A 55,308-nucleotide genomic window follows, 5' to 3' on the forward strand; every position below is an offset into this window, starting at 1 on the left:
CAGATGAAGGGGGCGCGTGTCGGTCCGCCGAGTGACGTGTTCTCCCTGGGCGGGGTCCTGGTCCACGCGCTGACCGGCCATCCGCCGCACGGGACCGGGGAGGCGGTGCGCTACCAGGTCGTCTTCGGCGACCCCGACCTCGACGGCGTACCGCCGGGACTGCGTCCGCTGATCGCGCGCTGTCTCGCCAAGCGCCCCGAGGACCGGCCCCGGCTCGAGGACCTGCTGGCCGACCTGGTGCGGGAGGCCCCGCCCGCGCCCTCCTGGCCGCCGCCCCAGGTACGGCGGACCATCGAGGTCCGGGTGGACGAACTGGCCGCCCGGCGCGCCTCCGGCACCAACGCCTCGGTGCCGTCCTGTCTGCTGCTGCACGCCCAGGCGCTGCTGGACGCCGGCCTGACCGACGCGATGGTCACCCGGGCGGTGGGCCGTGGCACCGTCTGAGACCTCGACCGGGCCGGCCCTCGACATCGGCACGCACTGGCGGCAGTTGGTGCGCGCCTGGGGCGCGGGACGGAACTTCCACGCCGTGACCGACACCGATTCGGTGTCCCTGCAATTCGGTCTGGAGGAGACCGGACGCACGCTCACGGTCCGGTTCATGACCACCAAACGGCTCCTCGTCGCCTTTGTCACCGACGGGAATTACCTGCGCCATGACCAACTGGCCGTCGCCGCCGCCGCATCGAACGCCTGGAATACCGAACAATTGAATCCCATGCTGTCGGTATGGGACGTGCGAGGGCCCCGGCCCTGCCTCGCCGGAGTCTGCGACCTACCGCTGACCTGCCGCGTCACCCAGGCGGACTTCGATGCTTTGGCCAGTGATTGGGTGGAACGGGCGCGGCAGATGTTCACCCGGTGCCATGAGGTGTTCCAGCTGTAGAAGGGAAATGCGGGAAATCGTCAAACCCTTTCGGGAACCGGCCCCTTGGCCCCAGTATGAGCGAGGACCATTTCGGGTCACGGGGGTGCCCATGAGGCGTTGGTCGTATGTCACCGTGTTTCTCGGGTTGCTGATCGCCCTGCTCCCCGTGGCGCACGCGAGCGCGGACGACGCGTGCGCGGGGTCCTTCTCGGACCGGGTGGAGTGCTGGACCCGGGCGATCGGCCGGCACACCGTCACCGTCACGCTGGACCGGCAGCTGCCGTTCGACGGGACCCGGCGCGGCCGCAGCGCCGTCGCCGCCACCGTGCTCGGCGACCGCCACAACCTCGAGGTACAGGTCCCCGAGGGCGGGACGACCGGCGAGGGCGGCACCGCCCTGCTCGTGCTCGCGGGGCACCGGCTCGTCCACCCGCAGGCCCGCATCTCCCGGCTGTCCCCGGCCGAGGTCACGGAACTGGAGAGCGTCGGCGCCTGCGCCCCCCGGTCCGAGGACCTCTGCGACCTGGTCGGGCCCGGCGCCGGCAAGCAGCTGGCCGGAGGCGAGCTGATCGGCCGACAAGGCATCGCGGCCCTGCCGAGGACCGAGTACTCCCTCACCCCCGCCACCGGCACGGACCCGCACCGCACGGAGTGGCTCCTGATCGGCACGTGTGCCCTCCTCGCCCTCCTCCTCACCGCCTTCACCCTCGCCGTACGCCGCACCCGCACCGCCCCCGCCGCGGGCGCCGCGCCCGCGGCCCGTGCCGCCGACGAGCCCACCCGCCCCCTGCGCACCCCCTCCGCCCGCGCCGGCCGACGCCGCTCCTCCGGCGCCCCGAGCGGTGCCGGTCGCCCCGCCGTCGTCCGTACCGACCTGCACCCGCAGGGGTACGTCGAGCTCGACCGCGTCCTGTACCGGGCGGTGTGGGCCGAACCCGGGCAGGCCCCGCCCCCGCCCGGCTCGCGGGTCGAGGTCACCGACGCGCCCGAGCCGGACTCCGACGTCCTGTACGCCTTCCCGCCCGCCGCCGGACGGCACGCGCACGCCCGTTAGCCGCACCGCACGCGCACGCCCGTCAGCGCACCCGCACCGCACGCCCGTCAGCCGCACCCGCACCGCACGCTCCACCGGGAGAAGCCCATGTCCAGCGAATACCCGCCCACCCTGCCGGCGGAGTACGCCGACATCGAGTTCGAGAACAACGCCCAGCGGCTGCCGCTGGTGCTCTGCCTCGACACCTCCAGCTCCATGGCGGGCCCCCCGATCCAGACGCTCAACAACGCCCTCGTGGAGTGGACCCGCGAGCTGCACGACGACGTCTCGCTCAGCTACAGCGTCGAGGTCGCGGTCGTCACCTTCGGCGGGCAGGGCGTCGCCGCCTGGCGCGGCCCCCAGCCCCTCGCCCCCGGCACCCCGGTGAGCCCCTTCGTGCCCGCCCACATGTTCCGGCCACCGCACCTCGTCGCCGCCGGCGTGACCCTGATGACCGAGGCCCTGGAACTGTCGATGCACATCGTCGCCGCCCGCAAGGCCGAACTGCGCGCCTCCGGCCTCCAGTACTACCGCCCGCAGATCTGCCTGGTCACCGACGGCATCCCGACCGACGCCACCGGCCACCGCACCGACTCCTGGCACCGACTGGTCCCCGTCCTCGCCGAGGAGCAGCAGGCCCGCCGCTTCCGGCTGTACGCGATCGGCGTCGGCGGCGTCACCGACACCGGTGAGCAGGTGCTGCGGGCCTTCGCCCCGAAGTTCCACGCCAGCATCCAGGGCTTCCCGTTCCGTGAGCTGCTCCAGATGATGTCGGCCAGCGCGGGCGCCGAGCAGAAAGGCGCGGGCGACGAGGTGTTCGAGAAGATCTTCAGCCAGTTCAAGACCCAGCGTCCGGCCTGGGAGCGCTGACCGGTGGGCGGCAACGGCTGGCGGATCCACGGCATGAGCGTCGAGGGCTACCGGCACCGCCGGGACGGCCTGCCCTGCCAGGACGCCTGCGCCCACACCGAGTCGGGCCCGGTCGCCGTGCTCGCCGTCGCGGACGGCGCCGGCAGCCGGCCGCGCTCCGACGAGGGCTCCCGGCTCGCCGTGGAACTGGCCGCCGAGCACTTCGTACGACGGGCCGCCGCGGCCGCCGACAGCCCGCCCGGCGAGGCGGTGCACGACCTGCTCGCGGACGCCTTCCACGACGTCACCAAGGTGTTCCTGGACACCACCGGCACGGCCGCCGCCGACTTCGCGACCACCCTCACCGTGGTCGTCCTGGCCCCGGGCTGGCTCGGCCATCTCACCGTCGGCGACGGCTTCGTCGTGCTGCGTGCAGGGGTCGAGGACGGCGAACCGCAGTTCCATCTGCTGCCGCAGGCCGCCGACGCCAGCGAGTACAGCAACGAGACGGTCTTCCTCACCTCGCCCGACGCGGCCCGCTGGGTGCGCACCGACTGTGTCCGCGACCCGGGCGTCGACGGCGTCCTGCTCTCCACCGACGGCCTCGCCCAGGCCGCGCTGTCCCGCACCGGCGGCGGCGCCCCGACCCCCAACCCCTCCTTCGCCGACGCCGTCTTCCGCTCCCTCGACGGCCCCGGGCCGGTCTCCGACGCCGCCCACGACAACCTCGCCGCCCTCCTCAGATCGGACCGGCTCACCGCGCTCAACGCCGACGACAAGACCCTGCTGCGGGCCGTGCGCCGGGCGGGACGGTCATGAGCGGCCGGGTCGTCCACCTGGACGGCAAACCGGTCGTCCTCGCCGAACAACCCCTGAAGGGCGGCGGACAGGCGGCCGTCTTCCCCGTCGACGGCGACCACGGCACCGTCGTCAAGCTCTACCGCGACCCGCCCGGCCCCGACCAGGAGCGCCGACTGGCCCGGATGCTCACCATGTCCCCGCTCGCCGCCCGCCCCACCGACCGCTCCCAGCCGCCCGAGCTGGCCTGGCCCACCGCGATGGCCCGCAGCCCCGAGGGCGCGTTCCTCGGCTACGCCATGCACCGGTTCGGGGAGCCCGAACACGTCCAGCTGGTGGGCCTGTTCACCCGCGCCCAGCGCCTGAGGCTCTTCCCCGAGGCGGACTGGCGGTTCCTGCTCGGCGTGTCCTGGAACCTCGCCTTCATGACCGCGCGCATGCACCACGACCACCTCGTCATCGGGGACTTCTCCAGCAGCAACGTGGTCGTCGACGCCAACGGCTTCGTCACCTTCCTCGACTGCGACTCCATCGCCTTCACCGACCCCGTCACCGGCGAGCCGTTCCCGTGCCTGATGCACACCACCGACTACTCCGCCCCCGAGCGGCAGGCGGGCGGTCCCGCCACCCGGGCCAGCGACGACTTCGCGCTCGCCGTCCTCGTCTACCAGCTGCTCACCGCCGGCAACCACCCCTTCGGGGGCGTCCCGCACGACAGCGCCTCCGAGTCGACCGTCAAGGACAACATCGCCGCCAGCTGCTCCTACGTGGTCCGCCCCGAGCAGGTCGTCATCCCGCGCGGCACCGTCGACCCCTCCGTCCTCCCACCCGACCTGCTCACCCTCGCCCGCGCCGCCTTCGGCCCCGGCGTGCACGCCCCCGCCGCCCGGCCCCCGGCGGAGGCCTGGCTGCGCGCCCTGGACCGGCAGCGCGCACAGGTACGGGTGTGCCAGGCGCGGCCGCTGCACGCCTACGGCTCCCATCTGCCGGACTGCCCCTGGTGCGCCCGCGCCGCCCGCACCGGCCACGACGTGTTCAACGGCCCCCGCCCCGTCCCGCTGCCGCCCCCGCCGCCGCTGCCGCCGCAGGAGGCGCCGCAGGGCGCCGGGTCCGGTGCGCTGAGGGTGGCGTTCGTACTGATCGCCCTGGTGGTGCTCCTCGTGATCGCGGCCGTGGCCCTCAGCAACGGGGGCTAGGGCCTGCTGTGAAAGTGGCCTCTGCCGCGCGACGCCCGGCACGCACTCTCGCCGCACCGCCCGAAAGCCCGAGTACGCCCAGTACGAGGGCTTCCGGGCGGCACGCCGAGAGCACGCACCGAACGCCGCGCGGCCGCCCTCCGGGCGACGAGGCCACTTTCACAACAGGCCCTAGTTCGCCCGGTCCTCCAGATACCGGGTGTGCGACTCCTGCCGTCGCGCCTCCGTCTCGCGCAGCGCCGAGGCCAGCTGTTCGGCCTCCTCCTGGAGGAGCGTGAGCTGCCGCTCCAGGTGTCGTTCCGGAGCCTCCTGGACCGGCGCGAGACGGGTCCACCAGCGGGTGCGTACGAAGGCGTCGACCGCCTCGGGGAGGTCGTGGCGTACGGCCCGGGAGAGCGTGTGCACGCCCTCCGGGTCGTGGGCCAGCAGCTCGGCCGTCCAGCCGGGGTCGAGCAACGCGCCCAGCAGCTCGGTCAGTTCGGTGAGCCGGCCGGCCGCGGCGGGCGGCAGCTCCACCTCCGCCAGATAGCCGCGCAGCCGCTCGAAGTCGCCGCGCAGTTCGTCGAGTTGGGCCGAGTTGTCCAAGAAGTCCGGCAGCGGCGGCCGTTCCGGAGGAGCGAGCAGCGCGCCCGCGCCGTACAGGCCGGCGACGACGACGGGCCAGTACGGGCCCGCCGTCCCCGCGAAGGTCAGACCCAGCCCGGCGATACCGCACACGCTGCCGGTGATGTTCTTCCGGGACTCCAGGTACCTACTGATAGCCACGGATCTCCTCGAAGGCGCCGTCCAGGGAGCCCTTCCGGGCGTCGAAGAGGCGGCCGCCGGTCAGTTCGGCGATGCGTTCCAGCTCCGCGCGGTCGGAGTCGCCGAACAGGATGGGGAAGACGGGGATGTCCCGCTGCCCACGGTCCAGCAGGGCGTGGAAGCCCTCGAACTCGGCGGCGGTACGGCCCGTGGTGTTCTCGCCGTCCGTCATCAGCACGATCGAGGTGAACATGTCCCGATCGTCGCCCAGATGCTCGTACGCCTTCTCCAGCGAGGTGTAGACCGCGGTGTCGCCGTCGGCCTCCAGCCCCTCGGTGTCCGCGCGGATCGCGTCGAGCCCGGAGCGCGGATCGGCCGGGTCCACCACATGCGTCCGTACGCTCTTCACGTCCGACCCGAACGGCATCAGCGTGACCTCCTCGCGGTCCCGGAAGTCACCCGTGAGGCCGGTCAGGGCCGTCTTCAGCCGCTCCAGCCGCTCGCCCTCCATCGAGCCCGAGGTGTCCAGGACGTACACCGTCCGCGACGGGCGGCGCAGTTCGTTCTCGTAGGAGTCGAGCAGACCGTCGGCGACGGAACGGCTGCCGGGGAAGGGCAGTTCACGCCGTCGCTCGGTGTCGAGGCCGGGCGCGGGGGGCACCGAGGGGACCACCGGGCGGCGGTGGGTGCGCTCGGTGATCTCGCGCTGGATCCGCGGGGTGCGCAGCGCCTCGCCCAGCCGGCGGACGTCCTCGCGGACCGCGGTGTCCGTGGCGGCGAGGGAGGAGAGCGGGTAGTCGGCGCTCACCACGCCGTCGCGGGGGCGGATCACGGTCAGGCCCGGGACGCCCTTCAGGACCGACTCGTAGTTCAGGAGCGCGTCGACGTCCCCGCGCCGCTCGTACGCCGCCGCCAGCCAGCCGGAGGAGCCGGAGGTCAGCTTCTGGCCCCGGAAGAACCCCTTCAGCCGCGGGGTCGCCTGCGTGACGTCCGCGTCGGTGAGCGCCGACTGGGCGCCGGAGAGGGCCGAGGCGACGGCGACCAGCGTCGAGAAGCCGGAGTTCGAGCGGGACGGGTCGGTCATGCCGTACGTCAACCTGCCCCGTGCGACGGCCTGTTCGACCTGGGACCAGGTGACGTCGGCGGCCTTCCAGCCCAGCCGCCGCACGGTCTCCTGCCGCACACCGATCGCGACCGGGCTCGACATGACCGGCGTCTCGGAGACCACCTTCCTCGCCGCCTCGGGCCGCAGCCGCAGATAGTCGTTGGAGGACAGCCACAGGGCGTCGTAGCGCTCGTCGGCCGTGCCCTTCGCGAGCAGGTCGACCGCGTCCAGGGTGCCCAGGTAGGTGGGCCGGACCTTGATCCCGGTGTCCTTCTCGACCTGTTCGAGCACCGGGGCCATGTCGCTCAGCTCGCTGGAGGCGAGGACCCGCAGGGTGCCCGGCTCGGGCGCGCCGCTGTCGCCGCCGTCCCGCGCCTCGGCGGTGCAGCCGGTGAGCAGGGCGGCCGTGGCCAGCAGGAGGGCCAGTGCGCGTCTCATCCGAGGCCCCCTTCCAAGGCCCCCTGGGACCGGCTGCGCTCCAGGTAGGCGGAGGCGTGCCGGAGTTCGGAGGTCAGGGACTCCACGGTCGACGCCATCGCCTCGGTCGCCTGGACCTTGTAGGTGTCGATCGCGTCGAGCGTGCGGTAGATCTGCTGGAACGCCGTGCGCAGGGTCTCCGCGCCGACGGCCGGGTCGGCGGCGATCCGCTGGATCTCCCCGCCCTGGGTGGCGAGCATCTCCGCGTTGCCCCGGATGAGGTCCTCGGTGGTCCCGCGCAACGCGTTGACCTGGTCGACGACCTTCTTCTGGGTGTCGAGGGCGGAGGCCAGCATCACGGAGATGCGCAGCGCCGACACCGTGGTCGTGGCGGCCCGGTCGACGCCCTTGATCAGCTCCTCGTTGTTGCGGCGTACGACGTCCATGGCGAGGTAGCCCTGGGCGCACACCGCGAGCTGGGTGAGCAGGTCCTGGTGCTTCTGCCGGACCGGGAAGAGCACGTCGGCCCGCAGCGAGTCGGCCGTCTGCGGATCGGCGACGGCCTCGATGTGCCGCTCGACGGCCTCGTCCAGGGCCTCGGTCAGCACCACGTACTCCTGGAGCTTGCCCATGGTCTCCCACAGCCGGACCCGCTCGGTCTGCAACGCGGCGTTGTCGCGCCGCAGTTCGTCCTGGCCGCCGCGCAGCGAGCCCACGATCCTGTGCAACGTGCCCTGCGCCGAGGCGTACTTGGCGATGTGGTCCCGCACCCTGTTGCCGCCGGGCAGCCGGGACAGGAGCTTGCGTCCCTTGGTGGCGGCCAGGTCGCGGGGGTCCAGGTCCTCGACCACCCGCCGCAGTTCCACGAGCGAGCCCGCCACCTGCGACTGTGCGTCCCCGCCCTGGTCGGGCAGGCTGCGCAGGGTCCGCTCCAGCATCCGGTTGGACTGCGCGGCCGCACCGCGCATCTCACCCGCGCCGAGCGCGGTGATCTCTCCGACCTTGCCCGCGAACTCGGGCGAGCGGGCGTCGAGCGCGGCGAGTGAGGCCACGTAGTCGGCGGCCTTCTGCGTCACGGCCGTCCGCACGCCCTCGTCGACGGGCACGAGTCCGCCGGCCCTCTCCCGGGGCACCGGCGCCACGGCCTCCGGCGGGGTCAGGGTGAAGTCGCTGGTCACTTGTCCCCCTTGGCCTGGCGCGCCAATTCCCGCAGCACCGCGGAGGTGGGCACGGGCGCCTGCCGTACGCCGGTCAGTTCCGGCTTGAGATAGGCGCCGGCCGAGGCGAACTCGGCGACTGCGCCCTGCGGCCGGAACCCGTGCCGCATCTCCAGCCTGCGCAACTCCGGGTCCGTGGAGAGGAGTTCCGCGAGCTTCCGGCCGTTCTCGGTCAGCGGTACGGCGGTGTGGTCGCTGTTGACGGTGGTGTCCGGGTAGAGGACGACCAGGTCGTCCGGCTGCTGTCCGGCCGTCGCCAGAGCGGCGACCTGCGACTCGTAGACCAGCACGAGCGGGTTGCCGGCCCCGCTGACGAAGTCCCGGAACGCCGCGTCCGTACTGGTCTGCTGGGCACCCTGGACGCTGGTCAGCTTGCGCAGCAGGGGAGCGGTGCGCCGGGCCTCGGCGGCACTCGCGACGACCTTGCCGCCGTTGTCGACGTAACTGGCGGCGGCCAGGTAGAGGGCGCCGGAGCTGGAGCTCTCCGGGTCGGTGCTGGAGAGGTAGAGCGTGCCGCTCAACTCCCCGTGCTTCTCGGCCCCCTTGAGCTGCTGCCAGGTGCGGTCGGCGCGCGCCGCGTCGAGATAGGCGCCCATCCTCAGGGTGCCTCGGTGCGCGGAGTCCAGTGTGGCCAGCCCGTTGCCCGCGAGCACCTCGGCGGCGCTCCGGTGCGCCACGACGACGAGGGGCGAGTAGAAGGGGCGGGGGAGAGTCCCCCGGACCTTGTACCTCGCGGCGAGTTCGGCGGCCGGTGCCTGGCTGGAGGGCAGTACGAAGTCGTACCCCTGGAGATCCAGCCCTTCCATGGCCCAGGACCCGGAGGTCTCGGCCCGCACGGTGAATCCCTGGGCGGCCAGGGCCTTCACCACATCCGGATCGCCGAAGAACTCCGCCTTCTCGGATCCGATAACTGCCCGCACGGTCTTCGTTGCCGTGCTCTTGTCCCCGGTCTCCCGGCCTGCCGCGACGGCTGCCACCACGCCGCCGATCAGCAGGACCGCGAGGACGATTCCCACGATTCGTCTCACACACCCAGACTGCTCGCGGAACCCGACATTCCCCGGCAGGAGGCATGAACGGGAGGTGTCATACCCACTCCAGTACTGCAACGCCGCCAGGGGCGCGGGGAACTGCGCGAGCAACCACAACGAACCCGCAGCCGCGAGACGACATGAACGCCTACGGCGAAACGCACTGTGCGTGGCGCCCGGTCCGCGCACTGCTCGAAGCGCACGCGGACCGGGGCCGTCAGGGGGTTCAGCCGGCCGCGGTCAGCTCACGCGGCTCGGCCGGTGCGGCGGCCTGCGGCTCGACCGGCGCGGCACTGTGCGCCTCGGCGAGCGCGGCGGAGTGCGCGTCCATCCGTTCGGCCGCGAGGATCGCCACCGCCGTGTCCGCACGGGAGGCGGCCACCACCAGCGCCCGCCCCGCCAGGGCGTGCGCCCGCAGGTGCAGGGACGAGGGCCGTCCCTCGCCCGTGCCGGCGGCTCGGGCCGGCGCGCCGCCGCCCCGCAGCCGCGTCAGCTGCCCGGCGAGTCGCTCCGCGGCGGCGTCGAGGTCGGCCGACGGGGTGGTCGCCCGCAGCTCGTCGGTGACCGCCAGCAGTGCGGCCAGATGGCCGGCGAGCTGGATGTCCAGCTCTTCCTCGCGGGTCCGGTGCGGGAAGTCGGACGTGGTGCCGGCCATCGTGCTGTGGACCGACTTGGTGCGGATCGGTTCGTACATGGATGGCCTCCCGTGCTGTCAGGAAACCATCCTAGCTTGGATTCAGTCTAAAGTTGAGTCGCGGGCAGAACCGTGACTATGGCTGGCTGTACCCGTCCAGGAAGTTCCCGATCCGGGTCACCGCGTCCCGCAGATCGCGGGCCGTCGGCAGGGTCACGACCCGGAAGTGGTCGGGCTCGGTCCAGTTGAAGCCGGTGCCCTGGACGACCATGATCTTCTCGCGCCGCAGCAGGTCCAGGACCAGCTGCCGGTCGTCCTTGATCTTGAAGACCTTGGGGTCGAGCCGCGGGAAGAGGTACAGCGCCCCCTTGGGCTTCACGCAGGTCACGCCCGGGATCTGGGTCAGCAGCTCGTAGGCCGTGTCCCGCTGCTCCCGCAGCCGTCCGCCGGGCAGCACGAGGTCGTTGATCGTCTGGCGCCCGCTGAGTGCGGCGACCACACCGTGCTGACCGGGCATGTTCGCGCACAGGCGCATGTTCGCGAGGACGGTCAGGCCCTCGATGTAGGACTCCGCGTGCGCGCGGGGGCCGGAGACCGACATCCAGCCGACCCGGTAGCCGGCGACCCGGTACGCCTTCGACATGCCGTTGAAGGTGAGGGTCAGCAGGTCCGGCGCGACGGCGGCGGTCGGGGTGTGGGTGGCACCGTCGTAGAGGATCTTGTCGTAGATCTCGTCCGAGCAGACCAGCAGGTTGTGGCGGCGGGCGATGTCGGTCAGGGCCCGGACCATCGCCTCGTCGTAGACCGCGCCGGTCGGGTTGTTCGGGTTGATGATCACGATCGCCTTGGTGCGGTCGGTGACCTTGCGTTCGATGTCGGCGAGGTCCGGCATCCAGTCGGACTGCTCGTCGCAGCGGTAGTGGACGGCGGTGCCGCCGGAGAGGGAGACCGCGGCCGTCCACAGCGGGTAGTCCGGCGACGGGACGAGGACCTCGTCGCCGTCGTCGAGCAGCCCCTGCATCGCCATCACGATCAGCTCGGAGACGCCGTTGCCGACGAAGACGTGCTCGACGTCGGTCTCGATGCCGAGGGTCTGGTTGTGCATGACGACGGCCCGGCGGGCGGCCAGCAGACCCTTCGCGTCGCCGTAGCCATGGGCGGAGGAGACGTTGCGGAGGATGTCCTCGAGGATCTCCGGGGGGCACTCGAAGCCGAACGCCGCCGGGTTGCCCGTGTTGAGCTTGAGGATGCGGTGTCCCGCCGCCTCCAGCCGCATGGCCTCCTCGAGAACCGGGCCCCGGATCTCGTAACAGACGTTGGCGAGCTTGGTCGACTGGATCACCTGCATGTCAGCGAGCTTACGGTGGGGTAACGCTCCGTGGGTCGTGTTTTCCGCCACGCGAGACGGTGCGGTTTGGGCGGTTATCGCCGGTAGCTGTCCCCGGGGGCCCGCCCGTCCCTACAATCCGCGGCCATGTCCAGCCCCGACGCGTACGGAAACGGGACACCCCGTGCGCGCGACCCCCAGGTCCCGCCGAACGTGTACCACCCGCGGGCCGAGCCGCCCCCGCCGTACGAGGGGTACGCCGATCCGGCCGTCGCGCACGGCTGGCAGAACGCGTACGACGAGACGGCCGAGCTGCCGCGGGTCCCGTCCCGGCGCTCCCCTTCCCCTTCCCGCTCCCGCTCCCGCCGCAAGCCGAGCCCCTGGCGTTCGCGGCGGGTGGCGGTCGCGGCCGGTGCGGTCGGCGCCGTGTCGGCGGCCGCGCTGATCGCCGGGTTCGCCTTCTCGGGAGGCGGGTCGGCGCCGGGTGACGCCGAGGTCGAGCACGGCCGTACGGCGTCGTCGGCGGCCGACGGTCCCGCGGAGCCCGGCGCGGGCGGCACCGCGACCGGGTCGGACGGGGGCGGGTCGGACGGGACCGGCTCGGACGGGACCGGGGCGCCGGACGCCGAGGCGCCCTCCTCCGGGACGGCCGCCCCCAGTCCCTCCCCGTCGACCTCCGCGGAGAAGCCGGACGAGCCGAAGGAGGCGGGGCAGCCCTCGGGCCCCTCCATCACCCCCTCGCCGACCGCCACCGCGAGCCGGTCGGCGCCGGGCAACGCCAACGGCAAGGGGCGCGGACAGGGGAGCACGAAAGGGCCCAAGTAGGCGCCGTAATGGACAAGTTGCCCTGGCCGGGCGCGGAGGGCCCGTTCCGGCCGGGTCGCGTGATCAGGCTCGGCACGACTTCTTGCCCGATTGCCCACCCCTCTTCACAATGCGCATGACAAACTCACGGACGGCCGGAAGATTTCCGGTCGTCCAAGTCGCAAGAGGGGACCCCCACATGAGAAAGCCTCTCGTCGCCGCACTCAGTGTCCTGGCACTCGCCGGGATGGGTACGGCACCCGCGGTCGCGGCCGAGCCCTCGGTCGCCGGCGTTGGAAAGAGCGTGGACACGGAGACGGCCACCTCGGTCGTGCACGACCTGGTCACCTCCACCACCTCGGCGCTGAAGCAGACCACGGCACCCTCGCCCACGCTCCAGGCCGTGACCCTGGCCGGCACGGTCTCGCTCAGCAACTGCTCCGGCTCGGTCGTCCGCTTCCCCAACTCCCTGGACACCGACCCGGCCCTGGTGCTCTCCAACGGCCACTGTCTGACCTCCGGCTTCCCGGCCCCGGGCCAGGTCATCACCAACCAGGCCTCCAGCCGCTCCTTCGGCCTGCTCAACTCCTCCGGCTCCCGGGTCGCCACGCTGCGCGCGAGCAAGCTCGCCTACGCGACGATGACCGACACGGACGTCTCGATCTACCAGCTCACCAGCACGTACGCGACGATCAAGAACTCGTACGGCATCTCCGCGCTGACCGTCCAGGACACCCACCCGACCGCGGGCACCGCCATCACCGTGGCCTCCGGGTACTGGAAGACCCTCTACAACTGCAACATCGACGGGTTCGTCTACCGCCTGAAGGAGGGTGACTGGACCTGGAAGGACTCGGTCCGCTACACCTCCGCCTGCAACACCATCGGCGGCACCTCCGGCTCGCCGGTGATCGACCAGGCCACCGGCAAGGTCGTCGCCGTCAACAACACCGGCAACGAGGACGGCGAGTCCTGCACGGTCAACAACCCGTGCGAGGTCAGCCAGACCGGCGCCGTCACCGTCCGCCAGGGCATCAACTACGCCCAGGAGATCTACAACATCCCGGCCTGCTTCACCACCCGCAACCAGCTCAACCTGAGCGCGAGCACGTGCACGCTGCCCAAGCCGTAACCCGCTGACGGAGTTCGGGTGGGCGTTCCGTCACACGGGACTGTTACGGACCGCCCGGCCCGCCAGGACGTCCGTGCGGTGGCCGTCCTCGATCACGAACCGGCCGTCGATCAGGACGTGCGGGATGCCGACCGGGAGCGCGCGCGGGTTCTCGTACGTCGAGCCCGCCGCCACCGTCGCCGGGTCGAACAGGACCAGATCCGCCCGGTACCCTTCGCGCACCAGCCCGCGGTCCGGCAGGCGCAGCCGGGCCGCCGGACGCGATGTCAGACGGGCGACGCACTCCTCCAGCGACAGGACGCCCAACTCCCTTACGTAGTAGCCGAGATAGCGCGGGAAGGTGCCGTACGCGCGCGGGTGCGGCTTGGCGCCCTGGAGGATCCCGTCGGAACCCCCGGTGTGGACGGGGTGCCGCATGATCGTGCGGACGTTGTCCTCGTGGCCGACGTGCTGGAGGATCGACGGGGCCAGCCGGTCGGCGAGCAGCAGGTGACGGGCGGCCGCCCACCCGTCCAGGCGCCGCCCCACCCAGTGCGCCAGCGCGGGGTCCGCGACCCCCGAGATCTCGATCGTGTCCCACTCCACCGGCACCCCGTGGCAGCCGTCCGAGCCGACGACCTCCAGGTGGTGGCGCATGCGCTCCGCGGTCCCGTCGTCAGCGAGCCGGCCGAGGATCTCCTCCGGGCCGCCCTCGCTCGCCCAACTGGGCAGCAGCGCCACGAGCGTGGTGCAGCCGGGCGTGTAGGGGTAGGTGTCGAGGCTGATGTCGGCGCCGGCCGCCAGCGCCTGGTCCAGCAGCTCGACCAGGTCCGGCGCCCGCCCCTTGTTCACCCCGAAGTTCATGGTGGCGTGGGCGAGATGGAGGGGGCAGCCTGCCTCCCGGGTCAGGGCGACCATCTCCGCGTACGCCTGGAGCGCGCCCGCCCCGTAGGACCGGTGGTGCGGGCAGTAGTAGCCGCCGTACGAGGCCACCACCCGGCACAGCTCGGTGAGTTCGGCGTCCTTGGCGTACATGCCCGGGGTGTAGGTGAGCCCCGAGGACATGCCGACCGCGCCCTGCTCCATGCCCTCGGCGACCAACTGCCGCATCCGGTCCAGCTCCCGGGGGGTGGCCTCGCGGTCCTCCCAGCCGACGGCGAGCATCCGGACCGTCCCCTGGGGGATCAGATAGGCCGCGTTGACGGCGATGCCCCGGCCCTCGAAGCCGGAGTCCAGGCGGTCGAGGTACTCGCCCACCGACCGCCAGTCGAAGTCGATGTCGTCACCGTACCCGTTCCAGCCGGCGATGGCGCGGCGGACCTCGGCGAGCGTGCGGTCGTCGACCGGGGCGTACGACAGCCCGTCCTGGCCCAGGACTTCGAGCGTGACCCCTTGCGCCGCCTTGGCGCTGTGGTCCGGGTCGCGCAGCAGGGCGAGGTCGCTGTGGGCGTGCATGTCGATGAAGCCGGGGGACAGCACGAGCCCCTCCGCGTCCATCTCGCGGCGCGCCCTGGGGCGTTGGCAGCCCGCGTCGGCGGCCTCCTTGACGATCGAGACGATCCGGCCGCCGTCGACGACGACATCGGCGCGGTAGGACGGGGCGCCGCTGCCGTCGACGACGTCCACGTCCCGGATGACGAGCTCCTCCATGGGCGCGGGCCTCCCTAGAAGTAGGTGCGGAGGTAGTCGACGACCGTGCCGTCCGCCTCGGCCACCGGGATCAGCTGCCACTTGTCGAAGGACGTGCACGGATGGGACAGCCCCATGCCGAGCCAGTCCCCGACCTCCAGATCCGCCTCGGGGCCGGTGCGCAGCCAGGCGTGCTGGTCGGACACGCCGGTGACCTCGACGCCGGTCGCCGGGCGCTCGACGCCGTCCCGCCGTACGACCTGGGCGAACGGCAGATGCATGTCGTACGCCGCGTCCCGCTTGCCCGCGTTGACGAAGGCCTGCTCCGGGGAGGGGCGGGAGACGACCTGCGCCCAGAGCCGGAACGCCGGCTCCAGCGCGCCCTCCTCGGGCACCCGGTTGAAGGGGGTGATCTTCCGGTAGTGGCCGTCGTCGTGCGAGACATAGGCGCCGGAGCGCAGCAACTTCAGCACCGGGAGGGACAGTTCGGGGATCTCGGCGAAGACGTCGGCGACGGCGTCGAACCAGGCGCTGCCGCCCGCGCTGACGACGATCTCGTCCGTCCCGTCGAACCGCCCGTCCTTGTCGAACGCGACGGCGAGCGCGACCAGCCGCCGCAGCCAGGCGCGCACCCGCTCCGGGTCCGCCCCCGGCACCTCGCCCTCGTACCCGGCGACCCCCACGAGCCGCAGCGTCGGTGCGGCGGCCACGGCGTCGGCGACGGCCGCGCACTCCGCTTCGGTGCGCACACCGGTGCGGGCGCCGTCACCTGCGGCCAGCTCCACGACGACGTCGAGGGGACGGGCGGCGCCGGCGAGGGCCGCGTCCATGAGCTCGACGCCCCGCACGGAGTCGACGTAGCAGACGAGCCGGAACCCGGGGTCGGCGTCCAGTTCGGCGGAGATCCAGCGCAGGGCGGCGGGGTCGACGAGCTCGTTGGCGAGGAAGACCCGCCGGGTGCCGAAGGCGCGGGCCACGCGGACCTGGTGCGGTACGGCGAGGGTGATGCCCCAGGCGCCGTGCTCGATCTGCCGCTGGAAGAGCTGGGGCGCCATGGAGGTCTTGCCGTGCGGGGCGAACGCGAGCCCGTGGCGGACGGCGTACGTCTCCATCAGCTTGAGGTTGTGCTCCAGGCGCTCGGCGGAGAGCGCGAGGACGGGTGTGGTGAAACCGCCGGTGAAGAGGTTGCGGCGCTGGGCGGCCAGCTCGGCGACGGTGAGGCCGTCCGCGTCCGGCGGGAGGCCCTTGAAGCGGTGGTCGACCCGTTCCCCGGCAAGGAGGGCGAGTGCTTCGGAAGGGCTGTCGGCTGTCATGGAGCCTCCCTGATCTGGTGCGTTGCATCTGTTGCAACGTCCATTGCGTATGTCGCTCACCGCTGTCTAACATCTCGGCCAACGCGGGGTCAATGGACCCCCTGAACCCTGCCCCGCACCGAGGAGCCACGACCATCGTGACCAACGCCCCCGACGTCGTGGACGTCGTCGCGCTCGGCGAGTCCATGGTCACCTTCCTGCCCACCCGCCCGGGCCGCCTCGCCGACGTGCCGTCGTTCGAGCGGGGGATCGGGGGCGCGGAGTCGAACGTCGCCTGCGCCCTGGCCGCCGCGGGACACTCCGTGCGATGGGTCAGCCGGGTCGGCGCGGACGGCTTCGGCGACCACCTGGTCGAGGCGATCGGGTCCTACGGCGTCGACGTCTCGTCCGTCGGCCGGGACCCCGCTCGCCCCACGGGGGTCTACTTCCGTACGGCGGGGGAGCGGGGGACGGGCGGGCACGAGGTCGCCTACTACCGGGCGGGATCGGCGGCGTCGGCGATGTCCGTGGCGAACGTGGACCTCGGCGCGGCGCGTGCCGGGCGGGTGCTGCATCTGACGGGGATCACCGCGGCACTGTCCGCGGGGTGCCGGGGGCTGCTGCGGGAGCTCCTGGCGGCCGGGCCGGATCGCCCCCTCGTCTCCTTCGACGTCAACCACCGTCCCGAACTCTGGAGGGACGTCGACGGCACCGACATGGTGCTGGAGTGCGCGCGGCGGGCGGACGTGGTGTTCGTCGGGGAGGACGAGGCATGGGGGGTGACGGGCGGACCCGAGGCGATCCGCGAGTCGCTGCCGGAGCCGGGCGTGCTGGTGGTGAAGCAGGGGGCCGAGGGGGCCACCGCATTCGTGTCGGCCGCGGGCCGCAGGGCTCTGGCCGCGCGGTTCCCCGCGCCCCTGGGGCCGGGGGCCGACCCGGAGTCGCCGGGCGAGGCTTCCTCGCCCGCCTTCGTCCCCGCCCTCGACGTCGACGTCGTGGCCACCACCGGCGCCGGTGACGGCTTCGCCGCCGGTTTCCTGTCCGCCCTGCTGCGCGGCCTCTCCCTCAAGACCTGCCTGCGCACCGCCCACCTCTGGGCCGCCGCCACCCTCACCGCCCCCGGCGACCTCGCGACACCCCCGACCCGCGACACCACCGACCGCCTGGCCGCCGTCGACGACGACACGTGGGAGACACTGCGACTCGGCCCCGGCTGGACGCAAGCCGACAGGGCCCCGGAGGAGGTACGCACCCCATGAGCCAGACCGTCGACCGCGCGCTGAGCATCCTGCCGCTGCTCGCGGAGGGCCCCGCAGACCTCGGACAGGTCGCCGACCGCCTCGGTGTGCACAAGTCCACCGCGCTGCGGCTGCTGCGCACCCTCCACGAACACGGCATGGTCTACCGCCAGTCCGACCAGCGCTACCGCCTCGGCGCCCGGCTGATCGCGCTGGCCCAGGAGGCGATGGAGAACCTCGACATCCGCGAGATCGCCCACCCCCATCTCGTACGCCTCAACGAGCAGATCGGGCACACCGTCCACCTCGCCGTGCACGAGGAGGACGAGGTGCTGTACATCGACAAGGTCGAGAGCCGCTACCCGGTGCGGATGTACTCCCGGATCGGCAAGCCGGTCGCCCTCACCGTCGCGGCCGTGGCCAAGCTGCTCCTCGCGGATCTGCACGCCGCCGAGCGCCGCGCCCTCGCGGAGAAACTCGACTACCCCCTGTACACGTCCCGTTCGACACCCAACGCACCCGCCTTCCTGCGGGAGTTGGAGCAGGTGCGCGAACAGGGCTGGGCCGCCGACCTCGGCGGCCACGAGGAGTCCATCAACTGCGTCGCCGCACCGATCCGGGGCGCCGACGGCAGGGTCGTGGCCGCCATGTCGGTCTCGGCGCCGAACGTCGTCGTCACCGCCGAGGAACTCCTCGGCCTCCTGCCGCTGGTCCGCCGCACGGCGGACGCCATCAGCGGCGAGTACTCCGGCAGAACCCCCGTCAAGGAAGCCACCTCATGACCGAGAAGACCGCGCTCACCCCCAGCACCCACACCACCCCGCCCGCGAAGTTCTCGCACGGCGTGCGCAAGGGCAACATCCTCCAGGTCGCCGGCCAGGTCGGGTTCCTCCCCGCCGAGGAGGGCAAGCCCCCGACACCGGCCGGCCCCACCCTGCGCGAGCAGACCCTCCAGACCCTCGCCAACGTCAAGGCGATCCTCGAGGAGGGCGGCGCGAGCTGGGACGACGTGATGATGATCCGCGTCTACCTCACCGACGTCGACCACTTCGCCGAGATGAACGCCCTCTACAACACCTACTTCGAGGAGCAGGGCCTCACCGCGCCCCCGGCCGCCCGTACGACCGTCTACGTCGGCCTGCCCGCCGGACTCCTCATCGAGATCGACGCGCTCGCCGTCCTCGGCTGACGCGCGGGCGACCGCCCGCCCCACTCCCGCACGCCCCCCCACACGGCATGGCCCCCTGCCGGGCGGCCATGCCGCGATCCCCCCTGCCCGAAAGTCGTATGCATTTACGTAGAGGACCCCCGAATGTCCCTTCCGCTCGCCGCCACACCCGCCGTCCAGGCCCCACCGCACACCGGAGGCCTGCTGCTCCTCATTGACGGCACCGCCGGGCTGCTCACCGTCGCCGCCCTCGGTATCGCCCTCCTCCTCTTTCTGATCATCAAGGTCAGACTCCAGCCCTTCGTGGCCCTGCTCGCGGTCTCCATAACCGTCGGACTGCTCGCGGGTCTGTCGGTCACCGAACTCTTCGGCACCGTCCAGCGCTCGGACGCGGTGTCGACCATCGAGTCCGGCATGGGCGGCATCCTCGGCCATGTCGCGATCATCATCGGCCTGGGCACGATGCTCGGCGCGATCCTCGAAGTCAGCGGCGGGGCGGAGGTGTTGGCGGGCCGGCTGCTCGGGTTGTTCGGGGAGCGGCGCGCCCCCCTCGCCATGGGCCTGACCGGCCTGATCTTCGGCATCCCGGTCTTCTTCGACGTCGGCATCTTCGTGCTCGCCCCGATCGTGTACGCGGCGGCCAAGCGCAGCGGCAGGTCGATCCTGCTGTACTGCCTCCCGCTGCTCGCCGGTCTGTCGATGACCCACGCCTTCCTGCCCCCGCACCCCGGCCCGGTGGCGGCGGCCGGACTGCTCCACGTGGACCTCGGCTGGGTCATCCTGATGGGCGTGGTCTGCGGCATCCCGGCGGTGCTGGCCGCCTGGGCGTACTCGGCGTGGGTCGGCCGGCGCATCTTCGTGGCCGTACCGCAGGACATGGTCGAGGCGGCGGCGGAGGCGCGGCAGGCGGTGCTCGACGAGCAGCGCGCGTCCGGGGTCGAGCCGCAGGAGCGGCCGGTGCCCCTCGGCACGGTCCTCGGCATCATCGGCACACCCCTGGTGCTGATCCTCGCCGCGACCTTCTCCTCCATCGCCCTGGACCCCTCCACGGGCCGCTCGGTGATCGAGTTCTTCGGCAGCCCGTTCGTGGCCCTGACGATCGCCCTGCTGCTCGCCTACTACCTGCTGGGCATCCGCCGGGGCTGGTCCCGCAAGTCCCTGGAGAGGGTGTCGACGGCGTCGCTGAAGCCGGTCGGCAACATCCTCCTCGTGGTGGGCGCCGGCGGGGTCTTCGGCGCGGTCCTCAAGGCGAGCGGCGTGGCCCAGGCCCTGTCGGACACCTTCAACGACGTCGGGCTCCCGGTGATCGTCCTGTCCTACCTGATCTCCGTGGTCCTGCGGGTGGCGCAGGGCTCGGCGACGGTGGCCATCGTGACGACGGCCGGCATCGTGGCCCCCCTGCTCTCCGAGGGCGACCACTCCCAGGCCTTCGTCGCCCTGGTCATCATGGCCGTCTCGGCCGGTTCGATCTTCGCCTCGCACGTCAACGACGGCGGCTTCTGGATGGTGGCCAAGTACTTCGGCATCAGCGAACGCGACACCCTGAAGACCTGGACGGTCCTGGAGACGGTCCTGTCGGTGGCCGGGTTCGTGGTGGCGGCGGGCCTGAGTCTGTTCGTGTAGCGACGCGACACCTTCTGCCCCCGGCGCCCCACGACACAGCTTCGTCCGCCATACTTCCCGCTGTGGAGCAGCGCATAGGTTCGAGCAGCAAGCCCCTGAAGGGCGCCGGGTTCGACCCGGCCTTCATTCCCGGGCTCACCTCACCCGTGTCCGGCGAGCCGCAGGACGGCAAGCCCGAGGACACCGAGGAGCCCCTGGCGCAGGAGGAGGCCGCCGCCGAGGAGGAGACGACCCCGGTCGAGCCGGAGGCGGACACCGAGGCGGAGCCGGACGTCGCCGACGGTCCCGCCTTCGAGGCCTCCGACCGCCGCGCGAGGATCGTCGCCGACGCGAAGGGCGTACGCCTGAGCCTCGACGAGGAGAAGTGCGAGTTCCGCTGGGACGAGATCGCGGCGGTGGAGACCGAGTCCCCGCGCTTCGGCAAGCGGTTCACCATCACCGTGCACACCCCGGACCGCCGCTGGTACCCGATCGAGATCGAGGCCTCCTCGCGGGCGCGTTTCCAGGAGTGGGACGAGCAGCTGGACGCCGTCCTCGACGCCTACTTCGAGGACGACGCCGCCGCCGGGACCGAGGACGACTAGGGGCGCGGGGAACTGCGCGACCGGCCAGAGCCGGCCCGCAGCTCCCCGACGACCTGTCCGGCCTCTAGGCGCAGTACTGCGCCTCCTTGCCGATCGAGCGGTACATACAGTCGGCGTTCTCCAGCAGTTGCAGCACCGCGTCCCGGTTGCGTGAGGTCTCCCGCGCGATCACCTCGTCGGGCGGGTAGAAGCCGCCCCCGGAGCTGGACGACGGGTACATCTCGAAGGTGTACGCGAAGATCTTCTGGTTGCCCCACAGCCAGTCGTCGATCGACCCGTCGGTGATGTACAGGTCGCTGGACTGCTCGGGCGTGTAGCCGTTGCTCGCGGCCATCTTCTGACCGACCGTCGCGAACGCGTTGCGGTCGTCGGTCGTCATGCCGGTGGCGGTGTTGGCGGTGGTGTACCCGTAGGGCCACAGCACCAGTTCGCTGTAGGTGTGGAAGTCGATGCCGGCCTTGATCTGCTGCGTCCCGCCGACGACCCGGCTCCGCACGAAGTTCGCCACGACCTTGACCTCGGGCGCCGACTCGGCCGACGGACCGCGGTACGTCTCCGAGGACGTCGAGCCCGAGGACCCGCCGCAGCAGCCCCAGCGGTAGGCCCAGTTGCGGTTGAGGTCCGTACCGACGTACGAGGAACCGGAGTTGGGCTGCCGGTTCTTGCGCCACGAGCGGTAGGAGCCGGTCGCCACGTCGTACTCGCCGCCGTCCGGGTTGAGGTCCGGGATGATCCAGATCTCGCGGCTGTCGACCAGGTTCTTCACCCGGGGGTCGGTGCCGTAGTCCGAGGTCAGCTCGGTGAGCAGGTACAGCGCCATCTCGACGGTGAGGTGCTCACGGGCGTGCTGGTGGTGGGTGAACAGCACTTCCGGCTCGGCCTCGTCGGTGCCCACATTGTCGCTGATCTTGATGGCGACGATGTTGCGGCCCTGGTACGAGGTGCCGATCACCCGCTGGCTCGCGATGGAGGAGTGGGCGGAGACCACCGAGTTGATCTCGCTCGTCATCTCCGCGTAGTTGTGATAGCGCGAGTCGGCCGAGGGGAAGTCGTTGATCGTGACCCCGCCGTCCGCGCCGGACCGGTCGGGGACCGCGCCGAGCGGGGTCACCTCGTAGCCCTGCGCGCGCAGCCTGCGGATCTGGTCGGCGCGGCCGGAGACCACGACCCCGTGGTCGTCCACCTCGTCGACGGTCACGCCGGCCTGCTGAAGGGCCGTGCGCTCCTTGACGGTCGCGTGCGTGTGGATCTCGTACTGGCGGATGTCGTCCGCGGTGGAGGACGGCGTGGCGGTGCTGTCGGCGCTGGCGTCCAGGGTGAGGGGCGCCGCGAGCGCGAGGGCGAGCACGGCGGCGAGGGCGGCGGTCCGTCTGCCGCCACGGGCGCCTGAGCCTCGGATGCGAAGTCGCATGAAGTCGCCTACTTTCTCCAGGGATTCCGGGATCTGCCGGAAGTGGGGAGTGGAGCGGGGGGTGGTTCAGCGACGTACAGGTGACACACAGGTGCGGGTGTGGCGCTCATCGTCCGCTCATGGCATGAGCAGGTCAAGAGCGCGTGAGGGCGGGAGAGGCCCCGATGGCCGGAACCCCGCACGGACGAAACGACCCGCACCCGAACGCCGGCTCCGGCCGGTCCGCGAGCGCCGGGTGCCGCATACGCGCATCGCGTGAAGATCCCCGCAGGCCCTCTTGCCGAGCCGACGGCTTTGGGCTTTCTTGACCCTCATGGCGGACACCTCGGGACACTCCAGCGACACCGCGGCACAGGCCGAGCCCCACTCCACCCCACGCAAGTCCAGTTGGAAGTACATCGGCCCCGGCATCGTCGTCGCGGCCACCGGCGTCGGCGCCGGCGACCTGGTCGCCACGCTCATCGCGGGCAGCAACTTCGGTTACACGCTCCTGTGGGCCGCCGTCATCGGCTGTCTGGTGAAGATCTCCCTCGCCGAGGCCGCCGGCCGCTGGCACCTGTCCACCGGCCGCACCCTCTTCGACGGCTGGGCGAGCCTGGGCCGCTGGACCACCTGGTTCTTCGTCGTCTACGTCGTGATCTGGGGCTTCGTCTACGGCGCGGCCGCGATGTCGTCCAGCGCGTTGCCGCTCCAGGCGCTGTTCCCGGACGTGATGGACCTCAAGTGGTGGGCCGTGCTGTGCGGGCTCTCCGGTCTGGTCTTCGTCTGGTTCAACAAGTACGAGGTCTTCGAGAAGGTCATGACGGTCCTGGTGGGCGTCATGTTCGTGGTGACGGTCTACCTCGCGATCCGGGTCACCCCGAACCTCGGGGACGCCTTCGCCGGCCTGCTGCCGGTCCTGCCCGACGAGAAGGACTCGATCCTCAACACCCTCGGTCTCATCGGCGGCGTCGGCGGCACCATCACGCTCGCCGCGTACGGCTACTGGGTCAACGCCAAGGGCTGGACCCACACCGGCTGGATGAAGGTCATGCGGCTCGACAACCGCGTCGCCTACGCCACCACCGGCATCTTCGTCATCTCGATGCTGTTCGTGGGCGCCGAGCTGCTGCACTCGGCCAACGTGGCCATCGCCTCCGGCGACAAGGGGCTCATCCAGCTCGGCGACATCCTGGAGGACAGGTACGGCTCCGCGACCGCCAAGTTCTTCCTGATCGGCTTCTTCGCCACCTCCTACACCTCCCTGATCGGCGTCTGGCACGGCGTGAGCCTGATGTTCGCCGACTTCGTCGCCCGCTTCCGCGGCGAGGGCTCGGAAGCGGGGACGGGCGAGGAGGTCGCCTCCGGTGCGCGCGAACGCTCCTGGCCCTTCCGCGCGTACCTGCTGTGGCTGACCTTCCCGCCCATCGTCCTGCTCTTCCAGGGCCAGCCCTTCCGCCTGATCATCCTCTACGGCGTGCTGGGCGCGGCCTTCCTGCCCTTCCTCGCGGGGACCCTGATCCGGCTGCTCAACTCCTCGCGCACCCCGGCCGAATGGCGCAACGGCCCGCTCAGCAACGCGATGCTGGCGATCGCCGGGCTGCTGTTCCTGGTGCTGTGCGTGATGCAGATCTGGGATCAGCCCTGGTCGGAGTTCTTCTGACCGGTCTGCGACTCCTCCCGGCTCGGCCCCCACTTCGAGCTGAGCGCGATCTTCTTGAGCTGATCCATCGTCACGGCGGGCTTGGCACGGCTCGGCGCGTCGTGCGGCCCGCTCGCGTTGAGGGCGCTGACGACGACCCGCAGCCCGTTGATCCGTACCGTGTCGACGGTCCACCGGACCGCGCCCGGGACGTCCTTGTCACCGGTGTCCTCGCGGGTGACCAGCATCGTGCCGTCGCCGACCTCCTCGGCGCCCTCGAAGAGACTCCCGCCGAGGAGGTCCCCCATGCCCGGCTGCACATTGATCTCGACGAGGCTCTTGCCCGTGCCGTCATCGACGACGACATAACCCCACCCGGACTCGTCACCGCCCCGCGAGACCGGGGTGAGACCGTCGGGGAGGAGGTCGACGAGCGTCTTGCGGATGTCGGTGGTGGGGGCGGCGGTCTCCTCCGGGCCGGCCGGCGACGGCCTGTCCTCCTTGGGGATGGCGTCGACCGCCGTCAGCCACGCCGGCGCGGTCACCAGCTTCTTCAACTCGGCGGCGTCCAGCGGCGGGTCCTCGCGGGTGACCGGCGAGCCCTTCTCGGCCTCGGCGTTCCACTCGTACACCGCGACGTGCTGGCCCTTCGGCGTGATCAGGTCGGCGGTCCAGTGCTTGGTGGGCTCCCGCTTGTCGGGATACTCGTACCCCTGGAGGATCCGCAGCACCGAGCCGTTGTCCAGCCGGCTCGTCCGGCAACTGTCGTACGGCGTGAACGCCTTGTCCGGGCACTCGGTCAACTGCCGGGCGTTCTCGGTACCCGGCTCGATCCGATCCATGTTGACGGAGACGACGGATCCCCCGTCCCCGTCGTCCCACACGAGCCACGCGTACGGCGCGTCCTCGGTACCGCGACCGGTCTCCTGGCTGAACTTGCCGTACCCGAGCTGCTCCTTGAGCGTGCTGATCAACTCCTGCCCGGAGACGGGCGGCACGGTCGCCGTGGCCCTCGGCTTCGAGGCCACCGAGGAGGGGTCCGCGTCCGAACCGCCGGGCAGGAGCAGCGCGCCGCCCACCCCGACGAGCGCGAGGGAGGCGGCGCCCCCCACGATCGCGGCCCGGCGCCGCAGCCGCAGCCGTCGGCCACGGGACAGGCCCGCCGCGGTGAGCGCGTGCGGGTCGGCGCTGAACCGGCCGCCGGCGTCACGCAGTTCGGCGGCGACGCGGTCCTCGAAGGGATCGCTGTGCTGGTGTACGGGCATGGCAAACCACCGTTTCCCCGGGGTGTGAAGGATGAGCGGGTATAGGGACGGGCGGGCCCGTCAGAAGCGTGCGTACTCGCCGAGGTCCTCGCCGAGCAGTTCCCGCAGCCGGCCCAGGGCACGGGTGCAGCGGGTGCGGACGGCCGCGGAGCTGGCGTGCATCGCGTCGGCGGTCTCCTCGATCGAGCGGTCCTCCCAGTAGCGCAGCACGACCACCGCCCGGTCCTTGGCGGGCAGTCGGGCCAGCGCCTCCAGGAGCGTCAGCCGCAGCGGGACGTCACCGTGGTCGGTCCAGGCCTGGTCCGGGAACTCGTCGGTGGCGCGTTCCTTGCTGCTGCGCCGCCGCTGGTGGGTGAGGAAGGCGCGGGTGAGGACGGTCTGCGCGTACCCGGCGGGGTTGCCGACCCGGGTCACGCGGTGCCAGCTGATGTAGAGCCGCCCCAGCGTCTCCTGCACCAGGTCCTCGGCGAGATGCGTGTCCCCGGCGGTGAGCAGGCACGCGGAGCGGTAGAGATGCCCCGCCCTGGCCGCCGCGAACTCCGCGTACTGGTCCGCAAGGACCTGTCTCATGTTGTTCCCCCTGCTGTGGGCGCGCTCACGTTCGCGCTCTCACTTCACTGACGCGCCGACCCCCCGGAAATGTTTCACCCGAAGTTCCCGATCCTGCGGACCACCGACGACCCCAGGGCTCCGGCCCACCTCGCAGAGGCCCCGGTCGCCCGCTCCCGCCGACCCGGGGCGCCTGCCCGTCGAACGGCGCACTCCCCGGCGTCGCGGAGGCGAGGCCACGCGAATGCCTTTCGCGCCGCTTTTTGACGGACCATTACCGTCATGATGGAACCCACCGTGCCGGAACTTCATCGGGGCCTATTCGGTTTGCCTGCTCATGGCCGCGGATGATCTTATGGGCGGCGGTGACGCACTGACCATGCGTCATCGCGGGGGATGCACCGGAAAACACCTCTGTGGATTCTTTCCACGGGGCGAGCGGGGTTCTCCGTACGAAGACCAAGAATTGGGGAGAACCATGAAAAGACTGAAGGTCCTGACGAGCCTTGCCGCCGTCCTTCTCGCGAGCGTCGCGTTCGCACCTCAGGCGTCGGCCACGCCGAACGGATGCGGTGACACCGACAACGGCCAGCTCTGCATCCGGAAGGTCGACGGCAAGTGGGTGACCTCCTACTGGCGGCATGGTGCCGCCGGCGCCGACGGGACCATCACCGTCAAGCTCGGGTGGCAGGAGAAGTTCAGCAACGGCTATGTGGACAGCCCTCAGTTCGACTCCCCCAATCTCCGTGTCGAAACCGGGAAGACCATCAAGTACGGCCGGAAGCCGGTCAAGCAGAGCGACAGTTGCATCAGGGGTACGATGAAGCACAGTGGTGACACGTACGTCACCAAGTGGGTCTGCCCGTAGCTATTCCGAGGTTTTCATGTCCCTGTGGCAGATCGTCTATTGGGTGACGCCGGCCAACACGGTGTGGGCGCTTCTCGTTTCCGTCGCGGTGGTGGCCGCCGTCATCATTGCGGCCCGACGACACGGGGAAAGCGTCACCACGGTCTGCCGCACGGCCCTCGGGGGCTATTTCCTTCTGGTGGTGGTCGCCACCTTTTCCCTGGGCTACGACGCGGGGGGAAGCGGGCATCTGGAATCCGGCGGGCTCGCCTACTTCTTCGCCGGGGGCGAGAACCTCGGCTCCATGGAGAAGGAAATGATCGTCAGGGAAGCCCTGGCGAACGTCCTGATGTTCACCCTGTTCCCCCCGCTGATCAAGCTGTCCTGGCCCGGGGTCAGGCTGTGGGCCGCGCTGTGCGCCTGCGCGGCCTTCAGCTTCCTTATCGAGCTGTCTCAGATGCTCGCCGGGGGCGGGCGGGTCGCCGATGTCGACGACTTCACCCTGAACTCCCTCGGCGGCGCGATCGGGGTCCTCGTCTTCATGGCCGCGGACCGGCTGGCCGGCCTGTCCGGGAACGGCCGCCGAGCACGCCACCGCCGCGGCCACGAAGAGGGGGCCACCACCCGGTAGGCCCCCTCCGAGGGACGGGCTACGGCAGCGCGTGCACGTGCGGGCCCACGGCGTTGGACCACGCGTTCCCGGCCGTCGCGTCCCAGTTGGTGGACCACGTCATGGCGCCCCGCAGGTCCGGGTAGGTCCGCGACGGCTTGAAGGAGCCGCAGTTGGTGCCCTTCGTCAGGCAGTCGAGCGCGTTGTTCACCACGGTCGGCGAGACGTAACCACTGCCCGCGCCGCTGGTCGAGGCGGGCAGGCCCAGGCCCACCTGGGACGCGGACAGGCCGCCCTCCAGCTGGATGCAGGCCAGCGCGGTGAGGAAGTCCACCGAGCCCTGTGCGTAGACCTTGCCGTCGCAGCCGAGCATCGAACCGCTGTTGTAGTACTGCATGTTGACGACGGTGAGGATGTCCTTGATGTTCAGCGCCGTCTGGAAGTAGGCACCGGACGTCGACTGCATGTCGATCGTCTGCGGAGCCATCGTGATGATCAGCGACGAGCCCGCCTTCGCGGACAGGGACCGCAACGCCTGGGTCATGTACGTCGCGTTGAGGCCGTTCTCCAGGTCGATGTCCACGCCGTCGAAGCCGTAGGTCTGCATCAGCGCGTACACCGAGTTCGCGAAGTTCGCCGCGGAGGCGGAGTCGTTCACGGAGACCGTCCCGCGCTCACCGCCGACCGAGATGATCACCTTCTTCCCGGCCGCCTTCTTCGCCGCGACGTCCGCCTTGAACTGGTCCACCGTGTACCCGCCGAGCCCCGCCGAGTCCAGGCTGAAGGTCACCGCGCCCGGAGTCGTCGTGGCGTCCGCGAAGGCCACCGCGATGATGTCGTACTGGGACGGCACGTCGGAGATCTTCTGGACCTTCGCCCCGTTGTTGAAGTTCTGCCAGTACCCGGTGACGGCGTGCTTCGGCAGCGCCGGGCCGGTCGGGGTCGCCGTCGTCGTCCCCGTCACCGCGGCCGACCTCGCCGACTCGCCCGCCGAGTTGGTCGCCGTGACCTGGAAGGAGTACGACGTCGACGCCGCGAGCCCGGTCACCGTCGCCGAGGTGCCGCTCACCGCGGTCACCTTCGCACCGTCGCGGTACACGGCATACCCCGTGGCGCCGGAGACCGCGTTCCAGGACAGGGAGACCGAGGACGACGTCCGGCCCGAGACCGCGAGGCCGCCCGGGGCGCCCGGGACCGTCGGGGCCGGGTCGGTGCCCCCGCCGCCGTCCGGGCCGTACACGGAGACGTCGTCCGCGTAGTACGCCGCCTGCCCGTACCAGCCGTGGGTGTAGACCGTCACCGAGCTCGTCGAGGCGCCGGTGGTGAAGGTGGTCGACAGCTGCTTCCAGCTCGACGAGTCCGGCGTCCACGTCGACACGTCCGTCGTGCCGGTGCCGGTGACGCCGAGGTAGGAGTAGCCGCCCTGGACCCACGCGCTGAGCGTGTACGTCGAGTGCGGCTTCACCGCCACCGTCTGCGTGCACCTCGCGTTGTCCTGCCCGGCCGGCGTCGCCTTCAGCGCGGCCGCGCCGCCGTGCACCGGCGAGGAGGCGGTGGCGCCGCTGCCCGCCGTACAGGTCCAGTTGGTCAGGCCGGACTCGAAGCCGGCGTTCTTGACGTTGTTGACGTCCGCGGCGGAGGCCGGGGCCGTGCCGGAGACACCGAGGGCGAGGGCTGCGAGAACCGCTGCCGACCAGAAACGGAACGAGCGTCGTCTGAGTGTGGCCATGACCAGCAGAGTGGTCCAGACCAATACTCTCGTCAATAGGTCCAGACCAACTTTGCGGGCCCTCCCGGGCGGATGCCAGGCCCGGGTCGGCGACGGCATATGCAATCCGCCCTGATTTGCGGAGCCTTGGGCAAAAACAGTTGCCATCAGCTGAAGAAACGCTGTTCTCCGGTCACATGGCCGTGGCTAGAGTGCTGACGTAGTCACGCAGTGAAGTCGACTGGGTGTGCCGGAGTAACGCCGGTCGGACCGGCGGGGCATGGGAACGGGGAGCTGCGCGTGCCAACTGCCATTGCCGTGACCGGTGCCGACATGGCGCTGCCGCCACACGACGAGCGGACCGTCCCCGCGGTCGTCCTGGCCGACCTCGACAAGGAGCCGCTGGAACGCTCGCTGGCGACCCTCCAGACGCTGGTCGACCAGCACGGCCATGTCATCGTCGTCTGCTCCCAGGCGGTGCCGACAGCGGTCGAACGGCGCCTGCACACCGTACGGTCCCTGCTGGAGAGCGACCGCATCGCCCTGTTCCGCCCCGATCTGCCGCCCCTCGGACTGGCCGTCCTGGCCCGGCAGTTGCGGCAACTGGCCTCCTGCGACCTCAGCCCCGGCGTGCTCGCCTCGGCGGGCCGGCTGCTCACCCACTACATCCACGCCGGCGCCGTCCTCGGTTCCGTCACCAAGCTGGACCGCGTTCCCGTGAGCCTGAAGGCGCATGCCAAGTCATGGGTTCCGGGAAGTCAGTTCGGTGTGATCGCCCATCCCGAACCCCAGTTGGTCAGAATCGGACCCGAAGCCGCCCTCTCCGGCCCCGAGTTCGCCACCGCCCTGCTGGTCGCCAAGGGCCAGCTCCAGTCCGACTGGGTCACCTCCACCCTCGCCCCGTCCTGGAACGTCCAGGGCCTGCGCGAGGCCCCGCTGCCCGCCGAGTCGGCGGTGTGGTGGGGCACCCCGAGACTGGTCGAGTTCTGTTCGTTCCTGCCCGACCTCTCGGTCCTCTACCAACTGGTCACCTCGGTCCGCCAGGGCGCCTGCCACTGGTGCGGCATCGAGGTGATCGGCGACCGCTGTGTGTTCTGTTCCGCCCTGTCCCCGCTCACCGAGAACCAGCAGAACCAACTCACCGCCGGGTGAGCCCTGTCGACCGATATCCCCCAATGAGGTTGTCCGGTTCATGAACTCCCGTCAGCGCCGCGGCGTCATACTCCTGATCCTGTCGGCGGTCTGTGCCCTCGCGGCCTTCGCCGGCGTCCTGTCCGTCATCAGCGACGTGAAGTCCAAGGTCGGCCCCGAGGTCACCGCCTACCGGCTCAAGGACGACGTCGAGCCCTACACGGCGCTCAGCGCGGGCCAGTTCGAGAAGACACGGATGCCCGAGCGCTGGCTGTCGGACACCGCCGTCACCGACCTCCGCCAGATCGACGGCAAGATCGCGGTGACCACCCTCAAGAAGGGCTCCCTGCTCCAGAGCGACATGATCGTCGCCCAGCCGGCCCTGCGCCCCGGCCAGCAGGAGGTCGCCATCATGATCGACGCCGCGACCGGCGTGGCCGGCAAGATCACCCCGGGCTCCACGGTCAACGTCTACGCCACCTTCGAGGGCGAGCGGGAGGGCGCCGTCGCCCAGTCCAAGATCATCGTCACGAACGCCAAGGTCCTGGACGTCGGCGACCTCACCCCGCTCCAGCCCGACGCCGACGACCGCACCCGCAAGGCCACCGAGGCCGTCCCCATCACCTTCGCGCTCTCCGCCATCGACGCCCAGCGCATCACGTACGCCGAATCCTTCGCCAAGCGCGTCCGGCTCGCACTGGTCGCACCCGGCGAGACCGGAACCGTCCCCGAGCAGGACCGCACGTACGAACTCGCGAAGGACAAGTGAGAGCCGTATGCCCACGAGGATCCTGCCGGCCGTAGGCGACGCGGACGCGGTCCGCTCCCTGTCCACCCTGCTCAGCCAGCTCCCGGACGCCGAACCGGTCGCCCCGGTCGCCGACTCCACCCAGCTCGTCGACACCCTCGCACGGCTCGCCGCCGAGTCCGTCGACGAACTGCCCGAGGTCGTCGTCGTCCACGAACGCATCGGCCCGGTACCCGCGTTGGAGCTGATCCGCGAGGTCGCCCTGCGCTTCCCCGCGGTCGGCGTCATCCTCGTCACCTCCGACGCCGGCCCCGGCCTCTTCCAGGCCGCCATGGACTACGGCGCCCGGGGGCTGGTGGCGCTGCCCCTGAGCTACGAGGAACTCGCCAGCCGGGTCCAGGCCGTCGCCCAGTGGTCCGTGGGCGTACGGCGTCATCTCGGCGCGAGCGTCGACGTGTTCACCGGGGCCGGCGGGACCGTGGTGACGGTGAGCGGGGCGAAGGGGGGCGTGGGGACCACCCTGACCGCGATCCAACTCGCCCTGGCCGCACAGGCGTCCGGGCGCAGCACGGCGCTGGTCGACCTCGACCTCCAGACCGGCGACGTCGCCTCCTTCCTGGACGTCCAGTTCCGCCGCTCGGTGGTCGACCTGGCCGCCATCACCGACCTCTCCCCGCGCGTCCTCGCCGACGCCGTGTTCCGCCACGACACCGGCCTCGCCCTGCTGCTGGCCCCCGCCGAGGGCGAACGCGGCGAGGAGGTCACCGACCGCGCCGCCCGCCAGATCGTCAGCGCCCTGCGTTCCCGCTACGAGATCGTCGTCATCGACTGCGGCGCCCAGATCGGCGGCGCGGGCGCGGCCGCGGTCGAGATGGCCGACACGGCCCTGCTGGTCACCACCCCCGACGTGATCGCGGTACGCGGCGCCAAACGCGCCGTACGGATGTGGGACCGGCTCCAGATCCGCAAGGCCGAGGAGACCACCGTGGTCGTCAACCGGCACACCCGCGGCACCGAGATCCAGCCCCCGCTCATCCAGAAGATCACCGGCACGGCGGTCGCCGGGGTGGCGATCCCCGCCAACTTCAAGGAACTGCAAGGGGTGGTGGACGCCGGCCGCGTCCACGAACTCGACAGCAAGAGCGTGGTCAAGCAGGCCCTGTGGGCGCTGGCGGGCGAGTTGGGGCTGGTCGGCACGACTGACAGGACCCGCAAGGCCGGCCGGTCGCGCAACGAGCGCGCGGCGGTGGGCTTCCGGCGACGCAAGGAGCTGGGCCCGTGAGGCGGCGCGGGGACTCCGGCCAGGTCACCGTCGAGTTCCTCGGCATGACCCCGCTGATCATCCTGACCCTGGTCCTGGTGTGGCAGTTCGTGCTGGTCGGCTACACCTTCACGCTGGCGGGGAACGCGGCGGACGAGGCGGTGCGGGCGGGGACGGCGGCGAGCCCGGGCGAGCGGCAGGGGGCCTGCCAACAGGCGGGGCTGGACAAGCTGCCGGACGCCTGGGACGGCACGGTGACCTGCGGTACGGGCGGCGGCTATGTCACCGCCGACGTCGCACTCACGGTCCCCGTCCTCTTCCCGGGCGCGATCGGCTTCCCGTTCACGGTCGAGGGTCACGCGGGGGCCGTCGAGGAGGAGACGGACTGAGATGCCGTACGACGGGAAAGTCCGCGGGGAGCGCGGGGTGCGCCGGGTGCGCCGGGAGGACTGGGTGCGTCGGGTACGCCGGGTGCGTGGTGTCCGTGACCTGGGCCAGGTGGCCATCGAGTACCTCGGGTTCATCCCGATCCTGATCCTCGTCGCGATGGCGGGCGTCCAGGTCGGGCTCATCGCCTACACCGCCCAGCAGGCCGGTACGGCGGCCAGGGCCGGGGCGCGGGCCGCCTCGCTGGAGCTGAGCGCGCAGGACGGCTGCACGACCGCCGTCAGCGACTGGCTCAGCGTGGGGTGCTCCGCCGCCGAGGGCGACGACTCGGTGACCGTCACCGCCACCGTGCAGATCCCGAACGTGGTCCCCTTCTGGAACTTCGGCGACGCCACCAGGACCGCGACCATGCCGCTCGACCACTGAACGAGGTACGACGATGAGTCTGCGCGCACGCATCACCACCCCCGAGGAGCACGGCGGCCGGGGCGAGGACGGCCACCTGGTCGCCTCCTACCGCGCCAAGCTGCTGGAGGAGATCGACCTCGCGGAGATGAGCTCGCTGGCGGCGGCCGAGCGCAGGGCCCGCCTGGAACGCGTGCTCGGGCACATCATCAGCCGTGAGGGCCCCGTGCTGTCCACGGTCGAGCGCTCGCAACTCATCCGCCGGGTCGTCGACGAGGCACTGGGCCTGGGCATCCTGGAACCGCTGCTGGAGGACGCCTCGATCACCGAGATCATGGTGAACGGCCCGGACGCGATCTTCGTCGAGCGGGGCGGCCGGGTGGAGCAGCTCCCGCTCCGCTTCCCCTCCCACGACCAGCTGATGCAGACGATCGAGCGGATCGTCTCCACGGTCAACCGCCGCGTGGACGAGTCGAATCCGATGGTCGACGCCCGTCTCCCGTCCGGCGAACGCGTGAACGTGATCATCCCGCCGCTGTCCCTGACCGGCGCGACGCTCACCATCCGCCGCTTCCCGCGCTCCTTCACCCTCCAGGAGATGATCGGCTTCGGCTCCCTCGACGAGCCCATGCTGTATCTCCTCGCGGGCCTGGTGCAGGCGAAGTTCAACATCATCGTGTCGGGCGCGACGGGCACCGGGAAGACGACCCTCCTCAACGCCCTCTCCGGCCTGATCCCCGAGGTCGAACGCATCATCACCATCGAGGACTCGGCGGAACTCCAGCTCCAGCAGGCCCATGTGATCCGCCTGGAGTCCCGCCCGCCGAACGTCGAGGGCAAGGGCCAGGTCACCATCCGCGACCTGGTCCGCAACTCGCTGCGGATGCGCCCGGACCGGATCGTGGTCGGCGAGGTCCGCGGCGGCGAGTCCCTGGACATGCTCCAGGCGATGTCGACGGGCCACGACGGCTCCCTGGCCACCGTCCACGCCAACAGCACCGAGGACGCGCTGATGCGGCTGAAGACCCTCGCGTCGATGTCCGAGGTCGGGGTCCCCTTCGAGGCGCTGCACGACCAGATCAACAGCGCCCTGGACGTGATCATCCAGCTGACCCGCTTCCCCGACGGAGCCCGGCGCATCACCGAGATCGCCATCCTGGACAGCCACGGCGGCGAGCCGTACCGCCTGGCCACGGTGGCCCGCTTCCACGCCCAGCCGATGACCGCGGACGGCCGCGTCCACGGCGCCTTCGAGTACTTCCCGCTCCCACGCCGCACGGCCGACCGCCTCTACATGGCGAACCAGCCGATCCCCCAGGCGTTCGGCGTGGCCCGGTCCATGGCCGAGCTGACGACCCGAGAGGCCAGGTAGGTACGCCCGATGGATCTCGAATGGACCCGGACATGGATCTGACGATGGACCTGCCCGCCCTGATCGCGCTCACGACCGGCGTCTCCCTGCTGACCTGTGTCCTGGCGGTGGCGGGCCTGCACGCGTACGCCATGGGCAAGGCGCAGCGCCAGGCCCTCATCGACCGCCTCGCGGCGACGGGCCAGACCGACACCGGCGGCCGACGGCGCCGCTTCCCGGCCCTGGACCGCCGGCTGCGCCGCACCGGGCTCGGCCGGAAACTGGAACTCCGCCTGGCCGCCACGGGCCTGGACATCACGCCGGGCGAGTTCTTCGTCTACATGATGGCCACGGCCACCGGCCTCTTCCTGATCAGCCAGGCCGCCCTGGCCCCCTTCTTCGGCCCGCTCGCCGGCCTGCTCGGCATCTGGGTCGCGTTGCAGTTCCTCAACTGGCAGCGCCAGAAACGCATCGAGCGGTTCATCAACCAACTCCCGGAGCTGGCGCGCATCCTGGCCAACGCCACCCAGGCCGGACTCGCCCTGCGCACGGCGATCGGCATGGCGGCGGAGGAACTGGAGGCCCCCGCGGGCGAGGAACTCGGCAAGGTGGCCAACCAACTCTCCCTGGGCGCCTCCCTGGACGACGCCCTGGGCGAGATGGCCGAGCGCCTGCCCTCGCGCGAACTCGTCGTCCTGGTCACGACGCTGGTGCTGTCCAACCGCGCGGGCGGCCAAGTCGTGGGCGCCCTGCGCAACCTGACCGAGACCCTGGAGGAACGCAAGGAGACCCGGCGGGAGGTCCGCACCCAACTGGCCCAGGTCAACATGACCTCGTACGCAGTCCCGGTCCTCGGAATCGGCTCGCTGCTCCTGATGAACAGCGTCAAGGACGGCGCCCTGGACCGCATGACCGGCTCCCCGGCCGGCCAGGCCGCGGTCATCATCGCCTTCGTGCTCTACGCGGTCGGGTTCGTCCTCATCCGCCGCCTGTCCCGGATCGACGTCTGAGGGGGCCACGACCATGGCATACCTGCTGGCCCTGCTGATGGGCCTCGGAGTCTGGGGCGTCTTCGCCGGCATCCGCATGTACCGCGCCGACGCCAGACTCCCCGCCGACCTGGCGCTCGCCCTGGAGGTCGGCGCCACCCGGACCGGCGCGGTCGACTCCGTCATCGACCGCCTCGGCATGCGCTACGCCCCGACGGTGCTCCGCCTGATGGGGCCCAAGCGGGTGGCGAAGTACCGCCGCAAGATCGACCTGGCGGGTAACCCGGGCGGCCTCACGATCGACCGGTACGCGGCCCGGCGGGCGGTGTACGGCTTCCTGGGCGGGTTCGGCGGCCTGGTCTTCCTCATGCGCGGCATCCCCCTCATGGCGCTGCTGCTGTTCGCGTTCGGCGTCTTCTGGACGGAGGTCGGCATCTGGTCCGCGATCAGGATCCGCAAGGACGAGATCGAACGGACCCTGCCGGACTTCCTGGACGTCCTGGCCGTGGTGGTGAGCGCCGGTCTCGGCTTCCGCCAGGCGCTGGACCGGGTGGCGCAGAAGTACGAGGGTCCCTGGGCCGACGAACTCCGCATCACCCTGCGCCAGATGGACCTCGGCATGAGCCGCCGCCAGGCCTTCGCGGAACTGCGCCGACGCAACGACTCCGAGCAGGTCGCCATGTTCGTCACCGCGCTCCAGCAGGGCGAGGAGCTGGGCGCGCCGATCGTCGACACGCTCATCGCCCTCGCCAAGGACATGCGCCGCACCGACGCCCAGAACGCCCGCCGCAAGGCCGCCCGCGCGGTCCCCAAGGCCACAATGATGATCACCACGTTCATGGTCCCGGCCACGATGCTGCTCCTCGCCGCCGGCCTGATCCTCGGCTCCGGCACGGACTTCGGCACGATCACGGGCAAGTAGGGAGGGGGGAGGAGACCATGGTGATGACGAAGCCTGGGGCGACGGGTGTGGCCTTCGGGGGCGGGGGCGCGGGTGCGGGTGGGGCCGGCGGTGGGGGTGGTGCCGCGGGAGTGGGCGCGGCCGACTGCGGCCGAGGTGCCGCCGGTGCCGGTGGGATCGAGACCCCGGCCGAAGACCGAGCAGCGCCCTCCCACACCCGCACCGGAGGCGCCGCCCCCACCCCCGCCATCCCCATCCAGATCAACGCCCTCCAGGCCCTGTGCCGCCAGGTCTTCGGCTTCCGCCTGGCCATGATCGCCCTGGCCGCCCCCTCCGCCCTCCTCAACGCCGCCCCCGGCCTGGGCGCCCGCCTGGTCGCCGCGGCCGTACTGGTCACCTTCATGACCTCCTACGTCCTGTTCCGGGACTGGGAACGCTTCGGCCCCCTCCTGCTGCGCCACCCCGTCCTGCTGGCCGTGGACACCCTCTTCGGCGCCCTCCTCCTCGTCTCCGCCGGACCGGACACCACCCTCGCCTACGTCAGCGTCTGCACCCCCCTCCTCGCCGGCCTGGTCTACGGCTGGCGAGGAGCCGGCTGCTTCGCCTCGCTCCAGGGCCTCGTCCTCGTCACGGTCTACGCGAGCTCGAAGGACCTCCACCCCACGGTCGCCGAGGCCCTGCTGCTGCCCGGCCTCTGTGTCGTCACCGGCGCCATGGGGGTGACCCTGCGCAACCTCATGCTCAGCTTCGGGGCCGCCACCCAGGCCCTGGCCTCCGTCCAGGCCCGCCTCGCCGTCACGGAGGCGGTCGGCGCCGAACGCGCCCGCCTGGCACGCGAGATGCACGACTCGGTGGCGAAGACCCTGCACGGTGTGGCCCTCGCGGCGGACGGTCTGGCCGGTTCGGTCGACCGCATGGACCCCGCGCTGGTGAGACAACAGGCCGAGCTGGTCGCCCGCTCGGCCCGCCGCGCCGCCGCCGAGTCCCGGGAACTCCTGGCCGACCTCCGCCGCGAGACGGACCCCGATCACGGCACCGACGTGCTGACCGAACTCGCGGCCAGAACCGACGACTTCAGCCGCCGCACGGGCCTGAAGGCCACCTACCGCCCCACCGGCGAACACCCGCTCCCCGGACTACCGCCCGCCGTGGCCCGCCAACTCCTCACCATCACCTCGGAGGCCATGGAGAACGCCCAGCGCCACGCGGCACCGAGCCACGTGGACGTCAGCGCCGGAGTCCACGGCGACCTCCTCCGCATCAGCGTCTACGACGACGGCTGCGGCCTCGCCCCGGGCACCAGCCTCGAACAGCTGCGCCACACCGGTCACTTCGGCCTGGTCGGCATGGTCGAGCGAGCCGCCACGGTCGGCGCCCGCATCCGCATCGGCCGCGGCACCCACGCCCGCGGCACGGAGGTCCGCCTGGAACTGCCGCTGGCCGCGCTCGCGACAGGGACCGCCTGAGAACGCCGTACGCCCCCCCCCACGGACTCACGAGAGGAGGAAGCCCCGGTGCCGGACCCCACGACGACACCCCCCAACCCGTTCGAGGACTTCCCGCCCCCCGCCCCACCGGCAGGCCCGCTCCGCGTCGTCGTGGCGGACGACAACCCGGTGGTCCGTGCGGGCCTGACGGCCCTCCTCTCCGGCCGCGAGGACATCACCGTGGTGGCGTCGGCCGCCGACGGCAGAGAGGCCTACGAGGCGGCCCTACGGCACCGCCCCGACGTCGTCCTCCTGGACGTCCGCATGCCGGGCGTGGACGGCATCTCGGCCCTCCCGCACCTGGTGCCGATCGCCCCGGTGGTGATGCTCACCTACAGCAGCGAGTCGGAGATCGTCCACGAAGCCCTGCGCAGAGGCGCCGCCGGCTACCTCGTCCACGGCGAGTTCACCGCGGACCAACTGATCGCCGCGGTACGGGACAGCAGGACCGGCAGCGCCCATTTCACGACGTCGGCGGCGAACGCGGTGGTGGCCCGCCTCCGGGGTTCGGACGGCCCGCGCCTGCCCGAAGGGCTGGGCCATGCAAGTGCAACTGCATACGAATCATCGGCGGTTCACCCCAAGTACCCACTGAATTCTGCGGAGGGGCTTTCGCGAATGCAACCAGATGTGGGACAGTCCTCGAAGTCGCACTACCAACTCAGCACGAGGGAGGCGGAGATCATGGACCTCATCGCGTCAGGCATGAACAACCAGCAGATCGCCGCCACCTGCTTCATCAGCGAGAAGACGGTCAAGAACCACATCAACCGCATCTTCGCCAAGCTCCACAGCACCAGTCGCGCGGAGGCCGCCGCCAAGTGGCTCGGCACAGCACCCGATTCGCCCCGGGAGCCGTCATGACTTGCCTCTGGGCCCGGAATTGGGTCCTGGGACCCTGTGACGCGCGCGCTGTTCCGTCGTACCTTCCTCGTGTCGCTAGTCAGGCCGACACCCAAGGGGAACACGATGAGCAACTGGATCAACACCACGGTCTCGTACCTCAAGTCGCGCGCCGAGCGGGACGACAGGGGGCAGACGGCTGTGGAGTACCTGGGCATCATCGCGGTGGTCGTGGCGATCATCTTGGTTCTTCTGGGCACGGACTTCGGCAACCAGATCGCCGACGCGATCACTACGAAGATCGGCGAGATCACGGGCTGATGCGCAGTCGCGTACGCGGCGACGCAGGGCAGGCTTTCCCCATCTACATCACGGTGGTGGGGGGCCTGCTCTTTCTCGCGTTCGCGTACCTTGCGGTCGGCCAGGCCGCGGCAAACCGGAACGGGGCCCAGACCGCCGCTGACGCAGCGGCCCTCGCGGCGGCCCAGGAACGACGGGATCAACTCGCCGCCCAATGGGTGACGGACGTGCTCGATCCCACCAAGTGGCAGGACATCTTCGACGGCATCGCGCCCCTGCCCGATGACCCGTGCGGACGCGCGGACCAGCTGGCGGCACAGAACGATGCCGAAGTACTGGGATGCTCCCCGAACGGGCTGCTCTCGTACACCGTCGAGGTCAGGACGAACAAGACCGTGGGGGAGTCCGTCATCCCCGGCACGGAGGACAAGCAGTCCACGGCGTCCGCCACCGCCGACATCGAGCTGCTCTGTGAGTTCGAGCCCCCCGCGGAGGACGCACCGGACGACGCACCGGACGACGTGCTGCCGCGTCTCGACTGCGAGGACCGGGACTGGGACCTGGACCCGGACGACCTCGTCCTGCCCGAGCCCGAGGATCTCTTCGAAGTCCATCTGGCCGACTGACAAGCGAACGACGACTGGCGAAGGAAACAGACGCATGGACATTCGGTTCACGGCGAAGGCCCGCAGGGGGATGGTCGCGTTGACCGTTGCGGCCGGTCTGGCCCTCGGCGTGGCCGGTTGCGGTAGCGGGGGAGACGACGACAAGAAGCCGGAGACGACGGCGTCGGCATCACAGACAGAGGGGTCTGACCCGAGTCCGCAGGAAGGACAGTCGGATGAGGTTCAGGCAGAGTTGAAAGGGTCGAGCGGACTGATCCTCCAGGTCACCTCCGCGGAACGGGACGCGGGCGGATTCGTGACGGTGAACGGCACACTGAAGAACGACGGTGCCAAGTCGGTCACGGTGCCGGGCGCGTTGCGTGGGGACGAGACGGAGATCCTCGCGCACGACAGGTCACTCGGCGGCGCCACTCTCATCGACTCCAAAGAGAAGAAGCGCTACTACGTCCTGCGCGACACGGAAGGGCGCCCGCTGACGACGACCGGTCTCTCGATCATCAAGTCCGGTGAAGAACTCGCCGTCTTCATGCAGTTCCCGGCCCCGCCCTCGAGCACTACGGACGTCGCTCTGCAACTCCCCACCTTCTCCAGCGCCACGATCAAGATCTCCGGGTGAGGCCGGCCATGACCCGCACCCCCACCCGAGCGGCGGCTCCACGCCTGGCCCTGGCGGTCACCGCCGCCACGGTCATGGTCGCCACGAACCTCTACGGCGCCGCCACGGCCCACGCCAAGGACGACCCCAGCGTTCCGCCGGGCACCGAGGCCTCGGCCTCCGCACCGGTGAAGGTCGACCCGAACGACCCCGACCTGAAGCTCCCCGAGGGCGCCACGCTCGCGGAGCCGAAGGTGCTCGACATCAAGCAGGTCGTCGAGGACGAGGCCGGTGAGGAGCGTCGCGAGGACACCAACGCCGACGTGAAGTTCGCGCTCCAGGCGGAGGTCCTCTTCAGCAAGGACAGCGCGAAGCTGAGCGGCGAGTCCAAGGCCCGGATCGCCGCGATCGCGGACGAGATCAAGAAGCAGAACGCGACGAGGATCCGCGTCTTCGGCTTTACCGACAACCTCGGCACCTCGGCCCACGGTGACGTCCTGTCGAAGCAGCGGGCCAACGCCGTACAGGACGTTCTGGACGGCGAGTTGAACGACGCGAACATCACCTACGAGGTGCGCGGATACGGCGAGCAGTACCCGATCGCCGACAACTCCACGGAATCCGGCCGCAAGAAGAACCGCCGGGTAGAGGTCTCCTTCCCGCGCACGGAGGGCTGACCGGGGGCCGGCGGCACAGGGGGGAGCGGGGGACGTACGTGACGGTGCTCATGGTGGCCGCCGCGCTCTACGGCGTCGTACAACTGCTGCTGCTCTCGTGGCCCACGCGGTCCGTCGGCCTGTCGACGGTGCTGTCGGCGCTGTTCGTCGGCGTGTACGCGTGCGGAACGGCGGTGGTGCTGCTGGAGCTCGCGTACACGAGGACGGTCGCCGCGTACACGGGCGAGTCGCTGGTCCGGGTGGTCGACACCGCCGCCTGGGCCGTGGCCCCGTGGGTGGAGGAACTGGTGAAGGTGTGCCCGCTGCTGTTGGCCGGACTGGCCCTCAGGGTGCGCCGGCAGTGGGGACTGACCGACTTCACCGTGCTGGGGGCCGCGCTCGGCGCCGGTTTCGGGCTGCTGGAGGCGCTCCTGCGCTACGCCCTGGACGCGGACCGGGCCCTGGCCGCGCACGGTGGCTGGATCATCCCCGACAGCCTCTCGGCGCCGTACGTCCCGGGCCCTTCCCAGGTGCTCACGTCCTGGTGGCCCGCGCCCGTCGCCCCGCTGGACCTGGGCAGGGGCGGTGAGGTGCAGGTCGCGACGTTCACGCACCTGGTGTGGACGACGGTGGCCGGGCTGGGCGCGGGGCTGCTGTGGCGGGCGCGCGGCGGGTGGCGGGCGCTGGCCCTGCTGCCGCTCGGGGCGGCCGTGGCCCACCACACGCTGAACAACTACGCGGCCACGCACGCCCGTACCGACGCGGACCAGTGGCTGAAGGACCTGGAGCCCGTCCTGTGGGCCGTGCCGCTGACCGCCCTGTTCCTGGCCATGACGGCGGACCTCGTCGTCCTGCACCGCACCCGACGAGCCACGCCCGAGGTCCTCCTGGCCGCGGAACGCGCCGACGGCGACACCGCCGCCGCCCTGATCCGCTACGCGTCCTTACGCCTGCCCTGGACCCCGCTCATAGCCGCCCGCTTCATCCGCCTGCGCCGGTCCCTCCACTACGCGTCTGCCGCCCCGGGCCCCTTGCGCGATGCCGTCACCGACCTGGCGAGGCGTATCTCCGCCACGGACGACGTCCGGGCATGGCGCACGCCCGACCTCCGCGCCCGCATCAGATCGGCATACGGCCGCCCGGCCCGCGGCAGACGTCTGCTGACCCTCCTGATACCCGCCGCCCTCGTCCTGCCGTCCGCCCTCTTCCTCGGCGTCGGCTCCTTCAAGGCGACGGCCGGACTACAGGAGTACTTCACGACGGGCACCGGCGCGCAGATCCTGCGGGCCTGCGCGGTGGGCGCCCTGTTCTGGATCGCCTGGCAGCTCTCCCAACTCCTGCGTACCTGGCGGCATATGGGGTCGGAGGTGTCCGGTGAGCGCATCGCGGCCCACCGTTTTGCCACCGCCACGGCCCTCGGCGCCGCCACCACCGGCACCCTCCTGCTCTGGCGCAGCCTGGCCGAGGCGGGCACGGAAGGCCGGACGATCCCACCCGCACACCTCCTGGAAGCCCTCGACCGCTTCCTGATCCACCTCGGTTTCGCCCTGCTCCTGCTGTCGCTCCTGGCCCTCTTCCCCCCGAGCGCGGGCCTGGCCCTCGCCGGGATCACCGCCACGGGGGAGGGCGCCCTGGGCGCCGCACTGGCCGCACGACTGGGGGCGGCGGGAGTGGCGCTGATGGTCGCGGGGGCGGCCGGGGGCGGGACCGAGGACGGGGGCGCAGGGCCGGCGAAGGGCGACAGTGGGAACTCCCGCCGGGGTTCGCTGGACGAGTCGGAGAAGGTTTTCCAGCCCAAGGAGCGGCGTATCGCCGAGACTCTGCGGGACGAAGGCCGTGACGTGAAGGCGCTCAAGGAGTCGCCCGTGGAGGGACAGCGGACCCCGGACGCCGTGGTGGACGGTGTCCCGACCGAGTTCAAGACCCTGGATCCCGGAGCCGCCGCGAACTCCGTCAAGAACACCCTGAACACGGCCAAGAAGCAGGCCCGTGACGCCGTCGTCGACGCGCGGGGAAGCGGACTCGGGGAGGCCGGGGCGCGCGAGGGGCTGGAGAAGTTCCTGCGCAACAATCCGCCGGGACGCATGAACTCGATCCGCATAATCGGCGACGGTTACCATGTCGTGTGGCCCTGAACATGCCGCCTGGGGGTATTTCATGAGCGAGCATCACTACATCTTCATTCGCCCCGGATTTCCACGCGAGCGGCTCGTTCAGGACATTTCCGCGGCATGCGGTGTCGAACTGAGACCGGTCGAGGGCGAGTTCGTCGACTACGCGGGGAATCTCGGGCAGTCGGCCGTCGAGGTCGAGTTCACCCACGAGTACGAGGACGACCACGGCATGCTGTTCGAGCGGTATGACTCCCTGCTGGTCGTCAGGGATTTCGCGGCGGACGGGGAGCGCCAGGAGGCGACGGCCCGGGGGATCTTCGAAAGACTCTCCCGCTTCGACCGCTACGACCTGCTGCTCGTCCGGGACTTGCAGGAACTGCTCGCCGAGTCCGGCCCCTCGGCCCCGCCCGGGAACTGACTCGGGGAAATGTGCCACTGCGCGAGAGCGGAACGCGCAGGCGCCGGGAAGCAATACCGAACTCCCCGGCGCCGTCCGCGCATTCGATTGTCGTTCAGTCAGCCGAACATGCCGGGCTGGTAGTCGCCGGCGGGCTGCTGGATCATGACGTTGATGCGGTTGTAGAGGTTGATGAGGGCGATGCAGGCGACGAGGGCGGCGAGCTGGTCGTCGTCGTAGTGCTTCTTGGCGTTCTGCCAGACCTCGTCGCTGACGCCGCCGGCGCCGTCGGCGATGCGGGTGCCTTCCTCGGCGAGGGCGAGGGCGGCGCGTTCGGCCTCGGTGAAGACCTTGGCCTCGCGCCAGGCGGCGACGAGGTGGAGGCGTTCGTGGCTCTCGCCGGCGGCGACGGCGTCCTTGGTGTGCATGTCGGTGCAGAAGCCGCAGCCGTTGATCTGGCTGGCGCGGAGCTTGACGAGTTCCTGGGTGGCGTGGGGGAGGGTGGAGTCCGAGACCGCCTTGCCCGCCGAGTTGACGTACCGGATGACCTTGCCGGCGAGCGGGTTCTCGAAGAGGTTGAGGCGGGCTTCCATGGTGTGCTCCTGTGGCGTTGGTGTCGATGCCTACGCCTCTTTGACGGAACGGCCACCCCCAGATGTGACAGCCCCGAACGTGACGTGCGTCTCCCGTCCGGGCGTGGGAGCCCTTACGGGCAGAGTCACGGCCGCCCGGCTCACGCCCCCTCGCTCGCCGCCGCTTCCACGTCCCCGACGACCTCCACCCGCGCCCCTGCCGCGAGCCCCCACCCCGCCATCACCCCGGCCTCGGCCTCCAGGACGTGCCTGGACCGGATACGGGGCAACCCGAGCCGTCCCGGCCGCATGGTCCGTACGGCGATGACGACGAGACGCGCGTCGAGGTAGGCGACATCGATGGGCATCCGCATACGGAAGGTGTGCACCCCGCCGGCGGGGGACAGCAGGAGCGCGCCGTCGACGGAGTCCCGCCCCAACAGCCCCCGCGTACGGGCCCGGTAGGAGGCGGCGATCTCCAGCGGGACCCGGACCTCGCCCCGCTCCCCCCGCACGACCAACGTCCCGCGCCCGTCCCGAAACCGCGCCATTTCGGCCCCCTCCTTTGCTTGTTCATAACTGGAACCACGGGCTCACCCGCACGGACGCCCGCGTTACCCAACCGTTACGGCCCAACCTTGCCCCCACACGGTCGATTTGGGCCCATACACCCCACCGACCGACACCTTTCGCCCTGGTGTCCCCGCTGCCCCCTGGATAGCGTTGGTTCGCTCAAGAGAAGCCTCGCCTCACCGGGAGCCGACCGTGAACCGCCGCCCCACGCTGCTCGCAGCGCTCGCCCTGACCGCCACCGCGGCCCTGACGCTGTCCGCGTGCGGAGGCGACGACAGCACCACGGGCAAGGACAAGGACAAGGACAAGATCGCGGGAGCCGACACCGGCAAAACATCTTCGTCTCCGAGCCCGAGCGCGTCGGAGGCCGGCCGTCCGAAGATCACGTTCCCGTCCGACGCGAAGAACGTCTTCGAGTACGAGAAGACCGGCAACGCCGCGAAGGACGCGGCCCTCGCCGACAGCACACTGAGCACCAACTCCGTGGACGAGGCGATCTTCGAGAAGAGCACGGACACGAAGGCGCTCGGGTTCTACAACTCGGACAAGGCCCTGAGCGCGTACATCACGTACGTGCAGAAGTACATCGGCGACGACGAGACGTGGGTCGGCGAGACCCGGTACTTCAACTACAAGGTGACGCTCTCCGGGAAGAGCAAGGCCTACGTCACCTATTGCTCGGACGAGAGCAAGTCGTACATCAAGGACCGGAAAACCGGGAAGGTCGACAAGTCGCCGGCAACGGCGAACGCGTACGTCCTGTACAACACCAGCCTCACCAAGAACGCCGATGGTGTCTGGCAGACCACTGACATTGTGTCGAACAGGGGGAACAAGGCGTGCCAGCCGTAAGGTACTCGCTGCGGATTTTCACCGCCCTCGCCCTCGCGTGTGCAGCGCTCTCCGTCTCCCCAGCAGCCTTCGCCGAGCGTGGTGACAACGGCAACGCGAACGAGGCGGACAAGCCCTCCGGTGCGAACCTCAACGGCGACACCCTCTCCGTGACCGCCGGAGGCGTCGTCTACGACCGTTCCAAGAACGGCAGCGGCAAGTCCACGGGCGCCCTGACCTCGACCACGTCCTGGACGCCGCCCGCGTGCTGGTACGCCCCGAAGTACACCCCGGAGCAGTTGCAGAAGTACCTGGAGCCGATCTGGGAGGCCGGCTCGACGGGCTACGAGTGGGACGCCGAGCAGCGGAAGAAGTACAACGCCGACGACGAGAAGAAGGGCTTCAACAAGGACAAGACCGGCAAGGGCTACTGGTGGGACTCGTACGTCAACGACAGCTACCCCCCGGGCTGGGACGCCTGTGACGACGGCCCCTTCTGGGTGGACACGGGCGACGCCCCGCCACCCCAGTACGAGAACGCCATCACCCCCGAGATGCTCGCGGAACTCGCCTACAACGAGATCCGCGTCCCCGGCACCGAGGTGACCCTGGCTCCCGCGAACGCGACCAAGGTCAACCTCCCGACCTGGTCCTGGCTGGACGGCGCCGCGTTCAAGCCGGTCTCCGTCACCGCCTCCGTCCCGGTCCTCGGAATGGAGGCGACGGCGACCGCGGAGCCGGTCTCCCTCAAGATCGAACCCGGCACCTCGGACGCGGTGACCTACCCGGCCTCCGGTGTCTGCGAGATCAACGACGGCCGTATCGGAGAGCCCTACGCCAAGGGCAAGGCCGACGAGACACCTCCCTGCGGAGTGAAGTACCTGCGCTCGTCGGGAGACGGTTCGTACCCGCTCCGGGCCACGGTCACCTGGAACGTCCACTGGACCAGCCCCGACGGCGGCGGTGACCTGCCCGACGGCAGCTTCGGCGCCACGCAGGACGTCGTCGTACAGGAGATCCAGGCCATCAACCGCTGAGCGGGGGCGGCAGCGAACCAGCTCGCCGCGCGGAGCCCGGCCCGTCGTGCGGATGCGCGCGACGGGCCGGTGACGCGGGAGTCTCGCCGTTCCTCGCCCCGCCGCGTCGGCAGAGGGCCGCCGTAGCACGTCCGGCCCCGCCGACGCGTAAATCAGCGGCGCCCGACCGACGCCCGCTGGCACGATTCCCCCATGACCCCCCACCCCACCCCCACCTACGACGCCCTCCTCGCCGAAGGCCTCTCCGTCCCCACCGAAGGCTGGGACTTCTCCTGGTTCGAGGGGCGGGCCACGGAGGCGCGGCCCTCCTGGGGATACGCCGTCTCCCAGGCGGAGCGTCTCGGGCGAGCCGCCGCGGCTCTCGATGTGCAGACCGGGGGAGGGGAGGTGCTGGACTTCGCGCTCGGGCGGGTGGGGGCACGGGCGCCCCGGCTCGTGGTGGCGACCGAGGGCTGGCCGCCGAACGTGGCCAAGGCCACCGCGCTGCTCCGCCCCCGCGGTGTCGCCGTCGTCGCCGCACCCGAGGACGCGCCGCTGCCCTTCGCCGACGCGGCCTTCGACCTCGTCACCAGCCGCCACCCGGTCGCTCCGAACTGGGCGGAGATCGCCCGCGTGCTCCAGCCGGGCGGCACGTACTTCGCGCAGCACGTCGGGCCGCGCAGTGTCTTCGAACTCGTCGAGCACTTCCTCGGCCCGCTGCCGGAAGAGCAGAGCTCCGCCCGGCACCCCGACCGCGAGCGTGCCGCCGCCGAGGCCGCCGGGCTGGAGGTCGTCGACCTGCGCGCGGAGCGGCTGCGGATGGAGTTCCACGACATCGCGGCCGTCGTCCACTTCCTGCGCAAGGTGGTCTGGATGGTCCCGGACTTCACCGTCGAGGCGTACGACGCCCAACTCCGTTCCCTGCACGCCCGGATCGAGTCCGAGGGGCCGTTCGTCGCCCACAGCACCCGCCACCTCTTCGACGCCCGCAAGCCCGGACGGTGACTCAGGCGTGCGGGCCGACCGTCACCTCCCCGATCACCAACTCCGCCTCCGCCTCCAGCACGTCACCCACCCGCGCCACTTGCTCGCCCAACTCCCTTTCCTGCCCTGCCGTCAGGCCTCCGAGCGGCTCGACCGTGACCGTCGTACGGCGTCCCCGGCGTCGCTGGTGCCAGACCCCCGCCACCACGCCGCCGACGAGGAGCAGCGGGAAGTTCCCGGCCTGGCCGCCCGCAAGAGCCCGTTGATAGGCGGCGCCGGGGAACAGCACCTCACGCGGCTGGGTGGCGATGCCGTACGCGTCGAAGTACGGCAGCAACCGGACGCCCCGCACCCGGTCGCGCGGGAACTCCGTGTCGCCCCTGGCCACCCAGGCCGCCGTGCCCTCGAAGTCGACCTCCTCGATGTCCCCGGCCTCCGCCATCCGGGCGAACAGTGCCGATGACCAACCACCGGGCGCCGCGAGCCACTTGGCGAACCACGCCGGGGTCGCCGGACCGTAGGCGCGCAGATAGCGGCGTACGAGCGTCCGTACCGCCTCCTCCGCGGGCAGGGGGTCGAAGTGGGGCGGGCGGGTGTACGTCACCTTGCGGCCCCGGTTCGGGCCGAAGCACAGTGCCCCGGACCAGCCCGCCCGGTGCAGGACCTGCCGCCAGCGCGGCCACAGGGTCTGGAACGCGGGCATCACCAGGTCCCCGGCCCACGGCCCGGTGCGTGCCACGACCTCCTCGCCCAGCTCGTCCACGGTCAGGCACACCCCGTCCAGGGCCTCACCGATCGCGGCCACGATCTGTCCGGCCTGCTCCTCGCTCACCCGCACGTCCGGCGCCGACACCAACCCGTTGGGCACGGCCGGCAACGCGGCGCACCACAGGGGGAGTTCGTCCGCCGGAAGCAGATGGACGGTCCCCCGCGGGCCGTGCGTCCTGACCAGCGTCCGGTCCTCCCACAGCGCCTCGCGTACGGCCGCCCGAGTCGCCCCCGTGGTCCGCACCCCCACCGACACCTCGGCCGCGGAAGGCACCTGCGCGTGCGCTCCGAGCATCGCGGAGACCACCTCGGCGACCGGTGTGCCCGGCTTCGCGGACGTGGCAAGGAACTGCCGGTCGAGCCTGCGTGCGCTCGCCTCGGTCCATGTGACTCTCACCGTCATGGCTCGACGCTAGGGGGGATATAGGTCAGGGTCTGTCCTCTGTGGGTCACGCGGGCGGATTCCTCGGTCACCCCTTGACATCGAGCAAATCGGGCAATCGGTGCATCAGGCCCGTATTCGCTCTTCATATCCACGGGTTTCACGAGTTTTCCGCATCGTTACCACCGTCAGCTCGCTTCTTACCTTCGTCTCACGTAACTTCGAACCAAGGTAATTCGCGTGAGCAAAGCTGCGCGGGCGGCACCGCGCAGTGGAGGGGGCTGCGCGGTGCCCTGCCTTGCCGCCTCACCGCGGACCGCCGCGCTCCCGCTTCGGCGTCAAGGAGAGGTTCGCGGCCCGCGTCACCCGCCCGGGGGACACCCGAGAAAAGTCGCCGAGCGGCCCGCAAGCCGTCGCCAACCCTCCGCGGGCCCGCGGATTTCGCCCGACTGCCCTGGAAACACGCTGTGTTCGGGCCGTGCCGGCCCTCCTGGAAGTCGTGCCTCCGCTCCATCGGCCCGTCGCCGCCCGACTCCGGAGAGTAGTTGTGGGGCGCCGATGCACGCAGCACCACTTACGAAGGGTTATGGTGGAAACCCCCCCTCGGGCCGGTCCGTCTCCCCCCCACGGACCGGCCCGTTTTTTGTGCCCACGCCGGGCCGGGGAGAGGCCGTACACCCGATCCGCCTCCCGCACGCCCCTCGAAGGCGTACCCCCCGGAATCCGCGCCCCCCGGAAGGCGCCCCTCCAGAAGGCGTCCACAGCCCCGCAATCCCTCCACCAGCCAGAACACAACCCCCTCGACCCGCGCTCAAGTCCCCCTCCACCAGCCCGGTAGGCTTCGGCCCGCGGGGACCGCACCGTACGGAGGGGCTGACAAGAACGTGAACCTGCGCGACAAGCTGCGCGGCCTGCTGGTCAGGTTGTACGCACGCCGGGTGGAAGGCCACCTGGACCACGCTCAGGTGCCCAAGCACATCGGCGTCATCATGGACGGCAACCGCCGCTGGGCGAAGGCCGCGAAGGCCACCACCGTGCACGGTCACCGCGCGGGTGCCGAGAAGATCGAGGAATTCCTCGGCTGGTGCACCGAGACCGACGTCGAGGTCGTCACCCTCTGGCTGCTGTCGACGGACAACTTCGACCGGCCCGAGGAAGAACTCGGCCCGCTGCTCGGCATCATCGAGGACGTCGTCCGCACGCTCGCCGCGGACGGCCGCTGGCGGGTGCACCACGTCGGCACCCCCGACCTGCTGCCCTCCCAGATGCAGCTGGCGCTCAAGGAGGCCGCCGAGGCCACCGCGCACATCGACGGAATACTCGTCAACCTCGCCATCGGCTACGGCGGTCGCCAGGAGATCGTCGACGCGATGCGGTCGATGATGCTCGACGCCGCCGACAAGGGCACCTCGCTGGAGGAGCTCGCCGAGTCCGTCACCATCGACGCGATCGGCCGCCACCTCTACACCGGCGACCAGCCCCACCCGGACCTCGTGATCCGCACCAGCGGCGAGCAGCGGCTGTCCGGGTTCATGCTGTGGCAGACGGCCCACTCCGAGTACTACTTCTGTGACGTCTTCTGGCCGGCCTTCCGCAAGGTCGACTTCCTGCGCGCCCTGCGCGACTACGCGGCACGCCACCGCCGCTTCGGCGGCTGACACACGGAAGAGCGCGGTGGCACACGGCGGGCCGGCCCCGGTGCCGGCCCCCGGAAAACCACCCGCGTACCCCGTTTGGGGCACAAGTAACTAGGAGTTCACCAGCGCGCCGCCCCGTGCGTCGGCATGGTGGCGCGTGTTCGAGGGCATAAGGCAAGCAGGTCGACACCCGAACCACGGGTGTCGGATCCTCAGCGGACGGCGCCGGAAGCCGTCCGCCCGGGAGGCCCTTTGCACCAGCTCGACCGTGCGGTCTCGGCACGGAAGCAGCAGTGGAGGGCCGGTTTCCGGCCCGTGCATCGTGGCCGTCGACCGGTCCAGCTCCACTCCGTCGCTCCCCGACCTCATCCGAGGGGGTACGTCCTTCCGTGGTGACCAGCGCAAAGCGCCGCATGCCAGACCGGCGCACTTATGTTCTCGACACCAGCGTTCTGCTGGCCGACCCGAACGCCCTGAGCCGCTTCGACGAGCACGAGGTCGTGCTCCCCATCGTCGTGGTCACGGAGCTGGAGGCCAAGCGGCACCATCCCGAGCTCGGCTACTTCGCCCGGCAGGCCCTGCGGCTGCTGGACGAGTTCCGGGTGCGGCACGGTCGCCTCGACGCCCCCATCCCGATGGGGGATCTCGGCGGAACCGTCCGTGTCGAGCTCAACCACTCGGACCCCAGCGTGTTGCCCAGCGGCTACCGCCTGGGGGACAACGACTCCCGCATCCTCGCGGTCGCCCGCAACCTGCAGGCCGAGGGGTTCGACGTCACCGTCGTGTCCAAGGACCTCCCGCTCAGGATCAAGGCGTCCTCGGTCGGTCTCCTCGCCGAGGAGTACCGCGCCGAACTCGCCATCACGGACTCCTCCGGCTGGACCGGCATGTCCGAACTGACCCTGCCCGGCGAACAGGTGGACATCCTCTTCGAGGAAGGCCATGTGCACGTCCCCGAGGCGGCCGACCTGCCCGTGCACACGGGGCTGATGATCCAGTCCGAGCGCGGCAAGGCGCTGGGCCGGGTCAGCCCCGACGGCACCGTCCGCCTGGTGCGCGGCGATCGGGAGGCGTTCGGCATCAAGGGCCGCAGCGCCGAGCAGCGCATCGCCCTCGATCTGCTGCTCGACCCGGACATCGGGATCGTGTCCATGGGCGGCCGGGCCGGCACCGGCAAGTCGGCGCTCGCCCTGTGCGCGGGCCTGGAGGCGGTCCTGGAGCGCCGCCAGCACCAGAAGGTGATGGTCTTCCGTCCGCTGTACGCGGTGGGCGGGCAGGAGCTGGGCTATCTGCCGGGTTCCGAGGCCGAGAAGATGAGCCCCTGGGCGCAGGCGGTCTTCGACACGCTGTCCGCGGTCACCAGCCGCGAGGTCATCGAGGAGATCACCGCACGCGGGATGCTCGAGGTCCTGCCCCTCACCCACATCCGCGGCCGCTCGCTGCACGACGCGTTCGTGATCGTGGACGAGGCGCAGTCGCTGGAACGGAATGTACTTCTCACCGTTCTGTCCCGAATCGGCGCCAATTCGCGGGTGGTTCTCACCCATGACGTGGCCCAGCGGGACAATCTCCGAGTCGGGCGCTACGACGGTGTCGTCGCCGTCGTGGAGAAGCTGAAGGGGCATCCGCTCTTCGCCCACGTCACGCTGACGCGGTCCGAGAGGTCCCAGATCGCGGCCCTTGTGACCGAAATGCTGGAGGACGTCCAAATCTGAGGTCATAGCCGCTGGTTGGCGCCGTCCGGAAAGGCAAAGAGCCTAGCCGGGCGGCGCCTTCGCGTGTGGTGGTTTCTCGAATTCCCTGGGGTCAAACGAGATGTGAGCTTTCACACGCAACTCAGAATTGCCACCCGGCGTCGGGTTACGGCAGAGTCTCACTCCTGTCAGGCCCCGCATACGACACACCTGTACCCCCAGCCGTACGGCACCACAGCAGCACTCGCTCCAACTCCATAGTCGACGTCGTATGCCGCCCGAGCTGTACGCGGCGCCTCCCTCACGGGAGTTGCCCACCGGGCCCGTGCTTCCCGTGACCCGCAGTTGGGAGGCCAGCGCCAAGGGGCACGATTGCGTCCGCCAGGGTCACCGAAGCGGGCGATGCTGGAAGGAAACCGTGTGAGTCCGATTTCGGTCCGGGGATTCGCAGTGGCCTCTGCCACCGCGGTCACCGCTGTCGGAAGCGTCGTCGGCGTTGCCTCGGGCAGCACCGCGCAGAACAACGACGCAGAGGCGGCAGTCGCCGATTCGACGCTCCTCGCGGACATACCCGCGGGCCAGCAGGCCCAGGTCCAGACCGCGTCCCTGACGCAGCAGGCCAATGTCCAGGCCATCGCCGCCGACGCGAGCGCCAAGAAGGACGCCGAGGAATCGGCTCGCAAGGCCGCGGCCAAGTCGGCGATTGACAAGAAGGCGGCCGCCGAGAAGGCGGCGAAGGAGGCCAAGGAGCGCGCCGAGACCAAGGCGGCCACAGCCTCCCGCAGCTCCTCCAGCTTCCCCGTGCAGAGCTCGTACACCGTCGACCAGATCCAGGCGATGGCGCGCCAGATGGTGCCGAGCGGTCAGTGGACCTGCTTCAGCAACATCGTGGACCACGAGTCCAGCTGGAACTACCGGGCGGTCAACGCCTCCTCCGGTGCCTACGGCCTCTTCCAGGCACTGCCCGGCTCCAAGATGTCCTCCGTGGGCGCCGACTGGCAGACCAACCCGGCCACCCAGATCAAGTGGGGCCTCAACTACATGGACAGCCGCTACGGCAGCCCGTGCGAGGCCTGGTCCTTCTGGCAGGCCAACCACTGGTACTAGAGCTCCCGGCCCCCGGCCGCCGCTCAACCTCGCGCAGCCCCTCACCGTCCTACGGTGGGGGGCTTTCGCCCTGTTGTACGGTCTGACGGACGGCTCACGAACTCCAGGGGGGAGTGGTGGGGAGAGACGGGGGAAAGGGACGGATATGGATCATGTCGCGAGTGCCTGACTGGCTCGGCCGCCTGGGCCACGGTCTGACCGAAATGGGAGAGCGCTTGGACGAGCGCCGCGCGCAGGCGGAGCGCGAGGAGGCCGACCCGCCCGAGGAGCCTTTGCCCCCTGTGGCGGAAGACGTGGCCCCCGCCCCGGTTCCCCGCCCCGACCCCGCGCAGGCCGTGCCGTGGGGCATGCGTGTCGCCGCCGAGGCCGGCTGGCGGCTGCTGGTGCTGGCGGGCACGGTCTGGGTCCTCATGCGGATCATCAGCGCCGTCCAGCTCGTCGTCCTGGCCTTCGTGGCCGCCCTGCTGATCACCGCGCTGCTCCAGCCGACGGTGGCCCGGCTGCGGCGCCACGGCGTTCCGCGGGGTCTGGCGACCGCGCTCACCGCGATCCTGGGGTTCGTGGTGATGGGGCTGATCGGCTGGTTCGTGACCTGGCAGGTCATGGAGAACATCGACAACGTCTCCGACCAGGTCCAGGACGGCATCGACGAGTTGCGGAACTGGCTCCTCAACAGCCCTTTCCACGTCACCGACAAGCAGATCAACGACATCGCCGAGAACCTGCGGGAGGCGATCGGCGCGAACACCGACCAGATCACGTCCGCGGGTCTGGAAGGCGTCACGGTCGTCGTCGAGGCGCTGACCGGCATCCTGCTCGCCGCCTTCTCCACGCTGTTCCTGCTCTACGACGGCAAGCGGATCTGGGAGTGGTCGCTGAAGCTGGTGCCGGCCGCGGCGCGGCCGGGGGTCGCCGGGGCCGGTCCGCGGGCGTGGCGGACGTTGACGGCGTATGTGCGCGGCACGGTGATCGTGGCCATGATCGACGCCATCTTCATCGGTCTGGGCATCTACTTCCTGGGTGTCCCGATGGCCGTCCCGCTGGCGGTCTTCATCTTCCTGTTCGCCTTCGTCCCGCTCGTGGGCGCGGTGGTCTCGGGCGCGCTGGCGGTGGTGGTCGCGCTGGTGACCCAGGGCGTGTTCACGGCCGTGATGTCCCTGGCCGTGGTCCTGGCCGTGCAGCAGATCGAGGGCCACATCCTCCAGCCGTTCATCCTGGGCCGTGCGGTCCGGGTGCACCCGCTCGCCGTGGTCCTGTCGGTCGCCGCGGGCGGCATGGTCGCGGGCATCGGCGGCGCGGTGGTGGCGGTGCCCCTCGTCGCGGTCACGAACACGGTGGTGGGGTACCTGCGTTCGTACTCCCGGGAGCAGGCGCTGAAGCAGTCGCCGCGGCCGCGGGGTGCCACCGCGGTGGACGTGGCCGCGGCCCGGCCCCCGGTGGAAGGCAACGAAGACGAAGGCCCCGCCCACCAGGGGTGAGCGGGGCCGGCGGCACACGTCGGTCTAGTCGGCGAGCACCGCTTCCGCGTCCAGGGTCGCCCCGATCGCCTGGACGACCGAGGCGATCTTGAAGGCCTCCTGGATGACCTCGCGCTCCACGCCCGCCTTGCGGAGCACCTGCTCGTGGGAGTCGAGGCACATGCCGCAGCCGTTGATGGCGGACACCGCGAAGGACCAGAGCTCGAAGTCGACCTTGTCGACGCCCGGGTTGGCGATGACGTTCATCCGCAGGCCGGCGCGCAGGGTGCCGTACTCGTGGTCCGAGAGCAGGTGGCGGGTGCGGTAGAAGACGTTGTTCATCGCCATCACCGCGGCCGCGGACTTGGCGGCCGTGTACGCCTCCGGCGAGAGGTTCGCCTTGGCCTCCGGCGCCAGTTCGCGCAGCACGATCGGGGAGCGGGAGGCGATCGCGGTCGCCAGGACCGTGCCCCACAGCTGCTGCGTCGGCAGGTCGGAGTTTCCGATCACCGAACCGAGGTTCAGGCGGAGGTCCTTGGCGTAGTCCGGTATGGCGGACTTCAGTGCGTCCAGCGACATCTCAGGTCACTCTCCCGAGAGCAGCTTGACCGGGTCCAGGGTCTCGTCGCCCTTGGTCCAGTTGCACGGGCACAGCTCGTCCGTCTGGAGGGCGTCGAGGACCCGCAGGACCTCCTTGGGGTTACGGCCGACCGAGCCCGCGGTCACCATGGAGAACTGGATCTCGTTGTTCTGGTCCACGATGAACACCGCGCGCTTGGCGAAGCCGTCCTCGCCCTCGATGCCGAGGTCGCGCATCAGCTCGTGCTTGGAGTCGGCCATCATCGGGAACGGCAGGTCGCGCAGGTCGTCGTGGTCCTTGCGCCAGGCGTGGTGGACGAACTCGGAGTCACCGGAGAAGCCGAGCACCTGGGCGTCCCGGTCGGCGAACTCCTCGTTCAGCTTGCCGAAGGCCGCGATCTCGGTGGGGCACACGAAGGTGAAGTCCTTGGGCCACGCGAAGACGACCTTCCACTTGCCCTCGTAGGTCTTGTGGTTGATCGTCTCGAACTCCCGGCCCTTCTCCAGCGAGACACAGGCGGTCAGTTCGAACTCGGGGAACTTGTCACCGACAGTGAGCACAAACTCTCCTTGCAGCGCGAGAGAGCACCCTCTTGTGAAGGGTCCCCCTCTGGGGTTGGACGTCAGTGATGGTGGCACATGGTGCATTGATTACGGAAATCGCTATACTCGGTCGTGTTGATCGAAAGGATCTATCAGTGACCGTCAGTAGCGTCGGGGCCAAGAGGCGCCAGCCGAGTCTCGCTCAACTGCGCGCCTTCGCGGCCGTCGCGGAGCACCTGCACTTCCGGGACGCGGCGGCCGCGATCGGCATGAGCCAGCCCGCGCTGTCAGGGGC

57 protein-coding genes (2 of these 57 only partly in view) are annotated in these 55,308 nt (G+C 70.7%); 40 read left to right on the forward strand and 17 right to left on the reverse strand.

Annotation, left to right across the window (positions count from 1 at the left end; translation table 11 throughout):
* The 6 genes from ACH41F_RS36355 to ACH41F_RS36380 all read left to right on the forward strand — a co-directional run.
* Positions 1-444, forward strand: partial view of a protein kinase gene (locus ACH41F_RS36355; RefSeq protein WP_391234881.1) — the end only. Its footprint begins 543 nt before the window's first position; the window shows 444 of its 987 coding nt (coding positions 544-987); its start codon lies off the left edge, out of view; it ends in the stop codon at positions 442-444.
* Between the two features lie 85 nt (positions 445-529).
* The gene (locus tag ACH41F_RS36360) at positions 530-886 is read left to right on the forward strand and encodes a hypothetical protein (protein WP_391234883.1); all 357 of its coding nucleotides are present in this window, start codon (positions 530-532) and stop codon (positions 884-886) included.
* Positions 887-977: 91 nt separating this feature from the next.
* Positions 978-1,922 (forward strand): hypothetical protein, encoded by a 945-nt coding sequence (locus ACH41F_RS36365; protein ID WP_391234885.1) that lies wholly within the window; start codon positions 978-980, stop codon positions 1,920-1,922.
* Positions 1,923-2,009: 87 nt separating this feature from the next.
* Positions 2,010-2,771 (forward strand): hypothetical protein, encoded by a 762-nt coding sequence (locus ACH41F_RS36370; RefSeq protein WP_398839363.1) that lies wholly within the window; start codon positions 2,010-2,012, stop codon positions 2,769-2,771.
* 33 nt (positions 2,772-2,804) lie between these two features.
* Complete coding sequence (locus ACH41F_RS36375; protein ID WP_398839432.1) at positions 2,805-3,569, forward strand: PP2C family serine/threonine-protein phosphatase; 765 nt, start codon at positions 2,805-2,807, stop codon at positions 3,567-3,569.
* Positions 3,566-4,744 carry a hypothetical protein gene (locus tag ACH41F_RS36380; protein ID WP_391234889.1) on the forward strand — a complete coding sequence of 393 codons (1,179 nt, stop codon included), beginning with the start codon at positions 3,566-3,568 and terminating at the stop codon, positions 4,742-4,744. Before ACH41F_RS36375 ends, ACH41F_RS36380 begins: the two co-directional genes overlap by 4 nt.
* 171 nt (positions 4,745-4,915) lie before the next feature.
* On the opposite strand, the gene ACH41F_RS36385 is transcribed toward ACH41F_RS36380, so the two are convergent.
* From ACH41F_RS36385 to ACH41F_RS36410, 6 genes are all read right to left on the reverse strand, one after another.
* Positions 4,916-5,509 carry a hypothetical protein gene (locus tag ACH41F_RS36385; RefSeq protein WP_398839367.1) on the reverse strand — a complete coding sequence of 198 codons (594 nt, stop codon included), beginning with the start codon at positions 5,507-5,509 and terminating at the stop codon, positions 4,916-4,918.
* On the reverse strand, positions 5,496-7,031 hold the full coding sequence (locus ACH41F_RS36390) for a substrate-binding domain-containing protein (protein ID WP_398839369.1): 1,536 nt from the start codon (positions 7,029-7,031) through the stop codon (positions 5,496-5,498). The genes ACH41F_RS36385 and ACH41F_RS36390 overlap by 14 nt, the downstream gene beginning before the upstream one ends.
* The gene (locus tag ACH41F_RS36395) at positions 7,028-8,188 is read right to left on the reverse strand and encodes a toxic anion resistance protein (protein ID WP_398839371.1); all 1,161 of its coding nucleotides are present in this window, start codon (positions 8,186-8,188) and stop codon (positions 7,028-7,030) included. Before ACH41F_RS36395 ends, ACH41F_RS36390 begins: the two co-directional genes overlap by 4 nt.
* Complete coding sequence (locus ACH41F_RS36400; RefSeq protein WP_391234897.1) at positions 8,185-9,255, reverse strand: hypothetical protein; 1,071 nt, start codon at positions 9,253-9,255, stop codon at positions 8,185-8,187. Before ACH41F_RS36400 ends, ACH41F_RS36395 begins: the two co-directional genes overlap by 4 nt.
* A 229-nt stretch (positions 9,256-9,484) precedes the next feature.
* Positions 9,485-9,952, reverse strand: a complete 468-nt coding sequence (locus ACH41F_RS36405; RefSeq protein WP_391234899.1) for a hypothetical protein — start codon at positions 9,950-9,952, stop codon at positions 9,485-9,487.
* A gap of 76 nt (positions 9,953-10,028) precedes the next feature.
* Positions 10,029-11,240 (reverse strand): aminotransferase class I/II-fold pyridoxal phosphate-dependent enzyme, encoded by a 1,212-nt coding sequence (locus ACH41F_RS36410; RefSeq protein WP_391234901.1) that lies wholly within the window; start codon positions 11,238-11,240, stop codon positions 10,029-10,031.
* 126 nt (positions 11,241-11,366) lie between these two features.
* Between ACH41F_RS36410 and ACH41F_RS36415 the strand changes: the two genes are divergently transcribed.
* Together ACH41F_RS36415 and ACH41F_RS36420 are read left to right on the forward strand one after the other, a co-directional pair.
* Positions 11,367-12,044, forward strand: a complete 678-nt coding sequence (locus tag ACH41F_RS36415) for a hypothetical protein (RefSeq protein ID WP_398839374.1) — start codon at positions 11,367-11,369, stop codon at positions 12,042-12,044.
* A gap of 178 nt (positions 12,045-12,222) precedes the next feature.
* Positions 12,223-13,155 (forward strand): trypsin-like peptidase domain-containing protein, encoded by a 933-nt coding sequence (locus tag ACH41F_RS36420; RefSeq protein ID WP_391234905.1) that lies wholly within the window; start codon positions 12,223-12,225, stop codon positions 13,153-13,155.
* Between the two features lie 30 nt (positions 13,156-13,185).
* Here ACH41F_RS36420 and ACH41F_RS36425 read toward each other — a convergent pair whose 3' ends face one another.
* Together ACH41F_RS36425 and ACH41F_RS36430 are read right to left on the reverse strand one after the other, a co-directional pair.
* Entirely contained in the window at positions 13,186-14,784 is a 1,599-nt protein-coding gene (locus ACH41F_RS36425; RefSeq protein ID WP_398839376.1) for an amidohydrolase family protein, read from the reverse strand.
* 14 nt (positions 14,785-14,798) lie between these two features.
* Entirely contained in the window at positions 14,799-16,076 is a 1,278-nt protein-coding gene (locus tag ACH41F_RS36430; RefSeq protein ID WP_398839378.1) for an amino acid deaminase, read from the reverse strand.
* A 185-nt stretch (positions 16,077-16,261) separates the two neighbouring features.
* Here ACH41F_RS36430 and ACH41F_RS36435 point away from each other — a divergent pair, with 185 nt between their 5' ends.
* The 5 genes from ACH41F_RS36435 (at position 16,262) to ACH41F_RS36455 (ending at position 20,668) form a co-directional block, all read left to right on the forward strand.
* Positions 16,262-17,314, forward strand: coding sequence for a sugar kinase (locus ACH41F_RS36435; protein WP_398839435.1), 1,053 nt, complete (start codon positions 16,262-16,264; stop codon positions 17,312-17,314).
* Positions 17,311-18,075, forward strand: coding sequence for an IclR family transcriptional regulator C-terminal domain-containing protein (locus ACH41F_RS36440; protein WP_391234913.1), 765 nt, complete (start codon positions 17,311-17,313; stop codon positions 18,073-18,075). The genes ACH41F_RS36435 and ACH41F_RS36440 overlap by 4 nt, the downstream gene beginning before the upstream one ends.
* The gene (locus ACH41F_RS36445) at positions 18,072-18,482 is read left to right on the forward strand and encodes a Rid family hydrolase (protein WP_391234915.1); all 411 of its coding nucleotides are present in this window, start codon (positions 18,072-18,074) and stop codon (positions 18,480-18,482) included. The genes ACH41F_RS36440 and ACH41F_RS36445 overlap by 4 nt, the downstream gene beginning before the upstream one ends.
* A 123-nt stretch (positions 18,483-18,605) precedes the next feature.
* A complete protein-coding gene (locus ACH41F_RS36450; protein ID WP_391234917.1) occupies positions 18,606-20,084 on the forward strand; it encodes a gluconate:H+ symporter in 1,479 nt (492 codons plus the stop codon).
* Between the two features lie 62 nt (positions 20,085-20,146).
* Complete coding sequence (locus tag ACH41F_RS36455; RefSeq protein WP_391234919.1) at positions 20,147-20,668, forward strand: hypothetical protein; 522 nt, start codon at positions 20,147-20,149, stop codon at positions 20,666-20,668.
* A gap of 64 nt (positions 20,669-20,732) precedes the next feature.
* Here ACH41F_RS36455 and ACH41F_RS36460 read toward each other — a convergent pair whose 3' ends face one another.
* A complete protein-coding gene (locus ACH41F_RS36460; protein WP_391234921.1) occupies positions 20,733-22,079 on the reverse strand; it encodes a M14 family zinc carboxypeptidase in 1,347 nt (448 codons plus the stop codon).
* Positions 22,080-22,392: 313 nt separating this feature from the next.
* On the opposite strand from ACH41F_RS36460, the gene ACH41F_RS36465 reads away from it, so the two are divergent.
* Positions 22,393-23,721, forward strand: a complete 1,329-nt coding sequence (locus ACH41F_RS36465; protein ID WP_398839383.1) for an Nramp family divalent metal transporter — start codon at positions 22,393-22,395, stop codon at positions 23,719-23,721.
* On the opposite strand, the gene ACH41F_RS36470 is transcribed toward ACH41F_RS36465, so the two are convergent.
* A complete protein-coding gene (locus tag ACH41F_RS36470; protein WP_398839385.1) occupies positions 23,697-24,965 on the reverse strand; it encodes a hypothetical protein in 1,269 nt (422 codons plus the stop codon). The two genes, ACH41F_RS36465 and ACH41F_RS36470, sit on opposite strands and share 25 nt — an antisense overlap.
* A 60-nt stretch (positions 24,966-25,025) precedes the next feature.
* Positions 25,026-25,535: a SigE family RNA polymerase sigma factor gene (locus tag ACH41F_RS36475; protein WP_398839387.1), complete on the reverse strand. Its 510-nt coding sequence runs from the start codon at positions 25,533-25,535 to the stop codon at positions 25,026-25,028.
* Between the two features lie 457 nt (positions 25,536-25,992).
* Between ACH41F_RS36475 and ACH41F_RS36480 the strand changes: the two genes are divergently transcribed.
* Both ACH41F_RS36480 and ACH41F_RS36485 read left to right on the forward strand, forming a co-directional pair.
* Positions 25,993-26,382 (forward strand): hypothetical protein, encoded by a 390-nt coding sequence (locus ACH41F_RS36480; RefSeq protein WP_391234930.1) that lies wholly within the window; start codon positions 25,993-25,995, stop codon positions 26,380-26,382.
* 16 nt (positions 26,383-26,398) lie between these two features.
* Positions 26,399-26,992: a VanZ family protein gene (locus ACH41F_RS36485; RefSeq protein ID WP_398839389.1), complete on the forward strand. Its 594-nt coding sequence runs from the start codon at positions 26,399-26,401 to the stop codon at positions 26,990-26,992.
* Positions 26,993-27,011: 19 nt separating this feature from the next.
* Here ACH41F_RS36485 and ACH41F_RS36490 read toward each other — a convergent pair whose 3' ends face one another.
* Complete coding sequence (locus ACH41F_RS36490; protein ID WP_398839391.1) at positions 27,012-28,700, reverse strand: chitinase; 1,689 nt, start codon at positions 28,698-28,700, stop codon at positions 27,012-27,014.
* A 279-nt stretch (positions 28,701-28,979) separates the two neighbouring features.
* On the opposite strand from ACH41F_RS36490, the gene ACH41F_RS36495 reads away from it, so the two are divergent.
* The 16 genes from ACH41F_RS36495 to ACH41F_RS36570 all read left to right on the forward strand — a co-directional run bounded on the left by ACH41F_RS36495 (position 28,980) and on the right by ACH41F_RS36570 (position 42,891).
* Positions 28,980-29,831 carry a hypothetical protein gene (locus tag ACH41F_RS36495; RefSeq protein WP_391234936.1) on the forward strand — a complete coding sequence of 284 codons (852 nt, stop codon included), beginning with the start codon at positions 28,980-28,982 and terminating at the stop codon, positions 29,829-29,831.
* Positions 29,832-29,871: 40 nt separating this feature from the next.
* Entirely contained in the window at positions 29,872-30,579 is a 708-nt protein-coding gene (gene cpaB / locus ACH41F_RS36500; protein ID WP_391234938.1) for a Flp pilus assembly protein CpaB, read from the forward strand.
* Positions 30,580-30,586: 7 nt separating this feature from the next.
* On the forward strand, positions 30,587-31,840 hold the full coding sequence (locus ACH41F_RS36505) for an AAA family ATPase (RefSeq protein WP_391234940.1): 1,254 nt from the start codon (positions 30,587-30,589) through the stop codon (positions 31,838-31,840).
* A 44-nt stretch (positions 31,841-31,884) separates the two neighbouring features.
* Positions 31,885-32,208: a pilus assembly protein gene (locus ACH41F_RS36510; protein WP_398839437.1), complete on the forward strand. Its 324-nt coding sequence runs from the start codon at positions 31,885-31,887 to the stop codon at positions 32,206-32,208.
* A gap of 1 nt (position 32,209) precedes the next feature.
* Positions 32,210-32,632 (forward strand): TadE/TadG family type IV pilus assembly protein, encoded by a 423-nt coding sequence (locus tag ACH41F_RS36515; RefSeq protein ID WP_391234942.1) that lies wholly within the window; start codon positions 32,210-32,212, stop codon positions 32,630-32,632.
* Between the two features lie 13 nt (positions 32,633-32,645).
* Positions 32,646-33,983 carry an ATPase, T2SS/T4P/T4SS family gene (locus tag ACH41F_RS36520; RefSeq protein WP_391234944.1) on the forward strand — a complete coding sequence of 446 codons (1,338 nt, stop codon included), beginning with the start codon at positions 32,646-32,648 and terminating at the stop codon, positions 33,981-33,983.
* Positions 33,984-34,027: 44 nt separating this feature from the next.
* A complete protein-coding gene (locus ACH41F_RS36525; RefSeq protein WP_398839440.1) occupies positions 34,028-34,972 on the forward strand; it encodes a type II secretion system F family protein in 945 nt (314 codons plus the stop codon).
* Between the two features lie 13 nt (positions 34,973-34,985).
* Positions 34,986-35,873 carry a DUF5936 domain-containing protein gene (locus ACH41F_RS36530; RefSeq protein ID WP_391234946.1) on the forward strand — a complete coding sequence of 296 codons (888 nt, stop codon included), beginning with the start codon at positions 34,986-34,988 and terminating at the stop codon, positions 35,871-35,873.
* Positions 35,874-35,896: 23 nt separating this feature from the next.
* On the forward strand, positions 35,897-37,318 hold the full coding sequence (locus ACH41F_RS36535; RefSeq protein ID WP_398839395.1) for a sensor histidine kinase: 1,422 nt from the start codon (positions 35,897-35,899) through the stop codon (positions 37,316-37,318).
* A gap of 48 nt (positions 37,319-37,366) precedes the next feature.
* Complete coding sequence (locus tag ACH41F_RS36540) at positions 37,367-38,203, forward strand: response regulator (protein WP_398839397.1); 837 nt, start codon at positions 37,367-37,369, stop codon at positions 38,201-38,203.
* Between the two features lie 105 nt (positions 38,204-38,308).
* Entirely contained in the window at positions 38,309-38,503 is a 195-nt protein-coding gene (locus ACH41F_RS36545; RefSeq protein WP_391234952.1) for a Flp family type IVb pilin, read from the forward strand.
* The gene (locus tag ACH41F_RS36550; RefSeq protein WP_391234954.1) at positions 38,503-39,108 is read left to right on the forward strand and encodes a pilus assembly protein TadG-related protein; all 606 of its coding nucleotides are present in this window, start codon (positions 38,503-38,505) and stop codon (positions 39,106-39,108) included. The genes ACH41F_RS36545 and ACH41F_RS36550 overlap by 1 nt, the downstream gene beginning before the upstream one ends.
* Before the next feature lie 34 nt (positions 39,109-39,142).
* The gene (locus ACH41F_RS36555; RefSeq protein ID WP_391234956.1) at positions 39,143-39,724 is read left to right on the forward strand and encodes a hypothetical protein; all 582 of its coding nucleotides are present in this window, start codon (positions 39,143-39,145) and stop codon (positions 39,722-39,724) included.
* Positions 39,725-39,732: 8 nt separating this feature from the next.
* Positions 39,733-40,380 (forward strand): OmpA family protein, encoded by a 648-nt coding sequence (locus ACH41F_RS36560; protein WP_391234957.1) that lies wholly within the window; start codon positions 39,733-39,735, stop codon positions 40,378-40,380.
* A 38-nt stretch (positions 40,381-40,418) separates the two neighbouring features.
* Positions 40,419-42,494, forward strand: a complete 2,076-nt coding sequence (locus tag ACH41F_RS36565; RefSeq protein WP_391234959.1) for a PrsW family glutamic-type intramembrane protease — start codon at positions 40,419-40,421, stop codon at positions 42,492-42,494.
* A gap of 22 nt (positions 42,495-42,516) precedes the next feature.
* Positions 42,517-42,891 carry a hypothetical protein gene (locus ACH41F_RS36570; protein ID WP_391234961.1) on the forward strand — a complete coding sequence of 125 codons (375 nt, stop codon included), beginning with the start codon at positions 42,517-42,519 and terminating at the stop codon, positions 42,889-42,891.
* 98 nt (positions 42,892-42,989) lie between these two features.
* Here ACH41F_RS36570 and ACH41F_RS36575 read toward each other — a convergent pair whose 3' ends face one another.
* Both ACH41F_RS36575 and ACH41F_RS36580 read right to left on the reverse strand, forming a co-directional pair.
* Positions 42,990-43,463 (reverse strand): carboxymuconolactone decarboxylase family protein, encoded by a 474-nt coding sequence (locus ACH41F_RS36575; protein ID WP_398839402.1) that lies wholly within the window; start codon positions 43,461-43,463, stop codon positions 42,990-42,992.
* 140 nt (positions 43,464-43,603) lie between these two features.
* Positions 43,604-43,993 (reverse strand): DUF192 domain-containing protein, encoded by a 390-nt coding sequence (locus ACH41F_RS36580; RefSeq protein ID WP_398839404.1) that lies wholly within the window; start codon positions 43,991-43,993, stop codon positions 43,604-43,606.
* Between the two features lie 214 nt (positions 43,994-44,207).
* Between ACH41F_RS36580 and ACH41F_RS36585 the strand changes: the two genes are divergently transcribed.
* The 3 genes from ACH41F_RS36585 (at position 44,208) to ACH41F_RS36595 (ending at position 46,867) form a co-directional block, all read left to right on the forward strand.
* Complete coding sequence (locus tag ACH41F_RS36585; protein ID WP_391245173.1) at positions 44,208-44,867, forward strand: hypothetical protein; 660 nt, start codon at positions 44,208-44,210, stop codon at positions 44,865-44,867.
* Complete coding sequence (locus ACH41F_RS36590) at positions 44,855-45,883, forward strand: hypothetical protein (protein ID WP_391245176.1); 1,029 nt, start codon at positions 44,855-44,857, stop codon at positions 45,881-45,883. Before ACH41F_RS36585 ends, ACH41F_RS36590 begins: the two co-directional genes overlap by 13 nt.
* A gap of 192 nt (positions 45,884-46,075) precedes the next feature.
* On the forward strand, positions 46,076-46,867 hold the full coding sequence (locus ACH41F_RS36595) for a class I SAM-dependent methyltransferase (protein ID WP_398839406.1): 792 nt from the start codon (positions 46,076-46,078) through the stop codon (positions 46,865-46,867).
* Between the two features lies 1 nt (position 46,868).
* On the opposite strand, the gene ACH41F_RS36600 is transcribed toward ACH41F_RS36595, so the two are convergent.
* Positions 46,869-48,017: a winged helix DNA-binding domain-containing protein gene (locus ACH41F_RS36600; RefSeq protein WP_398839408.1), complete on the reverse strand. Its 1,149-nt coding sequence runs from the start codon at positions 48,015-48,017 to the stop codon at positions 46,869-46,871.
* Between the two features lie 863 nt (positions 48,018-48,880).
* On the opposite strand from ACH41F_RS36600, the gene ACH41F_RS36605 reads away from it, so the two are divergent.
* The 4 genes from ACH41F_RS36605 (at position 48,881) to ACH41F_RS36620 (ending at position 53,912) form a co-directional block, all read left to right on the forward strand.
* Entirely contained in the window at positions 48,881-49,654 is a 774-nt protein-coding gene (locus ACH41F_RS36605; protein WP_391245185.1) for an isoprenyl transferase, read from the forward strand.
* 368 nt (positions 49,655-50,022) lie between these two features.
* Entirely contained in the window at positions 50,023-51,348 is a 1,326-nt protein-coding gene (locus ACH41F_RS36610) for a PhoH family protein (RefSeq protein WP_391245189.1), read from the forward strand.
* Positions 51,349-51,729: 381 nt separating this feature from the next.
* Positions 51,730-52,434 carry a transglycosylase SLT domain-containing protein gene (locus ACH41F_RS36615; protein WP_391245193.1) on the forward strand — a complete coding sequence of 235 codons (705 nt, stop codon included), beginning with the start codon at positions 51,730-51,732 and terminating at the stop codon, positions 52,432-52,434.
* A gap of 152 nt (positions 52,435-52,586) precedes the next feature.
* On the forward strand, positions 52,587-53,912 hold the full coding sequence (locus tag ACH41F_RS36620; RefSeq protein ID WP_391245196.1) for an AI-2E family transporter: 1,326 nt from the start codon (positions 52,587-52,589) through the stop codon (positions 53,910-53,912).
* Positions 53,913-53,936: 24 nt separating this feature from the next.
* On the opposite strand, the gene ACH41F_RS36625 is transcribed toward ACH41F_RS36620, so the two are convergent.
* Positions 53,937-54,470 (reverse strand): alkyl hydroperoxide reductase, encoded by a 534-nt coding sequence (locus ACH41F_RS36625; protein ID WP_398839411.1) that lies wholly within the window; start codon positions 54,468-54,470, stop codon positions 53,937-53,939.
* A gap of 6 nt (positions 54,471-54,476) precedes the next feature.
* A complete protein-coding gene (locus tag ACH41F_RS36630) occupies positions 54,477-55,031 on the reverse strand; it encodes a redoxin domain-containing protein (protein ID WP_391245202.1) in 555 nt (184 codons plus the stop codon).
* 137 nt (positions 55,032-55,168) lie between these two features.
* Between ACH41F_RS36630 and ACH41F_RS36635 the strand changes: the two genes are divergently transcribed.
* Positions 55,169-55,308: the 5' end (the start) of a LysR substrate-binding domain-containing protein gene (locus ACH41F_RS36635; RefSeq protein ID WP_398839413.1), read on the forward strand. Its footprint extends 829 nt past the window's final position; only the first 140 of its 969 coding nucleotides appear in the window; its start codon is at positions 55,169-55,171; its stop codon lies off the right edge, out of view.

The sequence above is a fragment of the Streptomyces sp. NPDC020489 genome, from assembly GCF_044386545.1.
In the GTDB taxonomy this organism is placed as follows: Bacteria; Actinomycetota; Actinomycetes; order Streptomycetales; family Streptomycetaceae; genus Streptomyces.

Coding starts and splice junctions, on each gene's coding strand:
- ACH41F_RS36625 (WP_398839411.1), bottom strand. CDS start 54,470: ATGTCGCTGGACGCACTGAAGTCCGCCATACCGGACTACGCCAAGGAC.
- ACH41F_RS36440 (WP_391234913.1), top strand. CDS start 17,311: ATGAGCCAGACCGTCGACCGCGCGCTGAGCATCCTGCCGCTGCTCGCG.
- cpaB (WP_391234938.1), top strand. CDS start 29,872: ATGAACTCCCGTCAGCGCCGCGGCGTCATACTCCTGATCCTGTCGGCG.
- ACH41F_RS36430 (WP_398839378.1), bottom strand. CDS start 16,076: ATGACAGCCGACAGCCCTTCCGAAGCACTCGCCCTCCTTGCCGGGGAA.
- ACH41F_RS36390 (WP_398839369.1), bottom strand. CDS start 7,031: ATGAGACGCGCACTGGCCCTCCTGCTGGCCACGGCCGCCCTGCTCACC.
- ACH41F_RS36530 (WP_391234946.1), top strand. CDS start 34,986: ATGGCATACCTGCTGGCCCTGCTGATGGGCCTCGGAGTCTGGGGCGTC.
- ACH41F_RS36550 (WP_391234954.1), top strand. CDS start 38,503: ATGCGCAGTCGCGTACGCGGCGACGCAGGGCAGGCTTTCCCCATCTAC.
- ACH41F_RS36375 (WP_398839432.1), top strand. CDS start 2,805: ATGAGCGTCGAGGGCTACCGGCACCGCCGGGACGGCCTGCCCTGCCAG.
- ACH41F_RS36445 (WP_391234915.1), top strand. CDS start 18,072: ATGACCGAGAAGACCGCGCTCACCCCCAGCACCCACACCACCCCGCCC.
- ACH41F_RS36570 (WP_391234961.1), top strand. CDS start 42,517: ATGAGCGAGCATCACTACATCTTCATTCGCCCCGGATTTCCACGCGAG.
- ACH41F_RS36555 (WP_391234956.1), top strand. CDS start 39,143: ATGGACATTCGGTTCACGGCGAAGGCCCGCAGGGGGATGGTCGCGTTG.
- ACH41F_RS36485 (WP_398839389.1), top strand. CDS start 26,399: ATGTCCCTGTGGCAGATCGTCTATTGGGTGACGCCGGCCAACACGGTG.
- ACH41F_RS36525 (WP_398839440.1), top strand. CDS start 34,028: ATGGACCTGCCCGCCCTGATCGCGCTCACGACCGGCGTCTCCCTGCTG.
- ACH41F_RS36545 (WP_391234952.1), top strand. CDS start 38,309: ATGAGCAACTGGATCAACACCACGGTCTCGTACCTCAAGTCGCGCGCC.
- ACH41F_RS36370 (WP_398839363.1), top strand. CDS start 2,010: ATGTCCAGCGAATACCCGCCCACCCTGCCGGCGGAGTACGCCGACATC.
- ACH41F_RS36405 (WP_391234899.1), bottom strand. CDS start 9,952: ATGTACGAACCGATCCGCACCAAGTCGGTCCACAGCACGATGGCCGGC.
- ACH41F_RS36520 (WP_391234944.1), top strand. CDS start 32,646: ATGAGTCTGCGCGCACGCATCACCACCCCCGAGGAGCACGGCGGCCGG.
- ACH41F_RS36595 (WP_398839406.1), top strand. CDS start 46,076: ATGACCCCCCACCCCACCCCCACCTACGACGCCCTCCTCGCCGAAGGC.
- ACH41F_RS36560 (WP_391234957.1), top strand. CDS start 39,733: ATGACCCGCACCCCCACCCGAGCGGCGGCTCCACGCCTGGCCCTGGCG.
- ACH41F_RS36425 (WP_398839376.1), bottom strand. CDS start 14,784: ATGGAGGAGCTCGTCATCCGGGACGTGGACGTCGTCGACGGCAGCGGC.
- ACH41F_RS36465 (WP_398839383.1), top strand. CDS start 22,393: ATGGCGGACACCTCGGGACACTCCAGCGACACCGCGGCACAGGCCGAG.
- ACH41F_RS36515 (WP_391234942.1), top strand. CDS start 32,210: ATGCCGTACGACGGGAAAGTCCGCGGGGAGCGCGGGGTGCGCCGGGTG.
- ACH41F_RS36475 (WP_398839387.1), bottom strand. CDS start 25,535: ATGAGACAGGTCCTTGCGGACCAGTACGCGGAGTTCGCGGCGGCCAGG.
- ACH41F_RS36470 (WP_398839385.1), bottom strand. CDS start 24,965: ATGCCCGTACACCAGCACAGCGATCCCTTCGAGGACCGCGTCGCCGCC.
- ACH41F_RS36420 (WP_391234905.1), top strand. CDS start 12,223: ATGAGAAAGCCTCTCGTCGCCGCACTCAGTGTCCTGGCACTCGCCGGG.
- ACH41F_RS36490 (WP_398839391.1), bottom strand. CDS start 28,700: ATGGCCACACTCAGACGACGCTCGTTCCGTTTCTGGTCGGCAGCGGTT.
- ACH41F_RS36615 (WP_391245193.1), top strand. CDS start 51,730: ATGCTGGAAGGAAACCGTGTGAGTCCGATTTCGGTCCGGGGATTCGCA.
- ACH41F_RS36600 (WP_398839408.1), bottom strand. CDS start 48,017: ATGACGGTGAGAGTCACATGGACCGAGGCGAGCGCACGCAGGCTCGAC.
- ACH41F_RS36415 (WP_398839374.1), top strand. CDS start 11,367: ATGTCCAGCCCCGACGCGTACGGAAACGGGACACCCCGTGCGCGCGAC.
- ACH41F_RS36535 (WP_398839395.1), top strand. CDS start 35,897: ATGACGAAGCCTGGGGCGACGGGTGTGGCCTTCGGGGGCGGGGGCGCG.
- ACH41F_RS36505 (WP_391234940.1), top strand. CDS start 30,587: ATGCCCACGAGGATCCTGCCGGCCGTAGGCGACGCGGACGCGGTCCGC.
- ACH41F_RS36575 (WP_398839402.1), bottom strand. CDS start 43,463: ATGGAAGCCCGCCTCAACCTCTTCGAGAACCCGCTCGCCGGCAAGGTC.
- ACH41F_RS36410 (WP_391234901.1), bottom strand. CDS start 11,240: ATGCAGGTGATCCAGTCGACCAAGCTCGCCAACGTCTGTTACGAGATC.
- ACH41F_RS36580 (WP_398839404.1), bottom strand. CDS start 43,993: ATGGCGCGGTTTCGGGACGGGCGCGGGACGTTGGTCGTGCGGGGGGAG.
- ACH41F_RS36435 (WP_398839435.1), top strand. CDS start 16,262: ATGGTCACCTTCCTGCCCACCCGCCCGGGCCGCCTCGCCGACGTGCCG.
- ACH41F_RS36365 (WP_391234885.1), top strand. CDS start 978: ATGAGGCGTTGGTCGTATGTCACCGTGTTTCTCGGGTTGCTGATCGCC.
- ACH41F_RS36460 (WP_391234921.1), bottom strand. CDS start 22,079: ATGCGACTTCGCATCCGAGGCTCAGGCGCCCGTGGCGGCAGACGGACC.
- ACH41F_RS36480 (WP_391234930.1), top strand. CDS start 25,993: ATGAAAAGACTGAAGGTCCTGACGAGCCTTGCCGCCGTCCTTCTCGCG.
- ACH41F_RS36510 (WP_398839437.1), top strand. CDS start 31,885: ATGACCCCGCTGATCATCCTGACCCTGGTCCTGGTGTGGCAGTTCGTG.
- ACH41F_RS36620 (WP_391245196.1), top strand. CDS start 52,587: ATGTCGCGAGTGCCTGACTGGCTCGGCCGCCTGGGCCACGGTCTGACC.
- ACH41F_RS36450 (WP_391234917.1), top strand. CDS start 18,606: ATGTCCCTTCCGCTCGCCGCCACACCCGCCGTCCAGGCCCCACCGCAC.
- ACH41F_RS36380 (WP_391234889.1), top strand. CDS start 3,566: ATGAGCGGCCGGGTCGTCCACCTGGACGGCAAACCGGTCGTCCTCGCC.